Below are 57,671 nucleotides of genomic sequence, written 5' to 3'. Positions count from 1 at the left end.
CGCCCGTGTCTCACGCACCGGCCCGATCAATCCGGGCAATCGCTCGACCTTCGGGCGTGGCCGCACCGCGAGCGTGCGCGCCAATCGTCTCCTCACCAGCCGGTCGCGCACCGTGATCATCAAGACACGGCTGGTGCGCCATCACGCGCGCGGCGCCCCGCTTGCCGCCCATCTCACCTATCTGCGCCGCGAGGGCGTTACCCGTGACGGGGAGAAGGCACAGCTATTCGGGCCGGAGGTGGGTGAGGTGGATGGCGGTGCTTTCGCCGAGCGGTGCGGCGATGATCGGCACCACTTCCGGTTCATCGTCTCGCCGGAAGATGCCGTCGACATGGCGGACCTCAAGTCCTTCGCCCGCGATCTAATGGGGCAGATGGAAAAGGACCTCGGCACGAAGCTCGATTGGGCCGGCGTCGATCACTGGAACACCGACAACCCGCACCTTCACATCATCCTGCGCGGCCACACTGATGACGGGCAGGATCTCGTGATCTCGCGCGACTACATCAAGGAGGGGATGCGCGCCCGCGCGGCCGATCTCGTTACCCAGGAGCTCGGCCCGCGCAGCGATCTCGACATCCGTCGCAATTTGCAGCGCCAGGTCGAAGCCGAGCGCTGGACCCAGCTTGACCGGCAGCTTGTTCGCGACGGCCGCGACACAGGCGTCATCGACCTTGCCGCCGCCCCGAACGCCCAGCCCGACGAGTATCTCGTGCTGAAGGTCGGGCGGGTGCGCAAGCTCGAAACCCTTGGACTTGCCGTACAGGTCGGCCCGGGCCAATGGATGATCGACGAGAAGGCCGAGGCGACGCTGCGCGAGCTTGGCGAGCGCGGTGACATCATCAAGCGGATGCATCGCGCCCTGACAGAGCAGGGCATCGAGCGCGGCGCGTCGAACTATGTGCTGGCGGCGGAGCGCTTCGACACGCCGATCGTGGGTCGGCTGATCGACCGCGGTCTCGACGATGAACTGAAGGGCACCGCGTACGTCGTGGTCGATGGCACCGACGGCCGCACACATCACATCAAGCTGTCCGACCTCGATGCCGCCGGCGACAGCGCTCCGGGTTCGATCGTCGAGCTGCGCAAGTTCCATGACGCGCAGGGACATGGGCGCGCAGCACTTGCTGTCCGTTCCGATCTCGACATTGAGCAGCAAGTTACCGCCGCCGGCGCAACCTGGCTTGACCGTCAGAATATCGCTCGCGAACCGATCGCACTCTCGGAAGGTGGCTTCGGCGCCGAGGTGCGGCGCGCGGTGCAGCGCCGTGCCGACCATCTTGTCGAACAGGGCCTGGGCGAGCGGCAAGGCCAACGCATCAGCTTCACCCGCAACCTGATCGACACGCTGCGTCGACGCGAGTTGGAGGCGCTCGGCCAAAAGCTCTCGACCGAAACCGGCCGGCCCTTCAACCGCGCCCGGGGCGGCGAGTACGTCACCGGCTCTTACCGGCAGCGCTTCACGCTCGCCTCCGGTCGCTTCGCCATGATCGATGATGGCCTCGGGTTCCAACTGGTGCCTTGGACGCCGTCCCTGGAAAAGCATCTTGGCCGCCACGTCTCTGGCGTCGCTCGCAATGACGACGGCATCGACTGGAGTTTTGGCCGCAAACGAGGCCTCGGCCTCTAACCTCATGTTGAAGAAAGGACCGCTTCTATGTCCGCCGCCAAGATACTCTGGGGCCAGATCCTCGCGGTCGTCGCGATCGTAATTTTCACGACCTGGGGCGCGACGGAGTGGGTGGCCTGGCGCCTGGCTTTCCAGCCCGAGCTCGGCAGGCCATGGTTCCATGTCCTCGGCTTTCCGTTTTACCTTCCGCCGTCCTTCTTCTGGTGGTGGTATGGCTTTGATGCCTACGCGCCGTCGATCTTCGTGGAGGGAGCCTTTATCGCGGCTTCCGGTGGTTTCGCCTGCGTCGCCGTCGCCATAGGCATGTCGGTTTGGCGGGCACGCGAGGCCAAGAAGGTCGAGACCTACGGCTCCGCCCGCTGGGCTGACAAGCAGGAGGTCAAGGCAACGGGCCTTCTCGGCTCCGATGGAGTGGTGCTTGGGCGGTATGACGGCGCCTATCTGCGCCACGATGGACCGGAGCACGTGCTGTGCTTTGCGCCCACACGTTCGGGCAAGGGTGTCGGCCTCGTCGTCCCGTCACTGCTGACCTGGCCGAGCTCGGCGGTCGTCCACGACATCAAGGGAGAGAACTGGCAACTCACCGCGGGCTTCCGCGCCAGGCATGGCCGGGTCCTGCTGTTCGATCCCACCAACCCGAAATCCTCGTCCTACAATCCGCTGCTCGAGGTGCGTCGCGGCGAATGGGAAGTCCGCGATGTGCAAAACATCGCTGACATCCTGGTCGATCCCGAAGGCTCGCTCGAGCGGCGAAACCATTGGGAGAAAACCAGCCACGCTCTGCTGGTCGGCGCAATCCTGCATGTCCTCTATGCCGAGGACGACAAGACGCTTGCCGGCGTCGCCGGTTTCCTCTCCGATCCAGAGCGTCCAATCGAATCGACGCTGTCGGCGATGATGAAAACGGCGCATCTGGGTGAGGGCGGTCCGCACCCGGTTATCGCCAGTGCGGCGCGGGAGCTCTTGAACAAATCCGACAATGAGCGCTCCGGCGTGCTCTCCACCGCCATGTCGTTCCTTGGCCTCTATCGCGATCCTGTCGTGGCCGAGGTCACGCGCCGCTGCGACTGGCGTATCACGGATCTTGTCGACGACAAGCGCCCGACGACGCTCTACCTCGTTGTGCCGCCGTCCGACATCAATCGGACCAAGCCGCTCATTCGCCTCATCCTCAATCAGATCGGTCGCCGTTTGACTGAAGATCTTCAGGTGAGGGCGAAAGGGCACCGGCTGCTCCTGATGCTCGACGAGTTCCCGGCCCTTGGCCGCCTCGACTTCTTCGAGTCGGCGCTCGCCTTCATGGCCGGCTACGGGCTGAAAAGCTTCCTGATCGCTCAATCCCTCAATCAGATCGAGCGGGCATACGGCGCCAACAACTCAATCCTGGACAACTGCCACGTCCGAATAAGCTTTGCCACCAACGACGAGCGCACCGCCAAGCGGGTATCCGATGCGCTGGGAACAGCGACGGAGATGAGGGCCATGAGGAACTATGCCGGCCACCGGCTGTCGCCGTGGCTCGGTCATCTCATGGTCTCCCGCTCGGAGACGGCTCGCCCGCTGCTCACGCCAGGTGAAGTGATGCAGCTTCCCTCCACCGACGAGATTGTCATGGTCTCGGGTGCGCCGCCGATCCGCGCCAGGAAGGCGCGCTATCATGAGGATGCTCGCTTCCGGGAACGTATCCTGCCGCCTCCGGCGTTGGTGGCGGCAGTGGAGGGGAGACCGGACGACTGGACGAAGCTGCCTCTGCCTTCCCGTCCCCGGATTGCCGAAGCCACATCATCGCCCGCCGCCGAGGGTGATGAGGACCTGACCGAATCCGAGCGTCGTCGGCAACCCGAACTCAGTCGCGTCGAGCCGGTCGTGAAGCCATCGACCGAGAACGAATTCGAGATCGATCACCTGGACGACGTAGAGGACGATGTCGCCGGCAACCGTCGACTGACGCGCCTCATGCAAGGCATTGCGCGGCAGGCGTCGCTCGACCCCGGCGATGGTGTGGATATGTGAGGCTCGGATGGCAAAGTCACCCCGAAAACAACGCCTGTCCGTCTATCTCGATCCGAAGGTCATGGGCAGGCTGGCCGAACATGCGGCGCGCCGAGATCTTTCGCGATCGCTGGTGGCGGAGGCAGCCATCGAGTCGTTCCTGTCGCCTGACGCCGCCGAAAGGCAGGAGGCGGCGATCACGAAACGGCTCGATCAACTCGACCGGCGCATGACACGTCAGGAACGCGATCTGGCGATCGCCGTGGAGACGCTGGCCGTCTTCGTCCGGTTCTGGCTGACGACGACACCGGCTTTGCCCGAGCCCGCCGCGCAGGCTGCCCACGCCAAGGCTGGCGAGCGTTATGATGCGTTTGTCACCGCGCTGGGACGTCGGCTGGCGAAGGGGCCAAAGCTGCGGCAGGAGATTTCGGAGGATGTCGATGGTGTATTCGACACCCGCTAATTTAGCCCGGCACACCTGCATGCTAGGTATGTGCACCAATTGAGCAGTAGACGGTCGTTTGGCCCCGGCGTTCGAAAAACACCCAGCTTGCGAGGTGGGGCCCTGGATTAGATGGTCGCGCCGAAGTACTCGGCGACTGCGTCCCGCGCGTTGACCAAATCGCTGGGCTTGGTTTCACCGACACTCGTCGGCAAATCACGACTCATCCTCTGCCCGTACCAGCGCCTGGAGGATGGCAAGGCTTTCGGTCGAAAGACCTCTCATGGCGCCCAGCCCGAGCAGTTCTTCGATTTCGGCAATGAGGTGATTTATATCTCGCCCCGCCAAGGCAGAGGCCTGTGCCAGGGCCGTGGCGTCGATCCCGCCTCTGCGTAGCAACAGAAAAATGCGCGCAGCCAAAGCGTTCGGGGTCAGATAGGGCGCAAGACTCTCGGAGAGCGTCACAGACCCGTCGGGATCCTGCGGCCCATACGCCGCCATGAAAGGGGCGCGAACGAACCCATGCAGAATGAGATTGTCCAATCTTTCGCGCAATAGCCGGTCAACCAGATACGTTTCGAGCGTAGCTCGATAGAGCCGCCCCCACAGCAATCTGGCGCTGCCCGGGTCTTTGTCGAAGAGCAGATCATACAATCGCAGTCCCAGGGCGAGCAAAAAGGGTGCAACATAGATGAGGTCGCTGTCATCATGGACATGCCGGTGAATGCTCCTTTCCCGCAACGGGGTCGCGACCCGCCATAGGCCTTCCCAGCGTTTGAGTGGGTCGGGCTCAACAGCTAGCAGGCCGGCAAGTTGTGTGACACGCCATTGCCCGGGCAGTAGTTCGGTCGACGCGAATTTGGCGATGGCGGAGAGCGAGCGCTCCTTCTCAATGAATTTCTCCAGTAGATTGGCAAGATCGTCGACCGGCGCATCGTGCTCGACTCGGCAAAGAGCGGCGGCGGCGAGCGTGTAGAGATAGTCGTCATTCTCGGCATTCTCGGGAACTACCGCGTCACCAGGAGGCAGCGTTTTCGCTATCGCCTGGATCAACAGCCATTCCGCATAGCGCAGACCATCGCCTAGCTCCGGCAGCCGGTCGGTATCATCGGTGAAGCGCAGGCCAAACTGTTTGACGAGATAGGCGCAGAACCGAAACGCAAGGGTCGCCTCACCGAGGTGCACCAAGTGCTCCGCAAGTTCCGCACCGGCAGTCAAAACTCTGGCTGGTGGCGAGCTGTCGGCAGATCTGTTCTGGATCAAGTCGACACGGTGCAGGTACGCCGGAAGGAGGAGCGGACGTACCTTCGCCCCCGTCCATCGCCTCTCGATGAACGCCGGCCTGGCCGGTGGCAACAAGGCCAGCAATGCGTCAAGACTGTTCACCGCACTCAGACAGGCCTGGACGGGCGCCGGATGTTGGAACGTCTCAAGCAGCTCGACGTAGGTGGAGACGTCGAGGACACGGACCAGATCAAGTACGACAAAGCTATCGGAAAACACGAGTTCGTCCGACAGGTGGTCTTGCCAAAGGTCTTCGACATCTGAGTCGGCCGGCATCGTAGCGAGCAACTGCGCGAAGTCAGCTGCCCGATACCGCGGCACGAACCCTTCTGGCTCGAGATTGAAGCGTTCGACAGTCGCTTCAGCGGCCGCAATCAGGGTCGATTTGTCGTCCCGACTGGCCATGCCTTCGATGAAGCGCTCGTCGAACGCCGCACTACTGACGGGGTCGCGCGACGTGAAGGTAGCGAGCCGCTCGAGCACGTGGTGATCCGGCGTGAGCAGCGCTGCATCGGCCGCCGCCAGCCCGAATAACAAACGCCCAACTTGCGGCTCTTCCAAATGATCGTCGATGGCCGTATCCACGGCATTTGCGGCCGCGCCAAGCATTGCCTTGGCAAGGGATGCCGCGGGTCGGATCTCATGTGCAAGCTTGCGAAAAGCGGACCAACTGAGTTCGTTTGAGGGATCCTGGCCATATGCAAGGAGCCAGTCTCTGACAGTCGCGATTGCATCGGCGGGTCGCGGATATTGTTGGAAGCTCTGCCGCGCTTCCTCAAGGCGGCGTGCATGGTAAGCCTGAACTGAGTCAGGGCCCTCACCGTCATCGGCCATTTGCATCCCTCCAGAGTTCGTCAACCCCGACGCGCGCGTGGCTAGCGCTCCCCAGCCCCGACTGGCCCCGGTTATCGCCCCATGCAAGCCGCCCACAGTTGCTCCGAAGTGCCAGAACTCGTCGTCGACGATTGCCAGCCGGTCGTGCACCGGCGCACCGAGCCTACGCCAGTCCACATTGCCTGGCTGACGCGTAAAGGATGTGCTGAGCCTTGCAGCTCTTACTGCCTGCATTCCCACATCAACATTGGCCAGTTTCGTATGACTGTGAAGCACCTGAAGCTGTTGAACCTCAGACACCTCCATCACCCGTTCGAGCAGTTCTATGAGAACGGCGGGCAAGTGCGGATCGATGATGAGGACCCTGCGTTCGGCCTCTAGCAGGGCGTCGGCGAATTGTGTCAATCCGGCTTTGAGGTTGTCGCCATCCTCGCTTCGCTCAGCTTGGCGATACCTTGCCCACCATGCCGACAACGGCCCCGCTCGGGACGCATCGTTTTGCCCGGTACAAGGCCAGAGGAAGGTCGGCCTTAATTTTTGGGCAGAAACGTCTGCCTCTGGCTGGATGACTGGCGTGTTGCGTGGGCGAAGAGGCATGGCGGTTCAGGTCGCGGACGACGTCGGCAGGCTGTCTTTGCGCCTCGCCTCGATCCATTTGGCAAATGACGTCGCGCCTGTTTGCCAGATTTCCTCGATCGACGCGATGATCGGGGCAGGATCAGGCATACGGATGACAACACCTGCCCGCCGACCAACATCACCAAATGAGTTGCCGGAGAACCAGACCGCCTTGTCGATAACGAGGAACCGATCATGCAGCACCGGAGGATTACCTGGCATCACGCGTATATCCACCGCATCTCGCGCTGCGTCATCGATGAAACCGCCCAATGCCTCTTCCACGAGGGCGCCTTCCTCCTTGCCCGGGTAGTCGGCAGAGGCCTGCCGGAGGAATTCCGCCCCTGTGAGAACCCTGAGCTTGACGGCTGGCCGCAAACGGGCGTGGCCGAACATCCCGAGCTCATGTCCCCCGAAATAGGGATCGACAAAAATCACCCGCTCGCGGGCATCGCCCACAAGATCCTGGAAGAATGCCGCAGCTTCGTCTTGATCGCCATGGAACCAGCGTTGGCCCAACCGGCGGCCGTCCTCGCGGTTGCGCCGGGCCTCCCGCCGCACTGCAAGGGTCACAAGTGGGTTCCCCGTTGCCGGCGTCTGGCCAATGCGCTGGGTCTCTTCGCTTAGCTGATCCACTCTTATGGTTTGCTCGGGCCGGCCACGCCCCGCCAGCACATTAACCTGATGATTGGATGTCCTTGCTGCAAATGTCGTGAAGACAGATTTCAAATACGTCGAAGGTTGCTGGATATCGAGCAGACCGCGCTGCGGACATATTACTGCGAAACCTTCCCTGCCCACTGGGTACGGGTGTTCAAACACGGCAAATGTCTTATCGGTCAATGTAGTGCGTTGAATGAGACCGTAGGCATCGCCACGACGTTCGATCGAGAAAACCTCAAGCCCTTCAAGGCTTGTTCCAGTTCGTGGTTCAAAACGGACAAGCGACCGCTCGCCCCCGGTTTGAGTTTGAGGGACGAAGCGCGGAAATCTTGCCCGATACAATGGATTGGGGGCAACGAGGATCACATCGCCAAGCCAGTCCGTGTCATGGAAGGGATCGAAATGGAGCGCGCTGAGGCAGGCCTGCCTCGCCAAGTCTCTCTCTGCTAGGGCAATTCCCCTAACCAGCCTTTCACTGTCGGCCAGCGAAACCAAACGATGTGAGCGTACGCAGCCGTGCCAATCAGCGAGAAAGGGGGCGGGCTCCCCAACAGCCAAGTGCGGCCAGGGCGGTTCGCCGGCAAACGGTCCCCCCTGCAGGCTCAGGGGGGAACCACCCTGGACTGCGGCACGCGGCGTCGCCAAGTCGCCCCTTGCGCAACGCGCATACCAATCGAGCGCTTCGGTCACGCTAACGACCACGTGCCAGAATTCCAGATGCCGCCTTTGGGATCCAGACAGCTGAACGTGGCTCGGTCCCAACTCAACCGGCTTTGGCATCTCTCGCGGCAATAGCTCTACCATACCGAACAAAATGTCGCGCAATTTGTCCTGGCGAAGAATGGCTAAGCGTATCGTGGCCAACGCGTAGAGATCATCAGCAACTTGAATCATGAGAACCTCCTTAGCGATACTTAGGCGCCCTTTCTATCCCTTAGAGCCCGTGTCGTTCGTTTGGCGGGCGCCGCTGCTGGCTTCCGTCCGAGCCCGAGCGACTTGGCTAGGGTGAAACGCCAGAGTTTCTTCACCGAATTGGTCCGAAGAGTTTTGGCGCGACCCTGCTCGGCCTGCTGAAAGTTCCCAGTTCAAGTTCGATCTACTCGATCTGGAAGGCCAAGCCGCCAGCGCAGTGTTGTCGTATCTCTTGGCCTTGCGGCTTCAGGTCGACCGAGGGATTCGGCACCGGCAACGCCGGCATGGCAATGCATCATGACGCAAGCACGGGTGCGGAAGGCAGGATAGCTGTGGCCAAAAGCGCAAGAAGCGGGCTGACGATCGTAGGGCGCGGGCTCGGACCGCCGATCTCCTGTATTCATACTCTACGCTACGACGCCTCAAGATAGCTGTTGAATCACGTCGAGATCCGGTTCTCTTAATCATCCCCGTCGGGAGGGCATTCATGCCCCCCGGACGAAGCGGGGATAGGATGACAGCGTCGTCACACAACTCGGAAGGTCTCGCTCGCGGCGCACGCATGTTGCGCACAGCGCTCGGACCTGCGATCGCGAGCTATCTCGACGACGCGGGCGTAGTTGAAGTGATGCTCAACCCCGATGGACGCTTGTGGATCGATCGCCTGTCCGAGGGGTTGTCCGATACCGGCGAACGTTTGTCGGCGGCGGACGGCGAGCGCATCGTTCGCCTCGTTGCTCATCATGTCGGTGCCGAAGTCCATACCGGCGCCCCGCGCGTCTCGGCCGAGCTACCCGAGACGGGGGAGCGGTTCGAGGGGCTTCTTCCTCCCGTCGTCGCGGCGCCCGCCTTCGCGATCCGCAAACCCGCCGTCGCCATCTTCACCCTCGAAGATTATGTCGCAACCGGGATCATGTCGGCGCAGCAGGCGCACGCGCTGCGCCAGGGCGTTGCCAACCGCGCGAACATTCTGGTCGCCGGCGGCACATCCACGGGCAAGACCACGCTGATCAACGCGCTGCTGGCCGAGGTGGCCAAGACCGCCGATCGCGTCGTCATCATCGAGGATACGCGCGAGCTGCAATGCGCCGCGCCAAATCTCGTGGCTATGCGCACGAAAGACGGCGTCGCGTCTCTATCTGATCTTGTTCGCTCATCGCTGCGCCTGCGCCCCGACCGCATTCCGGTCGGCGAGGTGCGCGGGGCCGAGGCGCTCGAACTGCTCAAGGCCTGGGGCACCGGCCACCCCGGCGGCCTCGGCACGATCCACGCCGGCAGCGCCATTGGCGCGCTCCGCCGCATGGAGCAGCTTATCCAGGAAGCCGTCGTCACCGTTCCACGCGCGCTGATCGCCGAAACGATCGATCTGGTTGCCGTCCTTTCCGGTCGCGGCTCCGCGCGCCGGCTGTCCGAACTCGCCCGTGTCGATGGCCTTCGCCCGGACGGCGATCACCGGGTCGCGCCAGCCATCCTCGAGGGCGACGACAGCCCGACCTTGCCCATCCAAAGCCCTGAAGGAGAAAATCCGTGATCCAACGCCTGCGCCTTGCGCGCCATCGTCTCGCCATGACCGTTTCCGTTCCCACGCTCATCCTGGTGATGGCCGCGCCCGCTTTTGCCTCCGGCTCGTCGATGCCGTGGGAACAGCCGCTGCAACAGATCCTCCAGTCGATCGAAGGCCCGGTCGCCAAGATCATGGCGGTGATCATCATCATCGTCACCGGCCTGACGCTTGCCTTCGGCGACACGTCGGGCGGCTTTCGCCGGCTCATCCAGATCGTGTTCGGCCTGTCCATCGCTTTCGCGGCGTCGAGCTTCTTCCTCTCGTTCTTCTCGTTCGGCGGCGGAGCGCTGATCTGATGGCGGGCGCTGTCGAACAGGGCGGGTCAATGCCCGATTATGCGGTGCCCGGCTATACGGTCCTCGTACACCGCGCGCTGACCGAGCCGATCCTGCTCGGCGGCGCCCCGCGCGCCATTGCCATCATGAACGGGACGCTCGCCGGTGCCGTTGGGCTGGGGCTGCGTCTGTGGCTCGTCGGCATCGCGATCTGGGCGATCGGCCATGTAGCCGCTGTCTGGGCCGCCAAGCGCGATCCGCTCTTCGTCGACGTCGTTCGCCGGCATCTCCGCATCCCTACGCATCTGACGGCCTGAGAGAGGTCGCGCCGATGATGAACCTTGCCGAATATCGTAACCGTAGCAGCCGGCTCGCCGACTTCCTGCCCTGGGTGGCATTGGTCGGCGCCGGCATCGTCCTCAACAAGGACGGCAGCTTCCAGCGCACCGCGCGCTTTCGCGGACCCGATCTCGACAGCGCCGTGCCGGCCGAACTGGTCGCCGTCGCCGGCCGGCTCAACAATGCCTTCCGCCGTCTCGGCTCCGGATGGGCGATCTTCGTGGAGGCCCAGCGCCATGCCTCGACCCGCTATCCCAACAGCAGCTTTCCAGATGCGGCCTCCACGCTGGTCGATGCGGAGCGAAAGGCGGGGTTTGAGGAGGCCGGCGCGCATTTCGAGTCCAGCTACTTCCTCACACTCACCTATCTTGCACCCGCCGAAGACACTGCGCGCGCGGAAAGCTGGCTCTACGAAGGGCGCGTGAAGAAAGGCCTTGACCCCAATGAGGTGCTGACCGGCTTCGCCGATCGCAGCGACCGCGTTCTGCGGCTTGTCGAAGCCTTCATGCCGGAGTGCCGCTGGCTCGATGACGCCGAGACGCTCACCTATCTTCATGGCTGCGTCTCGACCAATCGCCACCGTGTCCGCGTTCCCGAAACGCCGATGTATCTCGATGCCATGCTGGCCGACCAGCCGCTGAGCGGCGGGCTTGAGCCGCGGCTTGGCGCGTCGCATCTGCGCATTCTCACGGTCACGGGGTTCCCCACCGCGACCACGCCGGGTCTGCTCGACGAACTGAACCGGCTGGCCTTCCCGTATCGCTGGTCGACACGCGCGATCCTGCTCGACAAGACCGATGCGACCAGGCTGCTGACCAAGATCCGGCGTCAATGGTTTGCCAAGCGCAAATCGGTTGCGGCGATCCTCAAGGAGGTGATGACCAACGAGACGTCGGCGCTCGTGGACACCGACGCCGCAAACAAGGCCGCCGACGCAGACATGGCGCTGCAGGAACTCGGCGCCGACTATGCGGGCATGGCCTATGTCACCGCGACAGTGACGGTGTGGGACGATGATCCCCGCACCGCCGACGAAAAACTGCGCCTGGTCGAAAAGGTCATCCAGGGTCGCGATTTCACGGCGATCATCGAAACCATCAACGCCGTCGACGCCTGGCTCGGCAGCCTGCCGGGTCATGTTTACGCCAACGTCCGTCAACCTCCCATCTCCACCCTCAATCTCGCCCACATCATCCCGCTTTCCGCGGTGTGGGCGGGGCCGGAACGGGACGAGCATCTAGCAGCGCCCCCTCTGCTCTTCGGCAAGACCGAAGGCTCGACCCCGTTCCGGCTTTCGCTTCACGTCGGTGACGTCGGCCACACACTGATCGTTGGCCCGACCGGCGCGGGCAAGTCCGTGCTTCTGGCGCTGATGGCGCTGCAGTTCCGCCGCTATGCAGGCTCGCAGGTTTTCGCCTTCGATTTCGGCGGCTCGATCCGCGCGGCGGCACTCGCCATGGGCGGCGACTGGCATGATCTCGGCGGCGATCTCAGCGACGGAGCGGCCGACAGCGTCAGCCTTCAGCCGTTCGCCCGCATTCATGATGTCCCCGAGCGCGCCTGGGCCGCCGACTGGATCGTGGCGATCCTGACGCGCGAGAATGTGGCGATCACCCCAGAGGTCAAGGAGCATATCTGGACGGCGTTGAGCTCTCTGGCGTCCGCGCCTGTCGAGGAGCGCACGATCACCGGTCTGGTCGTGCTGCTGCAATCAAATGATCTCAAGCAGGCACTGCGTCCCTATTGCGTCGGTGGTCCCTACGGCCGGTTGCTCGATGCCGAGCGCGAGCATCTTGGATCGGCGTCGGTCCAGGCATTCGAAGCCGAGGGACTGATCGGAACGGGTGCTGCGCCAGCCGTCCTGTCCTATCTCTTTCATCGCATCGAGGACCGGCTCGATGGCTCGGCAACCCTTCTCATCATCGACGAAGGCTGGCTTGCGCTTGACGATGAGGGTTTTGCCGGCCAGCTCCGCGAATGGCTGAAGACGCTGCGCAAGAAGAACGCCAGCGTCATCTTCGCCACGCAGTCGCTCAGCGACATCGATGGTTCGGCGATCGCGCCGGCGATCATCGAGAGCTGCCAGACCCGGCTTCTGCTGCCCAACGAGCGCGCCATCGAGCCGCAGATCACGGCGATCTATCGCCGCTTCGGCCTCAACGATCGGCAGATCGAGATAATCGCGCGGGCGATGCCGAAGCGCGACTATTACTGCCAGTCCCGTCGCGGCAATCGGCTGTTCGAGCTCGGTCTGTCGGATGTGGCGCTCGCGCTCTGCGCCGTATCCGCCAAGACCGACCAGGCCGCGATCGCCCGCATCGTCGCCGAGCATGGCCGCGACGGGTTCCTCGCAGCCTGGCTGACCCACCGCGACGTGGGCTGGGCCGCTGAACTCGTTCCCGCCCTAACCGGCCCCGCCCTCACCAACAAGGAGAAGTCCCCGTGAAACTGCGCCGTTCCCTTGGCTTGCGGCTCGCTGCCGCCATGCTTGTCGCTCCCGCCGCGCTCTCGCCGATGCTGGCGACGCCGGCACACGCCTTCATCGTCTTCGATCCCTCGAACTATACGCAGAACGTCCTGACGGCAGCGCGCTCGCTCGAGCAGATCACCAACCAGATCACCTCGCTTCAGAACCAGGCGCAGATGCTCATCAACCAGGCCCGCAATCTCGCAAGCCTGCCGTTCTCCTCGCTGCAACAGCTCCAGCAGTCCGTGCAGCGTACGCAGCAGTTGCTCGGCCAGGCGCAGAACGTTGCCTATGACGTCCAGCAGATCGATCAGGCCTTCCAGCAGAAATACGGCAACGTCTCGCTGTCGGCTTCGGATCAGCAACTCGTGGCCGATGCGCGCTCGCGCTGGGGCAACACGGTTGGTGGGCTTCAGGACGCCATGCGTGTGCAGGCGGGCGTCGTCGGCAACATTGACACCAATCGCAGTGAGATGTCGGCGCTGGTCGGCCAGAGCCAGGGTGCGACCGGAGCGCTTCAGGCAACACAGGCCGGCAACCAGCTCCTCGCGCTTCAGGCGCAACAACTCGCCGATCTCACCGCGGTCGTCGCCGCGAACGGTAGGGCGCAGGCGTTGCAATCGGCCGAGCAGGCCACCGCCGCCGACCAGGGCCGAGAACAGCGCCGCCGCTTCCTGACGCAGGGCTCGGGCTACCAGCCCGGCAGTGCGCAGATGTTCTATGGCAAGAACTGAGGCCGGCGCGATGGATGGCAAGATCCTCGCTCGTGTCAGTGCAGTCGTCTTCATCGCGGTCGCTTTGACAGTGACCGCAATCGAGATGAGCAGCAAGGAAGATGAGCCTGACGTCCCTGCGACGCGGGATCGTTCCATCGCGTCAGAAGATCCACTCGCGGCCGAATTGCGCCGCTGTTCCGGGATCGGCGAGACCGGCCCTCGCGATCCCGGCTGTCTGAAAGCGTGGGCAGACAGCCGGCGCCGGTTTCTCGGTCAGCATGACTCGGCAACCGCGCCTGCTCCGGTAGCGCCGACAACGCTGTTTCCGAATGTGCCGGCGTCAGTCGACCGGAAAGAAGGGGAGCGGACGGATGTGACCGCTCCCGCGATGCAGGTCGAGCCGCCCCGGCCGGAGATTCGCTGACATGGGCGGCATGGGCGTCATCGACCATTTCCTCGAAGTCTTCACGCGCTACATCGACGGCGGCTTCGGCCTGCTCGGCGGCGAGGTCGGCTTCATCGCCACGACCCTGATCGTCATAGACGTGACGTTGGCGGCGCTCTTCTGGTCCTGGGGGGCGGACGACGATATCATGGCGCGCCTCGTCAAGAAGACGCTGTTCGTCGGCGTCTTCGCCTATCTCATCTCCAACTGGAACAATCTCGCCCGCATCGTCTTCGAAAGCTTCGCCGGGCTTGGCCTGAAGGCCTCGGGAACGGGTTTTGCCGTCGACGATCTCATGCGCCCGGGCAAGGTGGCGCAGACCGGGCTCGACGCCGGCCGGCCGTTGCTGGACTCGATCTCGAACTTGATGGGCTATTGGTCCTTCTTCGAGAACTTCATCCAGATCGCCTGCATGTTCTTCGCCTGGGCGCTGGTGCTGCTGGCCTTCTTCATCCTGGCAATCCAGCTCTTTGTCACCTTGATCGAGTTCAAGCTGACAACGCTCGCCGGTTTCGTGCTGATACCCTTCGGTCTGTTCGGCAAATCCGCCTTCATGGCCGAGCGGGTGCTCGGCAACGTCATTTCGTCCGGCATCAAGGTGCTGGTGCTCGCCGTCGTCATCGGTATCGGTTCGACTCTTTTCTCCGAGTTCACCGCAGGCTTCAGCGGCAACACGCCGTCGATCGACGACGCCATGGCGATCGTGCTGGCCGCGCTGTCGTTGCTCGGCCTTGGCATCTTTGGACCTGGCATTGCCAACGGTCTCGTCTCCGGCGGCCCGCAACTTGGCGCGGGCGCGGCGGTCGGCACCGGGCTCGCCGCCGGCGGCATGGCAGCAGTGGGCGCCGCGGCCGCCGGCGCCGTCGTGTCCGGCGGCGCGGCTGTCAGCGGCGGTGCAGCAGCGGCCGCCCGTGGCGGTGCCGCCACCGCAGGCAGGGCATCCACAGCCTACAATCTCGGCGCGGCCGGAGACTCTGGCTTTTCCGGTGTCGCATCCGGGCTCGGCGGTGTCATCAGCGCCGGCGCCCAGGGTGCCATCTCACCGCTCAAGCGCGCGGCCAATAATGCGGCAGGCAGCATGAAGCACAGCTACCAGTCCGGCGCTCGCGCCGCCTTCGAGACGACGGGCGGATCATCCACCGCTGGCACAATCGGCGCGGGCACTGGCGAAGCCGGCTCCGCTCCCGTCGCGTCTTCCGTAGCCGAAAGTCAGCCCGCCTGGGCGAAGCGCATGAAGCGCTCGCAACAGATGACCCATGGCGTCCAGGCCGCCGCCCACGCCGTTCGCAGTGGCGACAGCCATGGCGGCGGCTCCTCGATCAACCTCTCTGAAAGAGACTAAGCATGTTCAAACGACCGTCCACGCACTACGGCAGATCCCCACAACCCGAGACGCCCTACCAACGCGCTGCACAGGTCTGGGACGAGCGCATCGGTTCGGCTCGCGTGCAGGCGCGCAATTGGCGTTACATGGCCTTCGGTTGCCTGGCGCTCGCCGCCGGGTTCTCCGCCGCGCTCGTCTGGCAATCCGCCAACGGCTCGATCGTGCCCTGGGTGGTGCAGGTCGATCGTCTGGGCCAGGCGCAGGCTGTCGCCCCAGCGGTCGGCGACTATCAGCCGAACGACCCGCAGATCGCCTTCTACCTGGCGCACTTCATCGAACAGGTGAGGTCGATCCCCGCCGATCCGGTCATCGTGCGGCAGAACTGGCTGCGCGCCTATGACTTCGCGACGCAGGGCGGGGCGCTGGCTCTCAACGACTATGCGCGCGCCAATGACCCGTTCACCAAGGTCGGCAAACAGCAGATCGCCGTCGACGTGTCGTCGGTCATCCGCGCATCCCCAGTGAGCTTCCGCATCGCCTGGGTCGAACGCCGCTATCAGGACGGGTCACTCGCCTCCACGGAGCGCTGGTCCGCCATTCTCACCATTGTCGTGCAGCCCCCGCGCGACGCCGACGCACTGAGGAAGAACCCGCTCGGCATCTACATCAACGCCATCAACTGGTCGAAGGAGCTTGGACAATGACGCCCGCACTCTTCAAGGCCGCCCACTGGGGGTGTCCGGCTTTCCTCATCCACGCAATGCCGGCGTTCCGCAAGATGGCCTTTCCAGCACTGCTGCTTTGCACCTCGGCGCTTGCAGGCTGTGCCACCAGGCAGAAGCCGCCGGAGATTTCCTATGACGATCCGATCCCGGCCGTGCAAGCCGTCGATCCGCCCCCGCCCGTCAAGGTGGTGGAGCTGTCAAAACCGCTGCCGCTTCCAGGTCAGTTGAAGCCGGTCGGCAAGGAGGCAAAGCCCGAGCCGGAACCGTCCGATCCGGCCGCGCGCGTGAACCTGGCCAATGCGGCCGCGCGCATGCAGCCTGTCCGCAACGGGTTCATCAACTCGATGCAGGTCTATCCTTTCGTCGATGGCGCGCTCTATCAGGTCTATGCCTCGCCCGGACAGATCACCGACATCGCGCTCCAGCCCGGCGAGCAGCTCGTCGGCTCCGGCCCCGTCGCCGCCGGTGACACCGTGCGCTGGATCATCGGCGATGCCGAGAGCGGTACGGGCGGGACCAAGCAAGTCCACATCCTCGTCAAGCCGACGCGCGCCGAACTCATAACCAATCTCGTCATCAATACCGATCGGCGCACCTATCACATAGAACTTCGCTCGACGCCGTCGACCTATATGGCCTCGGTCTCCTGGCAATACCCGCAGGACCAACTCATCGCCTTGCGCAGGCAGCACCAGCAGGCTGAGGCTGCACAGCCGGTCTCGACGGGCATCGATCTTTCTCGCGTCAATTTCCGCTACGAGGTGACGGGCGATCGCGCACCATGGCGGCCGTTGCGCGCCTTCGACGATGGCAAGCAGGTGTTCATCGAGTTCCCGCGGGGCATCGGCCAGGGCGAGATGCCGCCACTCTTCGTGGTCGGGCCGGAAGGCGACACGTCCGAGCTGGTGAACTATCGCGTGCGCGGCAACTACATGATCGTCGACCGGCTGTTTGCCGCCGCCGAGTTGCGCTTCGGCGCCGGCAAGAACCAGCAGCGCATCCGCGTCTCCCGCACCGATGGCGTAAGGAGCAGTCGATTTTCATGGATGCCTGGCCCTGGTGAGACCCCGCCAGCGATGAACCTCCGAACAGACAGGGGAGGGTCGTCATCATGAGCGACAGATTGGATCCCGGGAAGGAAGAAGGCCGGGGACCGATGAATGACGCCCGGCCGGAGGCGCCGGTCGAGGAAGACGCCCGGCCGTTGACAGGCGAGCCGGCCGCGGCCATGCGGCTGCGCGCGGAGCCGCCGCGCGTGACGCGTCTGTCACGCAAGGCGCTGGCCGGATTAGGGCTCGCCGCAAGTCTGACTGTCGCCGGAGCGCTGATCTACGCGCTGCAGAACCGTCAGCAAGGCCAGGGTCAGGAGCTCTATTCAACCGACAATCGCTCGACCCCCGATGGGCTCGCCGGCCTGCCGAAGGACTATTCAGGCGTTCCGAAACTTGGCCCACCGCTTCCCGGCGACCTCGGCCGCCCAATCCTCGCCGCACAGAATGGCGGCCCCGCGCTGTCGACAGGCCCCATTGGACCGGACCCGGAGGAGCAACGCCGGGAGCAGGAACTGGAAGCGGCGAGGACCGCGCGTCTGTTCGCGTCCACGCAAACGCGGCCTGCGGGTGAGGCGACTGCCGCTCAGTCTACAACAGGCACCCCGCCACAGCCCGACCTTTCCAGCCTAGGCCTCGCGCCGCAGCCAGCGACGCCCTCGGCACAGGACCGCCAGCGCGCATTCCTCGATCAGCTGCCGGACAAACGCACAGTCTCGTCGGATCGTGTCGCAGCGCCGGCATCGAAAAACGTCCTGCAGGCGGGCGCCGTCATCGCGGCAGCCCTCATCACGGGCATCCGCTCCGACCTGCCGGGCCAGATTACCGCGCAGGTGACGGAGAATGTCTATGACAGCCCAACCGGCCACATCCGTCTCATTCCGCAGGGGACGCGCCTCATCGGCCAGTATGACAATGGTGTCGGCTTCGGCCAGCGTCGTGTGTTACTGGTCTGGACCAGGCTGATTTTTCCGAACGGCCGTTCCATCGTTCTGGAGCGTGAGCCCGGCGCGGATGCCGAGGGTTATGCTGGCCTCGAGGACGGCGTCGACTATCACTGGGGCGAGCTGTTCAAAGCTGCGGCACTTTCCACGGTTCTGAGCATCGGGGCGCAAGCAGGCTCATCGGGCCAGGAGAGCGACATCATGCGCGCTCTTCGCCAGGGCGCTTCCGACAGCATCAGCGAGACAGGCCAGCAGATCGTCCAGCGGCAGCTCAACATAGCGCCGACGCTCACCATCCGACCGGGATTCCCGGTGCGCGTGATCGTCACACGCGATCTCGTGCTCGAACCTTACGGAGGTTAAAATGGCCAGGCTGAAACTGGGGCCAATCGCCGACGACAAAACTGTCAAGGTCATGGTGGAACTACCCGCGGCATTGCATCGTGACCTGACCGCTTATGCCGAGATCCTCGGCCGCGATGCGGGGCAACGGCCCGCCGATCCGCCGCGCCTCATCGTTGCGATGTTGGAGCGGTTCATTGCGACGGATCGGGGCTTTGCTAGCGCAAAGCGTTCGGAGGGTGGCTAAAGGCCGGACGACTGAAGTCGAACCGCATCAGTCGCGCCTCCCAGTCATGGCGTGATTTCAAGCGCTTGACGGGGTAGGCTCAAGTCGCGTGTCACCATGTTTCTTGCAGTCCCAACCAGCCGCAAAAGCGTACGCTTGGGGTTCGATTCCAGCCACACTGCCTTGATCGAACTGATGCTGTTCTGACCGTCGATGGGTTTCCACACCGTAGCGCCGATGGCGACTGTCCTGGCAAAACCTTCGCCTGCCAGAGTTACGCCTTGGCCGAGTTGTATCTTGAGGATGACCGTCGCTTCGCTCGCGCGACATATTTGAATGGCGGGGCCACCATCTGCGGCAATCTTTTCCAGCAAAACTGGATCCTGCGGCGATCCGACCGACACCAGCAGACAAGTATCTGCAAGATCCCTCCATCTCACTGCCGGCCTTTCAGCGAGCGGATGGCCGCCGGGCAGGAGAACGAACAAGCGCTCGTGCCCAAATAGCTCGCTGCGGCATAAGGCGCCGTTCTCGAGCCCGTGCGTGAAGACGATGTCAAGGCGCCGGCGACGTATTGCCGCCAGACGCTGTTGATGGGGAACGTCCTCGATGGCGATGCACACATCCGGATGTAAGCTGCGAAATCGATCGACAAGGCGCGCCACGAACGCCCGGCCTATCTGGCCGCACAACCCTATCTTGACTGTTTTGGCATCCTGGTCGCCACGACCACCTCCGGCCAAGGCATCTTGCAAGCCTTCATAGTGAGCCCGGACGAGGTCAGTCCAGGCCCGGCCTGCTTCAGTCAGCCGAACGCCATGGACGTCGCGATCAAACAACTGCATGTCCAGCAATTGCTCGAGAGCAACGATGTTGCGGCTGACACAGGATTCCCTCACTCGGAGAACTCTTGCTGCCTGCCTGAGGCTACCATGGTCGACGGCTGCGAAGACATGGTCCAGACGGCGCAACGTGTTGTTGACCTGTCTCAAGGCTCAGGCGCCTATTCCTGCGCGGCGGCGACGCTAACCGGCAGGGTCAGGCTGGTTTCGTAGACGTACTCGAGCGGAATGGCTGGAGTGGCCATCTGGGAAAGGTACCGGTTGAGGTTTTCCGCGCTATTGCTCGCAGCGAGGCTACAGAAATTTCCGCTGTTCCAGGTCAGGGAGCAGTGGCTGAAATGCGCGCGTATCGCGTCAGCCATCTGCGCCAAAGTGACCTCATTGCCGAACATCGTATCCAGAACGAGGGTTTGCTTCTTCTCGATTTCGTCTGGGGGAAAATAGCGCGCCTTGAAGCCGAAATCCTTCTGGTATTCGCGACGCCTGTAGTCCGGCTCCTCGGTTGCCCGGAACTTCTCGACGAAGACGAAGATTCCGTCCTGCTTGAGGTGCTGGGTCACGAACTCGATCTGGCTTGCTCTGTTGGGCGAGTACATCTGAAAGGTCGTATCTTCGAGAATAATATCGAAGCCGTGGGCGAAATTTGCCAGTCGTGGATCTGAACGCAGGACGTCCTTCGTCAAATGATGGAAGGGGCCGACGAAGAAGTCGGCGTGCGGCGGTTCGCCATAAGCCATGAAGCATTTGTAATTCTCCGCGTTCGGGCTGCACGACAGCGTGCGTATCTGTCCCTCCGACAGTTCGGACAGTGTTCTGGCCATCGTGCCTTCCGCTGTTCCAAGGCTGTATAGCGAAAGCGGAGCGCCACGGTGCCGCGCATATTCCAGCACTGCGTAGGCCATCCGGCACTCCTCTTCCAATCTGTAGGGAATGCTGCCGTGATAGTGCTGGTCGAAAAATCCTTGTCGTGCCGCATGCAGGGCAACCAGATCGCGTAGGAGTTCATCGCGCGGCAGAAGGCGGGCGTCGGCCACGGGCTTGCGGATTGGCATCCCGCTCTTGCCAGCGGCGGTCGCCGCGAAAAAGCCGGCTAGTCCGTTAATCCGTGGGCCATGGTCGCACTCAGCCAGAAAGTCGTCGAGTCCACGCATCGCAGTATGCCTCCAGCACCGTTTCATTGGTGAGATGCCGATACGTCGATGGGGGAAATTCCACTAAGATAAGAGTGGTCTAATATTTCACCTTGCTCAAGTATTGGCTAGGCCAACTGGTAGGCCTGCCGGATACAGTCGGCTTTCACTCGCTTGCCATTTTTTCGCTAAAGTCACATCTTCTACCAATCCAGAGTTATTTGCGTGTTGTTCAGCAACCGGTGGTTCGCCACATCACGCAACGACTGGCCACTCGCCAGTAAGGAGACTGTGGATACGTGAATAATCTTGCCCTCGACCCGACCAAGAATCGGCGTTCACAGCACCAATCGCTTGCCCACAAGTATGAGAACTGGGGGAGCGTGCGGGCGGACGTAGTCAAAAGAACCGGGCTTGAGCGCCAGGAGACAAGAATCCTTCAGCCAAACCATGTGTTCTTGATGAACCTGAAGGGCACGGCGAGCCGCGGAGAAGACGTTGTGGACGGGCGCCGGATTGCCTTCTTGCCGCGCCGGGCCGGTTCGATAATCTTCATGCCCGCCGGCAGTAATTGGAATGGGTGGGACGAGGGGGACGCGACCGCTTCCTACCTCCTGGTCTCGATTGAAAAAGGATTCGCCGACGAGGTGTTTGCGGGAATGGCTCGCCATCGCCCGGCGGTGCTGCCGCCTTCGATCGGATTTCGGGACACCACTGTAGAGTTGGCGTTGCAGAGGATTGTCTTGGAGCTCAAGCAGCCTGACCCCATCAGCGCAACGATGGTGGAGTGCCAGGCCACGCAATTGCTCGGGCAAATGCTCAGGTTGAACGGCGTCCATCAGGAACCGGCAAAAGGCGGTTTGTCATCGTTCGATCTCAAGCGAGCAGTGGGAATGATCGAGGCCTTGTCGGGCGGCAGACCTACGCTCGCCGATTTGGCAAAAGAGGTTGGGGTTAGCCGGTTCCATTTCTGGAGGGCCTTCAAGCAGTCGACAGGCATGACGCCGCACGCATTCATTGCGCAGCGCCGATTGGAGCACTCCGCGGATATGCTGCGATCGACCAATTTGTCGGCGACGGAAATCGCGATGGAATGTGGTTTCGGAAGCTCGAGCCATTTCACGACCGCCTTTAAGCGGGCCTTCGGCGCGGCCCCCACGGAATTTCGTCGTAAGTGCAGAATCTAGGCCGCCGCTTGTCGGTTCTCAGCAAGTATCGGAAAACCCCAACATCACAGTAAAGCAGGCTTGGCGGAAGAAGGTACCCATCGGCGGTCAGCCCGGATACGCCGCTCATGTCAAATTTGGTTCGAATTCGTCGTGGCAAAGGACGGGCCGCCCGGTCCAATCCTTGCTTCGGATTCCTGGCCAGCACGCTATCGGCGGCTGTTGCCCGAAACGGCTACTACATCGCATCCGCCTGGATTCTCGTCGAGCGAGGGTACGGAACTGCCGGCGTGGCGATGTTCCTTGCGATCGTCAGCGTTGTCGAATTGATCGCGAGCCCTTTGGCCGGCGCGGCGGCGGATCGATTTGACAGGCGTCGCTTGAACGTTGCGGCAGACCTCAGCCGCTTCGTCGTTATGCTGGCTACCGCTTGCGCGCTCCTCTACGTGGACGTGTTTCTGATTATCTGTCTGTCGGCGGCATTATTTTCGTTTTGCGACCGTGTCGCGCTTACGAGCTCTCAATCAATGATCCCCATGATAGCCGACGGCCGCGATCTTGTAGCCTCGAATTCCGCCGTCTTCTTCGTCATGCAGTTCGGCAACCTCGGCGCGGCTCTGCTTGCAGGGCCTTTGCTGCATGAGCGCTCCCCAGCCCTGCCATTTACCGTCCTTGCCGCCTTCTTCCTGTTTTCAGCGGGCTGCCTGGCCTTGATGCGGCTGGAACCGGTCTCGCGCGATGTCCGCATCGCCAAAATCTCGGCAGCACAATTCGATCTGAGCCTGCGTCGTCTCATTGTCGTCTACGCGCTTCTCTATACAGGCGCGGTGCTTGTCAGTGTCATGGGATCTAGCTTCGTCTACCAGGAGCAGAAGGGTACTGCCGTGGATTTCGGCTACCTTGAGGCTGCATGGTCGGCGGGCTCACTGATCGGCGCGGTATCTCTATTCCGAATTGAAAGAGCGATGAGTACCCATGCGCGGCATCTCATGCTTTTGGGCTTAACGGCGCTGGTACTCATGGCGCTGGCATATCTGCGCACGCCCTGGACAGTGATCCTTTTTGCCGCGCTCGGATTTCTATACAATCTTGGACGCGTCAGCGTTGAAGTCACATTGCAGTCGCGTGTATCCGTTTATCTGTTGGGCCGGGCAAAAGGCATTATGCATAGTGTGGCCGTGGTGCTCGGGTTACTCGTCTTCGGCATCGCCGCCGCTGTAGGAGATCGAGCATTTCCTTCGACGATTTTCTTCAGCTTCGGAGTGGTGCTCCTCATCAGTATTTCGTGCTTGAGCGTCGGTGCCGGTCAGCCGGAAGAAAAGGGTGAATCGTGAGGTGGAAGAGCTAGCAGCAGGCGCAGATGCGAAACAGGCAGTCCTGGGGTCGCTGGAGGCACTCTACCCCTGGATGAAACCTTATCATTCCCGGCCGATCCGCGATTATGCGTTTCGCCTGTTTACGGCGCCGGCTTCGGGTCCCGTGCCCGAAATCCGGCTTCGAGCCTTCACCAAACTACTCGACATCATCAGGAAGGCAGCGACGCGAAACGGGTTGTCGACCGACACCGCCTCGGAAATCTGCAGGGATTTCGAAAGGCGCCGCGTGTTGCAGACAGGCCCACATTTGTTTCTCCTCATGGAGCCGGAAGCGTATTACACGCATATCTTCAGCCTCCTTGGTCTCTCGGCGCATGGCTGTTCGACCTATGTTTCCTATGCCGTTTCGACGGTGAATCTCGTTGAAAAGCCACGCAAGGGGCCAGGCTGGCTCACTGTTGACGGGAAGCCGGTCAACGTCTTTGGCCTGAGCCGAAGCCGGATGATCGGATACAGCCTGCTAGCCGGGCCGGGACCCTATAGGTTCGAGTTCTTGCCGACGGAGCCAAGCACTCGGGGAGACGCACTCACACTGCTTCGTAGCCTTCTGCCGAAGACGCAATTCGAGCGGCCCGCGCACGCCATCAAGGCAGCCAATCTCATCCTTTGGCCAAAAATGTTCGGAGGCCGCTTTGCCTTCCTGCAGATAGACGACGAGGATGTCGCCGACCTGGTGGCGGACCATCTGTCGGACGCAAATTCCTGGCTACGCATGAGACTGCTGGAAGACCCGAAGTTCGCCTCCAATATCCTTGCCGGCATCGACGCGCTCGCGTCCGGCCCCTGGAGTGGCTGGCTCGCGCGAGGTACCGATTTCTTCTGGCTCTATGACAACGGCAAACGCCTTCCGCTGCGTCTGGTCGCCGGAGAACTCATCGATCCTGCGACCGGTACGAAGGTGGCGTGCTTCACAGCCCCCGACATCCTCGAGCGGCTGGCAAACCGCAGCCTTGTCCCGAATCTCCTGCTGATGTTTCTGGTTTTGTCGATCCTGCCCGGCGTGCGCGCGCTTGGAGGCAGCTATCAGCCGATCTACTACCCCCTAATGCGCTATGTCGTCTGCCGGGCGCTCGAGACCACAGGCGCGGATGAAGATCTTCTGCAGGCTCTCGCAACCGACGACGTACCGGGAGCTTGGGGACATCGGGTAATTGAGTGCGATGATGATCCGCTCAAGCTATTCCTAAATGGCAGCAACGGCGGGGTGAGTGATCTTATCGACCGTTTGGGCGACATTGCCTTCGCCGAGGCATGTGGAAGCATGAAAGGCTTCGTGACTGACCCGTCGTGGCATGAACTTCACAGCCGGCTGCGGCAGGGGTTGGTCACGCCGGCAGATGCGGAATGGGCATTTTCCTAAAATGTCTTGGGCGCTTCCAGCAGTTAGCGTGGGCACGCGGGATTGCGAACGTCTGCTTCGCGATGAATTCGGACTCTTTGATAGGCGTTCACCGATCCTGAGAGCCGTCATGCGCTGCCCAACAGCAAGCGCCTCAGTCGCCCCCAGCTTGGAGAGCGAATTAGAATTGAGATTGAATGATAAAGGACGTCCTCATTGATAGAACATTGAGGCAATGCAACTTGAGTTAACACTACCGGCAGGTGAGTGTCAGAGCTCCGCTCGACCGCGGCTTCTTTTACTCTGCGCGAGTTCGACCGGCTTGATAGACAGGCTTGTAGGTTCGGAACATCGCCTCGAGGTCATATTGCTCCTTAAGCTCAGGTACGATTTGCAGAAGCGACCGGACCACCACTAGTCCCGCGAAAGCGAGAATGGATGCTGCTTCCTCCATTTCGTCGGTGGACACTTGGGCATCGATCTGGACCGTAGTCCATCCCGGTTTGTTTTGGTTCAACTGCCGGTGAAGGGATGTCCAGGTTACGTGAGCGGCATCAGCCGAGATCTCCCGATAGACGTGATTAAGCCGGGGGAACGGAGTTTCGATCTCAGAGACGAGCAGCTTTCCCTTTGCCTTGGAGCTGTCCTGAAGGAATTTCTCTAGGCTCTGCCTAGCGTCCGCCGGGAGTCCTCCAGGAGCGTTTTTTAAAAAGGTTTTTGCACGTGACCGGCGGCTCACCGTATCGTCGGTGTGCAACTGCTCAAGATAGCTGGCGTTCACTTCGCCATGGTAGAGATGGAGGGCGCACTCAATGGCTGACCGGCAGTAAGACCGAAACGCCATGTCATGGCCTGCGTCCGCCAAAGTCAGCGCTGCGCGAAGCTCCGCGCGCAGCCGCGCAAATAGGGCCAAAGCAACGGAGCGGCGTTCTGCATCCTCGAAGCCACCGACATCTATCGTCGATACGCCGAGCTGTTCGAGGGATTGATCAAAGTTTCCTAGCCACGTCCGCCACGCGCTTCGCATCGAAATCTCGCCTTCTCGATCTACAGAGAGTTGTTTTAATGTCAATTACTTAGTTCAGCTAAGTTATGAGGCATTTTCCAAGGTAATTCGTCTTGGCTGCAAAACAAGGCCCGCTCGGCCAATTGAACGACAAGGCTCCCGGTTGCCTGGACGAGGGAATGTACGATTTGGCAGAGATCGGATTGCAACACTATCAGTAGGCTCCATCATGCGAGCCTTGCGTTGGCGTCATTTTAATCGGACGAAGGTTAGAGGGCCTTGAGAAATGCTGCATAGGCGGCGAGGTTCGGCAGCCTTGCTGAAGACCGCTGTGCGATGTGGGCGCGGTCTCCCTTTCGGTGAGAATCTGGCTGCACGCCGTCGTATCCGATCTCGCGTTGTGCGCCCTCAGCAAGCAGCCGGCACCATTCGCGAATCTCGTCTATTACCGCTGTAAATTCCGCCGTTGAGACGAACTGATCGGGCAGCTGGCCGTGAAAGAGTTTGTCCCGATATCGCTTGGCTCGTTTCAACGTCGTCACTAAACGTTCATAGTCGGCGCCGATCATCACCTGTAGCCCGACGCCGGCAAGGTCTGCAATTCCTTTGTCAAACATGGGAAATGAGAGATTTTTGGCGTCGTGCAGAGTCTGGCGAAGAGCCGGGCCGTCTCGCTCGATAAAAGCGCTCGATTGATATACCAAAAAGGTCAGTAGCTTGCGTATCTGGCGTTCCGCACGAAGGTAGACGAGGACGAAGGCATCAACCCCGCACGTGCGGTGCTGAGATGCGAGAATATCACCTACAGGTTTGAACTCATAGTCAAAGTCATACTTCATCGGTTGAAAGGCCCTAAGAGCGCCGGGTAAAACGGATCGTGCGTTGGCTGAAATCCAACAATTGCTGGTCGTTGATCGCCACGGTTTGCCACGCAGGATTTGTGTCATGATGAAAGAGGTTGCCGTAGTCCTTTAAGGCCTCCAGCTCATTGACATCAGCAACGTTCATGAACTCATCCGGAGTACCAAGACGCTGTCTCGCTGCACCAATAAACGGACCAAGCAACGTGGCTGCGGGAAAATGAGTGGGATAGGCAACCCTCAGAAACGCTTCGAGTTTTGGCCGAATTGCAGCCGCCACCTCGCGTTCGTCAATGCCAACACTGCTCCGGATGAATTGTTCGATGAGCGCATGTCTCCTATCATGCTCGGTGACATTATCTTGGCTTACGTTCCATGAAACCAACGTTGAGGATCCGTGGTCACGGACGACCTTCAAAGCAGAACGATCCCCGGGACGCGTCTCTTCCCAAAGGTTGTAGAGGAACGGCTTTGAGTGAGACATCACAATGACCTGCTGTACATTGCCTAGGAGTCGAACGATCTCTCTTACGGTGGTGAGCGAGCGATGCTCATCAAGACTGGTCATCGGATCGTCGATGACAACGATCTTCTGGGCCAGACGAGGATCTCGGTCCAGCGAGGCGAAGAAAAATGCCAGCGCTAGCGCGTTACGGTCGCCAGCACTCAATACAGTGTGAAAACCAGGATCGGTATCATTCGCAGGCACCAATGGTACTGCCTGCCGGTCAATGGTAACGGCATAGTTAGCTGCCGAACCTGATCGATTGTTGACTGATGCGATATTGGCAAGCCGAAAACCAGCGTTAAATCGCTGCAGATAGGCATTGATGGCAGTTTCATACGCGGGAAAGACCCGATCGCGATAATTGTCGAGAGCAGCGCGGGCAGCTGCTCTTGCCGTTTCCGTACTAGCCTTTGCAGCTTTCTCGTCGAGATACGCGGTACAAGCGGCATCCATAGCGGGCATTATCCTCGCCTCGTGTCGCCGCAGTATCGCCAAATCCTCTGAAAGCGTTGCCAGATTAGCTGCCGCGCTTCGTTCCTTTACAAGTAAGATGTTAGTGTTGAGCTCAATCAGCCTGGCGCTCAGGTCGTCCAAAGTCGCACAGGTGGTGTGATATGCCTCGACAGCGCTCCGAGCGTCCTCGGATAGTGGGATCATCTCAAGAGGTTGCTCACTTTTGGCACTAAGGCAAAGAAACACGGCCTCGTGGGCTGCGTTCCACAGCCGCACAATCCGAGCGGTGTCTAGCGTGGTGTCCGGCATCTCCATAAAACGAGACCAGAAAGCGGCTTGCTCTCCTAGCACCCGCACGGATCGCTCAAAGGCCGCTTTGGCATCCCCGTTATGATGGCGTCCGACGATCATCATCGCATCTGAGATATCGCGTTTCAGGCGGGTATAGCCGTCGCTAAAATAAGCCTGATAGTGCTCTATCAGAGTCGAGCCGGCCAAGGGCTGAGCACAAAAAGGGCATTCGTCAGATAAATGGCCCATCCTATTCATTCCGTCTTCGACCCAGGCTTCGCCCCCTTCGCCAAGTGCCGCGAAGTGTTCGTCCAGGCGCTCCGTGGCGAGATTCTCCAGCCCCGCAAGTCCAAGCGCCAAAACCCTCTCGATAGCCTCTAGATCAAACCGTGGCAGGGTCACGGCAGCAAAGACAGATTGCTGAGCCACCTCGCGTGCCGACCGCGCTGCCGCCAGATTGCGTTCCGCTTCCTGGATCTGCTCGGTGAGATTGTCGCGAGGCTCTAAGGCGCAGAACTGGTCTACCGTCAGCCGTCCCCGAATGTCGGCCGAAATTGCTTCCGCCGAACTTGCTAGCTGGCGGTTGTGTTGCTCGATGCGGGTAATCTCGACCTGCAGGTTATTGTTCAACGAAAGGCCCTGAGCCCCAATGATCAACTCATGCAGCTTCTGCCGATGGGCCGCATCTACGCTCATGCCGGAATAGACGTTCTCACTCACAAATCTATCGTCGAAGACAACGATGTCGGGCACCAGTTGCGACCAGCGGCCGTTCTCGAAGACTGCAGTGTCGCCCGGGAGTCCAATAACCACCTGAGGCGGATGTGCAGCGGTTAAGCGTCGACGTTCCAAAATGAGATTTGCGTTGCCGCTGGCCAACGAGCGCAGGACTGCGGCGAGTGTAGTTTTTCCTCGCCCGTTCTCCGCATAGAACAAGGCGAACCTTGCAAGCGGCAGATGCGCCCCAGCTGAAACATTATCGAACTGGCCAACATTCTGAAGCAACCGGAAACTTTGGACCAAGTCTTCCCCCGCAAATTTTGGCCTAAAATAGCAGAACAATCATGGTCCGTCTCAGTTGACTCGCGGCAGTTCCCCCAATGGGTCGTGTACGCTGGCGATCGTCGCTCAAAGCTTACTGCTGCGATATCGCGAGAGCGGACATTCGGCTATTCGGGCCCAAAAGCAGACGTCGCTGGCACGACCAGAAAGTCTTGCGCCGCAAAAATCCACAGTGGATCGTCGACCCGTGAACGTAGTCACACCAAAGCGTAGGTTAGGCGGTTTTACAACTGACTGGGGCGCTTTTTAACTTGAACTTTCTGCCTCGCGCCACCAGTCGAATTGCAGGCACTGTGGGGGTGACAAAATCGAACCGGACAAGCTTCCCCTCCCTGTTCAGTCGCTGTGCTACGCCACATGGACAGGCTTTTGGCAGGCCGAACATCGCGCAGATCATTGCTCTTCAATGGGTATGTTGGCTTCCAATCAAGCGCCTTCTCAACGCGCCCGCCCGGCGACCTCAACCGCGCCTTCGCAGGCGAAGCGCGCTGCGCGGGCCGTCGTTAGATAGGTACACTTGCGCCAACCACCCTTGCTACAGCCTCCTGAGCAGACCAGCGATCGTCCGAAGGGCGACAAGTTACTCAGTTTTCGCCAGCGCAAGCCTACTGTCCGATTCTTACTGTTATTCTTGAGCGAACAGTGCAGACTGAGTTGCGGAGGGCTATTCCAAGCAGGGGGGATCTTGGGGGAACTCAGAGACGCATTGCAGTCGCTGTTAGAGTCGCGGGGTCTGGTGCAGCCCGATGGCCGTCCGCTCTATGCATACAGGTTCGCGCGCACCGACTTCGACCAAATCGGCGCGGTCTTGCGTCGATGCGGCCCTTCAGCGGTACGCGATCGTCATGGCGCGGCGCTAATCGTGTCGCACGTGGCGGAGTGGTTTAGACGCGAGCGGAGCGGCGGCCACTGGGATTGGATTCGTCCGCTCCGAGCAATTGGTCTGGACTACGGACCTTATGCACGGATCCAATATCGAGACGTCGAAAGCTTAGTGAGCCTCGGGTTGCGAGTTTGGCGCCGTCCCGAGCCGACAGGAGGCGAGCGGCTCCTCGCCATAGTACGCGAGGCAGGCTTTCCGGTCGCATCGGTACGCGAGGATCCGCGAATTTCGTCCTGGCTGGAGAATTCGGTGCAATGCGCCGAAAGAGGTTTCTCCACCCGTGATGCCGTTGGCGCCGAGGCATGGCGCGTGTCGGACCGCTTGGCGCAGGCGCTGTTCGATCCGGCAGTCGATCTCTGCGACAAGATCATCGACCTGCGCGCTTCGCTCCCACCCCCCGAAGCCCGCGGCGACGCGGTCGACTATCTTGATCAGAACAGGCTCGGCTGGCGAGACCAAATCCCGTTCGACGTAGAATGTGAGGACATTCGGTCGATGGTCGAGCAAATCGTCCGACTTCGCGACGATGGGGCCGCAGCGCTCGATGTCAGTCGACACCTAGTTCGCGCTGACGACGAATGGCAGGCGCAGGCTTCGCTCGGCTTGTCCGGACGGATCGATCTGCGGCGTTTGCCGTCGTCGGTTGCCGAGGCAGTTCTGGACGGCCGTAGGGTCAGAATCTTTCCACGCCCTCCATTCTGCCAGGAGCTGATCGCCGTAGCCGCCATTGAGACGTATGAAAAGGACGACGCGCCAGCGCACGAACTGCGCGCGTTTGTGGCCAAGTTTGACTCGCCGCTCGCTTTGGGGGACGAGGCGCGTCTCCTTGTACAGTCGGGCAGCAACACCGTCGGTGAGTTCATCGCCGCCGGTGGGGAGCCGCTGCACGATCCTGTCATCGCGCTCCAAATCGAGCAGATCGACGAAAACGAATCCCCAACAAGGCTGCGAGTGTTGGGGTCGTCACCAGCACGGACGACCCGGCCCGCGCTTGCGCTCGCCGTGCGCGATGAGCACTTCCGCTCGGTCTCGTTCTCGGCTGGCTTCACGGATCTCGGGCGTTGCGCGGGCGATCGTCGTGTAGTCAGCTTCAGCGGCTCTGCAGCGTTCACGCTAGGGGGCGCGCGATCGTCGTGGAGGACGTCGGTGGAGCGCGAAGTCGACGCACGCCCGATACTCGTTGGCAATCTCGTTCGCAATGTGCGCGAGTCCGTGTTCCGCGGTATGCCGAAACTATGGATCGAGCGAGATGGCCACCTTGCTTCTCCTAGGCGCCAAACGTTGCATTGGCGCCCTCGCGGAAGAGGAACGTGGCGATCGGTCGATGGCTCGAAACCATGGGGAAATGTCGATCTCGCCGTGATCGAGAATGGCGAGCTCCTATTCGCGATTGGGGCATCGATCGTTCCGCCGAACTTTGACATGGCGGTGGATCGCGGCAGGAGGGAGTTTCGGGTTGCAGGGCTCGACACTCGACTGCTCGTCGCGCGCGGGTCGACCAATCTGGACGTTCGGTTCGAAGGCGAGATGGCGATCGTTCGGCTCGGCCCCCCGACCGGAGCATCGACGATCGTCCTTAGACCGCGATGGGATGCGGAGCTCGCGCTGACCCTCACCGATCCGAACTATGACTTGCGCCTGATCGACGCCAACGACGTCCTCGTCCCACCGCGCTCGACCTTCTCGGTCGACGGCTTGAGGGGGCTCCGAATCCTTGCCACGCGCGAAGTATCCTTGTGCATGGAATTGCGCGCGAACGATGCTCCGCGCTTGACTATCACGCGGCGCGTGTCCGGCGAAGTTCCTCTTTCCGCCTTCGCCGATACGATAACGCAGTTACTCGGCAGCTCGGAGAGCTTGGACGCCCGCGTCGAACTCTCCACAATCGGTGCGACCGCCAACATCGCCGATGTGCGATGGTATGCCGAGGACGTCGATCCTTTTGACGCTCCCCCGCCCAACGCCTTTTCCGTGCTCGCAACCACGCATGGGCTGGATCTCCAAGGGATTTCGCTCGCACATCCGGCAGCCGGCACCGTGTCTCTCGTGGCCCCCGCGAGCCAGGTCACGATGCGTGCCGAACTAAGCCGCGCACTCCCGCCCGGCCCGTGGCTGATCTATGGTCGGCGTCGGCAAGGCACAAAGGTCCGGCCGAGGATCGTGCCTGCGGCGGCGAGGGCGGCCACGGGAGAAGAAACCTTACTCGAACGGGCTATCGGCATCGATGCGTCTGCCGCTCGCGCAGCCGCCTTTGTTCAGGCCTATGCGCTACCAGAACAGGTTGCCCCGCGAGATCGCCGCACGATTATCGATCTTCTCACGCTGGCTCGCCGCGAGGGCCTCCCCATCTCGTCGATCGACGCGCTGAAAGCATTCGACCGTTCGCCCGGCTTCGCCGCGCTCTTGCTTGCGTCGTGCGACTCCCTCGATGAGCGCGCGGCGCTGCTCGACTTGCAGCGAGACTTACCGTTCCTGTGGTCCTCGACGACCGTTGGCAACTGGTTGAGCGCCTTCTCAGCTCGGATCGAGCATGCGAGGTTACGGTTGACTGAGGTCGGGATCGATACTTCCGTTGCCTACCGCAGCGTGATCACCGCTCTCGACGACATCGTCGGACTGAGACCAGAGCTGGCAGGCCATGCAAAGGCGGTCTTTCTGATGCAGATCGCCCCCGAAATGGCGCGTGAGAAAACGTCGATCGACGGCGCGGCGGTAAACTTCCTTCAGATTGGTGGAAGCGATCGAGTGCGACGCGAAATCGACCGTCTGATCGGCCGCCACGACGACGACGACCCACCACCCCAAGGCCTGCTAGGCGTCAGAAGCCGAACAGCTCACCAGTCGCACTGGGCGCCCTATGATCCAAGCTTCATGGAAGTCATCGCGGTTCCTTTTGCCATCGCCGATCATGCGAGCGGTCGAACAGCCCTCGACGAGGGCGAACAGCGGCGTTGCCGCCACGCCTGGCTTTACGATCCCGAATATTTCGAAGCGATTGTGCCGATAGGCATTGACGCGGTCCTTCGCGGCTTCGCTAGGGTTGGAGAAAGAAAATCATGATCGACTTCGACCGCATGATGGTGCGCCTGCCAGAGCAGGCAGCCGACGCTATCCTAGGTATGCTGCGCCCGAAATCGCGGACCCTCGTGAGCCACCTTAGGGCCACTTGGGGCGCCCCCGCCGGAAGCGACGGCTCTCTGATCGCAGAACCCTTTGTGGAAGGCGCGTTTCCATGGTTGCCATTGGACGGTGGTTGGGGGGCGCTCAAGCCGGGACTGCTCGATCCGCGAACGATCGACGTGCTCACATCCGTGTCGTTTCCACCCTATGTGCATCAAGCGGATGCTTGGCAACATCTAACGGCTGAACGTCCCTCTTCCGTTATCGTTTCGAGTGGCACTGGCTCCGGCAAGACGGAATGCTTCCTCGTTCCGATCCTCGATCGCTTGGTGCGACTCTCTGATGGTGGCGCGCGACCGCTCAACGGTGTGCGCGCCCTCATGCTCTATCCCCTCAATGCATTAATTAGCAGCCAGGAAGAGCGGCTTCACCGATGGTTCGAGCCTTTCGGCGGAACGCTTCGGTATTGTCTTTACAATGGGGAGACGCCCGACACTGCACGTGCCGCCGTTCGCGCGCAGAAGCCCTGGCGCGTCGGCGATCGCACAGCACTCCGCGCTTCTCCGCCCCCGGTGCTCGTTACCAACGCGACGATGCTCGAATATATGCTCATTCGCCAGAACGACGCGCCGATCCTGGCGGCGTCACAAGGAAAACTCGACTTTATCGTTCTCGACGAAGCCCATTCCTACATGGGCGCGCAGGCCGCTGAGATAGCGCTGCTCCTTCGACGGGTCGCGCTCGCCTTTGGTCGTACCCCGGATCAGATCCGCTACGTGGCGACGTCTGCAACGATTGGGGGAGCAAGCGCCAAGGCAGATCTCAGCCGTTTCCTGCAAGACCTGTCAGGCGCGCCTGCCGACGCAATCCACGTCGTCGATGGGCAGCGGGCGCCGCTCCCGCCAGAACCGGCACATTATGACGAGCGGCCGCTCCAACCGGGTGCGCTCACCAACCTCGACCCTATGGAAAGTGGGCGCCTACTCGCACAGTCCGCTCGGCTGCGCGCCACGCGCGAAGAGCTGCGGACAGGCAAAATCTATTCGTGGCGCGCATGGACCGAGAAGGCATCAACGCTTGCCGGCGGTGCGGTCGATGCGACGCGATTACTCGTGGAGGCCGCGCGAGCAAAAGATCCGCACGCCGATCCGGTAATGGCTGCGAGCGGCGGAGACGCCATGTTACCCAACCGAATTCACCTGTTTCATCGGACCGTCGCGGGCTTGTGGGTTTGCGTCAATCCCGACTGTTCGGCGAGTCCCAGGCACGTGGAAGGTTCCGATTGGCCTTACGGTCCGATCTTCTCCGAAACGCGCGAGCATTGCCCACATTGCTCATCTATCGTTCTCGAATGGGTCTGCTGCACACTTTGCGGCGAGGGTGCCCTCAGAGCCGAGGAGTACGATGGAGGCTCACGCATCGCGGCGTGGAGCGACGGCAACGACGAGGATGGGTTCGAACAGACGCTTGAGCGCGAAGATCCAAGCGACGTCCAAGAGGAGGAGGAGCAGGAGAGAGCCGGCGCCGAGGCGCCGACGATAGTGTCGCGTCGATATCTGACGCTGCCGTTGAAAGCCGGGTCGCACGGACTAAGTGTGGAGTTGGAAACCGGCATCATCGACAGTGACGCTCGGCGGCAGATCGTTTTCGCGGCCAGCCGAGACATCTCCGAATGCCCGGCCTGTACCAAAGCACCCAATCGGGTAGATGCGAGCCGCGGCGCCATGCGGGCGGCAGTCGCCGGTGCGCCATTCCTCATGGCGCAGATCACGCCGGGTTTCCTGGCCGACATGTCGCCTGAGCCAGTGTCGGACGAACCGCTTCCCTTCGACGGTCGCCGGCTCATCACATTCACTGACGCCCGGCAAGGTACAGCGCGCCATGCAGCCAACGTGCAGATCGCGTCGGAACGCACTTTCGTGCGCGGCTTCATCTACCAGTTCGTCCAGGAAAGAGCTGACGTTGACAGCGAGGCGCTAGCTTTGATCGACAAAAGGATCGCTCGGCTTAGGGAAGATCCTGGTGATGTAATGTTCGCCGGCATGGCCGATGATCTTGAGCGTGAACGAGCGAGAATGGTCGGTAGCACTGCGAGGCCCTGGCGCGACCTTGTCCGATGCCTGGCGCGACACACGACCGTTGATCATTTTCTCCGGGCACTCTGGACGACCACTAATCGCGACGACCGCTTCCAGGACACTGAAATGCTTGCTGAATTCCTCCTTTACCGGGAAGCCATGCGGCGACCGGTGCGCGCCAATTCGGCCGAAACCCTCGGGCTGTTCCGTTTCGAGCTGCCTGGGATAGACGATGCCGCGCCGCGCGTTCCCAAGTCGGCTCAAGCAGTAGGGATGACCGGTGAAGATTGGCGCGATTTGCTGCGGCTCCTCGTCACTCATTTCCTGCGCACCAACGTCGCGCTTGACTTCCCGCGTTGGTGGCTGAACTGGATCGATCGCCGCCAGAGCCATATTGAGGTCAAGCCTTGGGCGCCGGGCGAAAAATCGAGCCTATACGTGCGCCTTTGGCCCAATCCCTATGGCGTACGCCTGACGCGCGTCGTTCGTCTGCTGTTCCAGGCATTGCAGTTAGACCCGGACTATCAGATCGACAAGGACAAGGTCAGTGATGTCCTGATCGATGCCTGGCACTCACTACAACGATTCATGACGCCAACCGACAATGGATTCCGTCTCAAACTCGGCGATCTCGCGGTGGCGAAGGTCGAGACGGCATTTTGGTGCCCTACGACTAGACGTGTCCTCGACACGACGATGAGAGGAAGGAGCCCTTACGACTTGGACGGCATCCATCCGATCGCCGCGCCAATCACGCTTCCGCGACTGCCGTTTCCCTGGCGCCGTGGCCCGGACGGACATGCAATCGACGAAGACGCAATGGATGCGTGGCTCGCGACCGACCCCATCGTCGTTGAGCGGCGCGACGCTGGTCAATGGGGCGACCAGCAAGATCGAACGGCGAAATTTTCGCCATGGCTGCGGGCCGCCGAGCATTCGGCTCAGCAGGCAAGCACGACGCTAAGGCGCTACGAGCGAGAATTCAAGGCGGGCAAAATCAACGTCCTCGGCTGTTCGACCACGATGGAGATGGGCGTTGACATCGGCAGCATCGAAGCCGTGCTCAACACCAACACACCACCCGAGATTGCCAACTACCGTCAGCGCGTCGGTCGCGCGGGCAGGCAACGCCAGCCGATCGCCGTCGGGTTGACACTATGCAAGGACCGTCCGCTCGATCGGATGACCATCGCCAACCCCCTAGACTACCTTGAGCGCCAAGTTAGGACGCCTCGGGTCAGCCTTGAGAGCCCGACTATCGCGACGCGCCACGCCGCAGCACTCCTCCTCGCTCGCTTCCTTGCGAGCCTTGGGACGGAACTCCACAAGCTAACCAACGGGACCTTCTTCGCGCTAACTTCCGAAGCGAATCTCGAGACGGGGACCGCCCCCGCCGTTGCCTTCTTGGCGTGGCTCGACGCGGTTCCGTCGAACCGTGCCATGACGGCCGCGCTGTCGCACTTGCTAGCTGGAACACCAGTCACGCCGGGATGGGATCTCATCGAGGTACTTCGCACACGAATGGAGCGGATCACGGCCGAACTGCGGGCTGAATGGGAAGCGCTTGCATCCGCCACCAGCGACAGTCCAGCGGGCGATGTGGAGCTCGCCGCGATCAACAAGGCTCGCGAACTTCAGCGTCATCGCCTGGAACGCGGCTACCTGCTGGGCGAATTGGCCGGGAGGGGGTTCCTGCCTTCGTATGGGTTTCCCACCGACGTGGTTCAGTTCGTCACCGAGACGGCTAGCGAGAAATCGGCGAAGGAGCGGGCCGGCGGGGATGGAGGCGAGCCTCAGGAGCGCAGCTTCGGCCGTGGCTATCCTTCACGCTCGCGCGAAGTCGGTATCTACGAGTATGCACCGGGCCGAGCCATCGTCGTCGACGGCGTGGTTCGCGAATCCGCTGGTGTCACGCTCAATTGGCAGCGTCCCGTATCGGCAGCAGGGCTGCGCGAGATCCAAAGCCTGCGAACAATGTGGTCTTGTAAGACCTGCGGTGCCTTGTCGTCGAAACCTTCCGCGATCGAACAGACGCCGTGCGCCGAGTGCGGCTCGAATAGTATGACCCCAGTTCGTTATCTGAGCCCGGGGGGCTTCTCAGTGGATGCCCGTTTCAAGATCCATGACGATCCATCTGACATTGGTGGCGCCAAAGTGGTCGATCCCTGGGTCTCAACGCGTGAGGCGCCTTGGCGGTCGTTGCCGGACCCGGCAGTGGGGCGCGTGCGTGCTAGTCCGGACGGCACGGTCTTCTGGTTTAACCCCGGTGAGCATGGTCACGGGTATGCGCTCTGCCTGCATTGCGGCCGGGCCGAAGCTGAGGAAGACGCCTTGGGTGGCCCCGGTCTGTCGGAGCACAAGCCGTTGCGCGGCGCTCCAACCGCAATCGACGGTTTCACTTGCAGCGGCGCGCCAGAATTCGCCCCATACGCAGTCACGCGCAATCTGATGCTGGCCCACGAGATCAGGACTGATCTTTGTGAGATACAACTCTACGACTGCCGCTCGCGCGATGTCGCATTGACCATTGCGCTCGCCCTGCGTGAAGCAGTGGCAAAGCGACTTGGCGTGGATGCTGACGAAATGGGATTCGCAGCGCCTGCCGCACCGAACCCACAAGGGCGGGATAATTGGAGCAGCGTCATTTTCGACCGGGCGAGCGGTGGTGCTGGATTCTCTGCGACGATTGCGCGCGATCCGGTTGGCCTGCTTGGCGATGCACGAACGTTCCTTGATTGCAGCCTGCCCGGCCGATGCGGCGATCGCAAAGCAACGCGTGTCTGTCCTCGCTGCGTCCTCGCGCCCGACGCGCAACACGCCGTCGAGGCTACCGATCGGGCCGCGGCGTTTGATCTACTCACTAATACGTTATCTCGCATTGCGCTTCCCGAGGAACATCGTTTGTTCGGGCCCACGACCGCTTACGAGTCTGCGGCGCTTACGGACGCGTTGAACGAGTGGATGACAACCGACCCAGCTGCCGAACTCTGTGTTGTACTGCACGGCGACCCGACGAACTGGGATTTCGATGCTTGGCCGATGGCTCCAGTTGTAGAGCGATGGGGCGCGCGAGGCCGTAAGGTGACGGTTGAAGTTGACAGAGCCGCGTTGGAGCGCGCCGATGCAGTCACTCGGCGCCGCATCGCCCTTTGGATCGAAAGGGCCCGAGCGTCGCTCTGCTCTTTACCAAGAGCGGATGCGGAAATCCTGGCGGTCGTGACTGCGACCGACCGGGCGTTCGCTTGGGCTTCCCTCGATCGCGAGGCGTATCTTATCGGCTCCGGCTGGGCGAGCACATCAGGTGCGCCAGTGGTGCGCGGGAAGTGGGAGCGCATAAACGAAAGCCCGGCGACGATCGACTCGCGATCGCTGCTCGTTGAGAGAGTGAGAGAAACAATTTTCGAGCTGTACAACGAGTTAGATGGCCCGGTCACTGGCTTCGGACAGCGGTTGAAGGCTCTCATGATCGGTCGAAACGAGACGCTCGCCGCCATTCTGTCCGAGCCATGTAACGAGCTGCGCTATTCAGATCGCTATCTGTTCAGTCCTCTTGTCGTGCGGTTGGTCGCGGAGCTTTTTGCGGGTTTCGCGAATGCGAATACCGCTATTTTCGTCGACACGCTCGTACAGCGCCGTGACAATCGCCGTCCTCGCATCGGTAAGACATTAAAGGACGACTGGCCGGACGTGGCCGACCGCAACGTCGTGTTCCAGCATCTGCTTGCGCAAATTGCTCCCACCGGGAGGCTCGTCCTTCATCAGGACGTACCCCATCGAAGGCGGCTGGATTTTCGCACGCCCAGAGGATCGGGGACGATCTTCTTCGACCAGGGTGTCGGATCGTGGGTAACCGCCAGCGTTGTTGCCTTCGATCCGATGGCACCAATTGCTGATCAGCTTCGTGCAGTTGACGCGCCTTTCGTGGTCGAGAACGGACCGAATGGAACTTTCTTCACGTCTAGGGTGGATTAATGGTCGAGAACAAAATCGGAACTTTGCTGGTGGCGGATTTGACGGTAAGGTCTGAAACAGATGGAATCGGAGGAAGCGCGTGAAGGTTGCGGGACTGTTCGCGGGTATTGGGGGATTGGAGCGCGGCCTCGCAAAAGCGGGGCATGAGACGAAGCTGCTCTGCGAAATCTGGGAGCCTGCGCGTGCCGTTCTCGCCGCGAGAATGCCCGACGTGCCATGTGAGTTGGACGTTTGCGACCTAGAGACGCTACCGCAGGAAGTCGAACTGCTCGTCGGTGGATTTCCCTGCCAGGACCTCAGCCAGGCCGGATTAACGGCAGGTATTGGCGGCGCGCGGTCGGGCCTAGTCGGAGAGGTATTTCGGCTGATCGACAAGCAGCGCGTGCCATGGGTCGTGCTTGAGAACGTGTCGTTCATGTTGCAACTGGATAAGGGCAGCGCGATGCGCATCTTGATAGATGCCTTCGAAGAGCGCGGCTATCGTTGGGCTTATCGCGTAGTAAACAGCCTTTCGTTCCTTCCGCAAAGGCGCGAACGCGTCCTCTTCGTTGCGACTACGTCGGACGTTGATCCGGCTTCGGTCGTTCTCGCCGACGAGGCAGAGCCTCGGCTCGCGCCGACCGATCTGGACGCGCGCGCACACGGTTTCTACTGGACGGAGGGCGTGCGCGGACTGGGCTGGGCGCCTGACGCTATTCCAACACTCAAGAACGGATCGACGGTCGGCATCGCATCCCCGCCGGCGATCCTATTGCCGTCCGGGGAGGTCATCACGCCGGACATCCGAGACGCCGAACGGTTTCAGGGCTTTCCCGAAAATTGGACATTGCCGGCAGAAACGGTCGGGCGCGCATCGCTTCGTTGGTCACTCATTGGCAACGCTGTCTCTGTTCCTGTCGCCGAGTGGCTAGGCGGGCGGCTCGCTGAGCCGGGATCTTACTATGCAAGCCGGGACGCTGACCTCCCAGCGAATGGCCGTTGGCCTAGAGCTGCTCGATTCGATGGCGATCGTCGGCATGCAGTTTCCATAAATGCATATCCACGTTGGGATGTGCGGCCAGCCCTGACGGATTTCCTTCGATATCGCGGTAAGCCGTTGTCGGCGCGTGCGACGCGGGGTTTCCTCTCTAGGACTGAGCGAGCTGCGCTTCGGTTCGCCGACGGCTTCCAGGATCGTCTGCGGTACCATCTCGAACGCATGGAGACGCCGGAGCGCACGAACGACATGGGACTCGCCGTCGCCGCGGAATGAGGGCGCCACGACCAGACCCCGACACATCGGCGCGGATGGCGATGGTCCGACAGAGAGGTACGGAGATCGAAGCGACGGTAGCGACCGTCCTTCGCGAGTTGGGCCTCCGCTATCGGAAGAACGTCAAAAAGCTCCCTGGCAGCCCGGATTTTGCCAACCGCTCGCGCAACTGGGCCGTCTTCGTCAATGGCTGTTTTTGGCACCATCACACCGGCTGCCGAAGAGCCACCATCCCAAAATCCAACAGCGACTTTTGGACGACGAAATTCCGCGACAACCGACGTCGAGACGCGCGGGCTATCCGCCGCCTTCGACAGGACGGCTATCGAGTAGTCGTAATTTGGGAATGTGAGAGGGACCGCATTCGCGCCAAGTTAGGCAAGATCCTTGAAACGTGTCGCATAGATTCCCGATAGCCGCGCGATCATCGTGTCGTAGTGATAAATATCACCGGGCTGAGGCGCAGGAGGTGTCTTGATCAGTGCGACTGGCGTCCCATCGTTTGGCATGTCGATCACTACGATCGAGAGCGCATCGTAACCGACGTCGCCGACCTTGGATCGACGGGGCAGCTGTTTGATTTTGTCGATCGCAAGTTGGGCGTCTCGTGGCTGCTTGTGCTTGCTCCACTCCGGATCGGTTGCCCGATTCTTCTTGTTGAGATCGGGGCTGAGATAATGCTCGGCGATGTTTACCATCGTGAACCCGACCGCGATCGCCTGTTCGCTCGACCCGTGAACCGTGAGATGTGAAGAGTTTAGCTCATCATAGAGCCGTGGCAGAGCGCGCTGATGCGCAGTCATGCATGCCTTCGCTTCGAGCGCCAAGATCACTGACCCGACTGGTGCCCGGACAAGTGTCGGAAGGCCATTCAGGATCGCACGCTCGCCTGCTGTCAACTCGATATCATAGCCGGCGGCGATGCTTGCAAGCGTATCCTCGGTCGCAGATCCACTCGGCATGCAAAGGACGAGATCGAGATTCTTTTTACGATCATGCACGAAGTCGCGCATCTCATGATTGATGCCGAAGCAGACGACGCCCGCTTCGACGTGGCGCCGCAGAAGCGGGGTTGTCGCGAGTAGATCGAAGACTACCCCCCAGCAAGCGACTTTCGAATGATGATCACTGCGCGAATGATATTGCCAGAGGTTACCAGACCGGTCACGACGTGTTGTGGAAGACAATGTCCGAATGAGGATTTCCGGCCCGTGCATCGTGTTCTTCGACCTCCGGGACTCTGCGCGACGGTCTACTGGCCGCCATTCTTCCCGAATCCACTTCAAAGTTTGAGGGCACGTTACGAAACGAGTCAATGCCAGCCGAGATCATCGACCAATTAGAAGGTTGAATTCATCATTTCTGGGTCGCGTCTTCCCCGGCGCAGCCTTATCCCACCCGAGCTTCCTTGAGCTCTTCTACGACGGCTTCGCCATTCGCAGAATGAAACGAGCAAATCGTTCGAAGCGGAGCGTTCGGCGCGCTATCGCCGTTTGGCCAGGCGCACACCGGCACCGCCGCCGTTTTCCGGAATAAATTCTATACCGGCAGCTTCGAGCGCTTCGCGGATGGCACCGAGGTTGTTGCGATGTGGGACGCGCAATCCTCGTTCGAAATCCACAACCGTGGCGCGCGAAACACTTGCAGATTCAGCCAGCTCAGCTTGGCTCCAGCCTAGCATCGCTCTGGCGCCTCTGCATTGCTCCACGGAAATTTGGCTCATTAGGCAAAATCAGACTTTTTGGTTGACTCTGGGGCGAATGTCAGCTTAAATGGCTGAGGTTAGACAATTTGCAATCAAGTCGACGGACGGATGTGCGGCATCCGCCCAAGCTAAACACAGCCAAGCTTCAAAGAACTCGGATCATGGCTGATTCCGACAATACCACGACTTTGCCTCTCGTCATCCGCAGGTTGCTACTTGCGGGAAGCGCAATTGCGACAACATATCTTTACGCGAACGGGACATTCAAACCAGAGGATCTAAGAGCCTTACACCTTCACCTTTTTGGCCAGCGGACAAGAATTCGACACCCGCTTTTATCAAAGCCGCCTCAATGGCCTGCAAAGTGCTGATCCGGGAATCTACCTTGCCATTTTCCAACCGGACCAGCGCATTCAGCGACACAATTGCCTTGTCAGCAAGCTCCTGCTGCGACCAACCAAGCAAAGCCCGTGCGGCTCGAATCTGTCGTGGACTGACCATGAGTCCACAATCGGCAGGCAGATTTTCTTTGCCACCTATAGGGTAATTTTGCACCCTATAAGGTATATTAAATGGCGATTCGATCTGCAGATAACATCGGTGCGATGAGCCAGCTGCGTACGTGACAGACTCTCTATCGACTGACTTGTGGAGGATCAAACGGCCTTGTTGAAGCCGCAGCGCTCCGTCCTCCTTCGGACAGGGCCGAAGCCAAAGATCGACAGTGACCCTCATCCCGCCGATCAGCATGTTGGCAGGCAGATCGCGACCGTTCGTGTCCAGTCGGATGTGTCCCAAGCCCAACTGGCCCGATCCATCGGCATCAGCTTCCAGCAGCTCCAGAAATACGAGAACGCGCGGAATCGCGTGAGCGCGTCGATGCTCTACGAGATCGCCAGATCGCTCGGTGTTCCTGTCGGCCGCTTCTTCGAAGGCCTGCCGGGTAACGATGAGACCCGCGTCGAGGCGCGGCCCCTGCCGGTCGATGAGCGCCTGGATTTCATTGCCAGCGCGGACGGCCGGCGCCTGATTGAGGGGCTAGTAAATCTTCCGCCGCGTGTGCGCGGTCGCGTCTCGTCCCTGATCGCAGCGCTAGGAGAAGAACTGGCCCTGCCAGACACAGAGGCGAATAGCAAAACGGCCGGCGAATCCGCGCCGGCCGAATGCAAGACCATCTGACGGCCGGTCGGGCCTGTCAGCCGAATTTTCGTGCAGCGGGCAGCGCGATGCGGCCGCAAGCCGAGGACACTTCCATTTCGACGCCAAACGCCCGCGAGCGGGTCGCGAATCCCTCGAGGATGTCTCGCGCCGCGCTCCCAGTGACGGCGACGGGTACCGATCTGCCCGTTGCCGATCCGAGAGACTGGGGGTCCGCGCCGATCACGACGGGCAGGAGATCTATTTCTGCGAGGTTTCCGCCCGCATCATAGCGGCAGGCGGCGACGATGCTTTGCCAGACTTCCGGTGGATCCCATTCGGTCTCGTCGGGGTGCACGTGGAATAGGAAATTTCCGAGGCCGTAGAAGATCGGCGAGCCATTGTAGATTTCCACCGCTTGCAGCACCGGAGCGCCGTGGCTGACGAAGAGGTTGGCGCCGGCGTCGATGCACATCCGCGCAAAGGTCTGCACCCAGCGCGGTACATCCTGCCAACCTGGTTCCCAATGATGGTGGTGCAGATAGGCGATGACGAAATCGCCTTGAGCCGCCGCGTGCCGGATGCCGGACAGATGGACACTCGCGCTGCGCTGATCGACTTCGATCATACGGCCGAAGTCGGCGGCTTGCGTGAACACGGTGCCGTAGAAATTAATCTCCGTGCCTGCCGACACCGCCACCGGGTCCTCCGGTTGCGCATAGTTGGCCAGTTCAAACGGGGAGCTTTGCAAATGCGCGCCAAGCTTTGCCAGCCTGCGGAAATGTCCGTCCGGCACCCCCATCTTGCGAACGGTGTTCAGGCGATTGACGCCGGGCCGAGCCGGCCGGAAGGCCGTACGGTCTTCGGCATACATGTTGGTCGGGCCGGGGCCTGCATCCATCGCAAGAAGCGCGACCTCACGCGCGCCCAGCCGGCGGCGGCCCGGGTTCCTCGCATCAGTCTCGTCGGCCCCGATGCCGGCATGCAGGAAACCGCGCGCTTCCACCTCCTCCAGCGTCGAGAGGATGCCGCCAGCTCCGAGATCGAAGGCGTGATTGTTCGCGAGCGCAAGCGCGTTGAAACCGATGGCCTGCAATGCGTCGAGCACTTCAGCCCTGGAATATCCGAAGTATTTGCCCTTGGTCGGCCACCCGCCGTGCTTGCCGAGGATCGTCGACTCGAAGTTGGTGAAGACGACGTCGCCTTGGCGCAGGAAGTCCGTAACCGCGATGAAGCGTTCGTCTTTGACGTCACGGATGTCGTGCTTGATCAGGGATTGGCCGGTAACGACCACGCAGAACTGGTTTTTCATGGGGGCTCGCCTTGAAGGAGGGGAGGGCGCCGGCGTTCCGGCTGGCGCCACGTCAATGTCGAAGTCGGTTGCGCCTATTGCGAGACGGCCGGTGAGATATCGCTTTTGAACCATTTCAGGCTCAAGGCCTTGATCGTCCCATCCTTCGTAGCCGCCTCGATTGCCGCGTTGAACTTGGCGAGCAACTCGGCATCGTCCTTGCGCATGCCGGCGCCGACGCCCGGCCCCCAGAGCCCACCCTTCAGTTCCGGCCCGAAAAACACCACATCCGAGCCGGCAGGCGTCTCCAGGAAATCCCGCCAGGTGAAATAGTCGGCGAGGCCGCCGTCGATGCGACCCGCGGCAAGATCGAGCTTCATGTTGTCCTGGCTGTCATAACTGCGAATGGTCACGACATCGCCCAGCATTTCCTTCACGACTGCTTCCGAATTCGACGAGCGCAGGGCCCCGATCGCCCTGCCGGCGAGTGTCGATCTGAGGCGTTCGATGGTCGCCTTTTCCTTGGCCCCGAGGCTTGAGAGGTTGACCTTCTCCTTGATGTCGCCAGGATCGAGACCCAGGTCCTTGCGCACAACGAACTGGTTGAAGCCGGTGGCGTAGGGAACGGAGAACGCAATCTTCTGCTTGCGTTTTTCCGTGATCGCCATGCCAGACATGATCACGTCGAACTTGCCGACAAGCAGTGCCGGGATGATCCCGTCCCAATCCTGTGGGACAAAGGTACATCTGATCTCGATGCGACGACACAGCTCCTGTCCAACATCGATATCGTAGCCGTAGAGCTGACCGTTCGCATCGGTGCCGTCCCAGGGCGGCGAGGCGCCTTCAGTGGCAATGGATATGACGCTCTTGCTTTCGGCACTGGCCGGAAATGCCGACATCAGGGAAGCGATAGAAACAGCAATAGCCAGGGGTATACGCATGATGCACCTCTTCGTTGGTGTGGGTGGAATGGGCTGCCGAAAAAACCCGCGGGTTAGGGCAGGGGCGTCGTCGTGATCTCGTGATCAGGTAGGGCGGGGCGCAATCGCGCTTTTCGTCGACGCACAGGATGGCCGTCGGTCGAAAGCCATCGCTCCAGGAGTTGGATCGCTTTTACGGCAATCGAGGTGAGCGATAGGTAGATCGCTCCGGCGACGATGAAGATCTCGTACGGTGCGAACGTGGTGGACACCATCTGTCGCGCCATGCCGGTGATCTCGAGCAGCGCTACGGTGCTCGCCAGGGACGAGCCCTTGATCATGCCCACGACCTCGTTGCCGTAGGCCGGGAGCGATATCCTGAAGGCGATCGGGAAGGTGACCAGGCGAGCGATCTGGAAGCGTTTCAAGCCGAGAGACGTGGCCGCCTCGGTGACACCCTTCGGTACGGACTGGAGACCTCGGCACAGGATCTCGGTGGTATGTGCCGCGCTGTTCAGCGAAAATGTAAGCAGTGCGCACCAAAAGGGGTCGCGCAGGATGACCCAGAAGATGCTGGATCGCACCGCCTCGATCTGAGCGAGGCCATAATAGAGCAGGAACAGCTGAACAAGCATCGGCGTGCCGCGAATGACGTAGGTGTATGCGAGCACCGCAAGCGAGAGGCCGGGACGTCCGAATGCGCGGATGAAGGCCAGCGGCACGGACAGAAGAAATCCGGCCGTTAGCGACAAGACCGTCAGGGTCAATGTGAGACCGACGCCCGAAGGCAGGACAACCATTGCGTCAAACATCAGGCCGAGGTTCATGGGTCGCTCCCTCCTACCGGCCGAGGGCCGGATAGCGCCGCTCAGCCAGCCGGATCGACAGCAGCGTGACGGTGGTCAGCGAGAGGTAGAGAGCGGCGGCCGCAAGGTAGAAGGTCAATGGTGCGCGTAAGGATCCGGCCCCTACATACGCGACGCGCATGATATCGGTCAGACCGACGATCGAGACCAGGGCGGTGTCCTTGAAGAGCGAAATCCAGAGATTGCCATAGGCAGGCAGCGCCAACCGCAGCATCTGCGGTCCGATGACGAACATCCAGCGCTGCCAGGCGTTCAGCCCAAGCGACTTTGCCGCTTCGGTTTGACCCGCTGGCACCGCCGCGATCGCGCCGCGAAACACTTCGGTCGCATAACCGCTGAAAACGACCGAGAGAGCGATAACGCCTGCGGTGAATGCGTTCACCTCGACATACCGGCCGGCGATCTTGCTAGCGAGGGTCGTTCCGCCGAAGTAGATGAGCAGGATAATGAGAAGTTCTGGTACACCACGGACGACCGTGGTGTAGGCCGTCACGACGCTGTTGAGGCGCGGCTGTGCCGTGCCCTTTGAAATCGCCACGAACAACCCAAATGCCGTACCCAGGCAGCCGCTGACAAGGGCCAGGCTTATGGTCACGGTGAGTGCGGCAACAAACTGAGTAGTAAAACCACCCATGGGGCGCGTTCCTCGACTCGCAATTACCGCAGGATACGCCGGCCTTTGTCAGAATGACCAAGCCGTATAACCTAAGGTTGCGAATTGTTATATTTATAATGTGGAGTTAATTTTAGATATTGTCTAATTCTAACGGATGAAATTACATACTCAATCTATAATTTTTATTCTTTTATCTATAACGTGCCGTTATATACTGATCCGGCTCGTTGCTCCCCAGGTTGGCGTTATCCGCGTCACGGGTGGCGTTGTCACGAAAAGGAGCGCAGGCAATGGAGTTGCTGCAGAGCGACCTGAAGCTCCGTCAACTGAAGGTGTTCCGAGAAGTGTTGCGGGCCGGTTCGACAAGGCGAGCAGCGGTTGCGCTCGGGATTAGCCAGCCGGCCGTCAGTCAACATGTGAAGCAACTCGAGACCACGCTCGGCATCACGCTCTTCAAGAGATCAGCCAACCGCATCGTCCCCTTGCAGGAAGCCTGGGAACTCCTGCGAAACGTGGAACTTGCCCTGACGTCCCTGGATCGCCTGGAAGCGTCGATCTTCGCGATGAAGAACGAGGAAAAGCAGCGGATTGCGATTGCCGCGCCTTCTGTTTTCGGGTTCGTGACCTTGCCCAAGGTCGTGGCGATCATCCACGCAAAGACCGCTTCGAACGTCCGGTCGATTTCTGGAAGCTACGAGCAGATCGGCGAACACATACTGTCCGGGTATGCCGATCTCGGAATCTCCAGGTTGCCGCTGGATCCGCGCCTGTTTGAATGGGCGCCCCTCGGGTCAGCACGCAACGTGTGCATCTTTCATCCCGACCACCGGTTTTCAAAACAGACCTGTATCGAGGCTCAAGACCTGGCCGGCGAAACGATCGTCGACATCGATCCCCAGTTCGCCGCCCACCAGATGAACTTCAATGCATTGCGCTTCGCCGGCGTTGAGCCAGACATACTGGTGGAATTCGATTGCAACGGTCACGAAGCCGGATACGTTTCGGCTGGCCTGGGCATTTCGATAACCAATGAGATTATTGCGCGTGAATATGCGGCGTTTCACCTGGGAATAAGGCCAGTGGAGCCGTCCGCGCTCTATCACTACGTTGCGATTTGGCAGAAGGGCAGGACCTTTTCGAACGCACTGAATGTCTCACTCGAGGCGCTCATTGCTGCGTTTTCCACGGGGCCCCCTGCGCGAGGTTGACAGATATTCCTCCCGAAGCGCCAGAAATTGCGTTTGTTCCCGGTAATATTTCCAGAGAGATGAAGCCTGATAGAGGAAACGGAGCGGCGGATGGGCAGATTCGATAATGTACCTGACCGGCGAGCCATTTCCCGGTTATTGCGCTACGCGGAAGTGCGACGCAATCCGCCAGGATGGTTGAATACCACAGCGGGCATCCGTCCTTGCACTTTAGAAGTTGCCGATAGTCGTCTGGTGCAGTTCAATTTTGTGCCGATTGTCGGCACAATGGGGCGATGCGCCACAACATATTTCCATCGCCTGCCTGGCAAGGCCATTTCGATCTCTATGACTACGCCAGCGGTAGCAGTGTGCCGGATGCACGGCGTCGGCGCCGCGCAGGACGGGTTGCCGAGGATGGTCGCGACCTCAATATCTCCGATGACTGGCCGGACCGAGTCCCGGTCACTGACGTCGAACTCGATGTCTTCGAGGTTCAATTCGGGGCGTTGTTGGACGAACTGTTGCGCCAAACATAACATTTCTAAAAAGGGAGGTGTCGCATGACCCTCACGGTCATCAACGCCTTGCCGTCATCAGGGCGCGCGGCTTTGTATTTGAGAGTTTCGACTGGTCGGCAAGCCGAGCACGATCTTTCGATTCCCGATCAGCGACGTCAGCTCCAATCCTATTGCACAGCGAAGGGAATATCCGTTGTTGCGGAGTTCGTGGAGGCCGGCGCATCGGCAACAGACGACCGCCGGCCGGAGTTTCAACGGATGATGGACGCAGCGGCGCAAAAGCCGGCTCCGTTCGAGTTCATTATCGTGCATTCATTCTCGCGCTTCTTCCGCGACCAGTTTCAGCTTGAGTTCTATGTGCGCCGCTTGGCGAAGAACGGCATCCGGCTAACATCCACCACCCAGGATCTCGGTGACGATCCGATGAGTGTGATGATGCGCCAGATCATGGCGCTCTTCGACGAGTATCAATCGAAGGAAAACGCCAAACACACGCTTCGAGCTATGCGTGAGAATGCCCGGCAGGGCTATTGGAATGGCTCCCGCGCGCCCTTTGGCTACAGGATCGTCGCTGCCGAGCAGCGCGGCTCGCGGACGAAGAAGAAGATCGAACCGGATCCCGCACGAGTCGGTACCGTCCGCCTGATGTTCCGCCTCGCGCGCATTGGCGCGGGAAACGGACCCATGGGGGCGAGGCAGATCGCTGACTTCTTGAACATTCGAGGCATTCGGACCCAGACCGGTGGACGGTGGGGTGTTGGCGCGGTGCATCAAATTCTGACGCGTGAGACGTACATTGGACGCCACCGCTTCAACGTGGCCAGTTGGCGCAAGAAACAACAGAACCCCGACGATCAGGTGGTTGAAGTGATCGTCGAGCCTATCGTCGACCCTGAGGAGTTTGCCGAGGTCCAGCAAATGATGCGGTCCCGAAGCCCGCAGTTGAAAGCGCCCCGATTCGTGAGCGGAGGCACCTTGCTGGGTGGCGTCTGCTTCTGCGCTGATTGTGGTGGGGCGATGACCCTGCGTACATCGGGTAGGGGGAAACAGTATCGCTACTACACCTGCTGCACGGCAGCGCGTCAGGGAAAGACCGGATGCCGAGGACGCACAGTCCCCATGGAGGAACTCGATACGAAGGTCGTTGCCTATATGGAGGATCGGCTACTGGAGCCAGCCCGGCTGGAAGAGTTGCTGTCGGGGTTGATAAAGCGGCGCGACGAGCAAGCGGAGCGGCGAAAGGGCCGAGTCGCTGAGCTGAAGAGGCAGGCTGCGGACGCCGATGCCAAGCTCACGCGATTGTACGAGGCGATCGAAACTGGCCTCGCCGATTTGGGTGATACCAATCTTAAAGGGCGAATCGGTGAGCTGAAGCAAGCCCGAGACGCTGCGCGTGCCGACGCTGAGCGTGCAGAAGTGCGCACGGAAAGCGGGGAAACCACGATTACGCCGGAGTTGCTTCACCGGTTCGGCCTAGAGGCGCGAAAGAAGATTCGAACGGATAATGGGTTCAGCCGTCACTACGTGCAGGCGCTAGTGCAGCGGATTGAAGTGGGAGATGCCGAAATTCGGATCACTGGCTCCAAAATCAAACTCCTGCAGACGCTTGCCACGGAGCAGGGCGGCTCGGGAGTGGAACCGCGTGCAAGCGGCGTTCGCAGTTTTGATCTGAAGTGGCTCGCCGGGATCGGTGAAGCCGCGAATTACGAATTCGCTATAGCTCTTCGCCAGAATGCGCCGCAAGCACTCAAGATGCGAAAACGCGACCGAGACCGTGCGGAGGCACTTCGCCTTACGGGTGTTCCCCAGCCGTCACTTCGCGACCAAGCTGTTGCTCTGGCTCGCAAGGGCGGTGAGGTGCGGACCTGTGAGTTGTCAAATGCAGGAATCCCCCGCTGTTACTTGTCCCGGATGTGCAAGGAAGGCCTGCTCGTGAAGGTCGGCTACGGGCGGTATCGCGCCGCGGTGGTAGATGCATCATCTTGAGGCGCAGGCGACGGCACGGCAGTGTGAAATACGATTTTCACGCTGAGAGGTGTTACGATCTGATGCGGATCCGCGCACGATTTAGGTAAGCGATATCCGGACAGTAGATTTCCGAACATATTTTCGGACACCAAGGGGTTCTGTCCACAGCCAAACGCCCACCGTTTGCCGATGGACGGAAACGGTCATTTTCCAGACAGACCGATGTCGCTTTTAGAAGAGCAAAATACAATCCCTATCACGAAGGTTGGAACGACTGCCTTGCTCTCTATTTCGGTCGTTGAGGTCAACTTTGCGTCCGCCTGCCCGACGACAACGGATTCGTCTTGGTCGAGGTCCTTACGCTGCCGGCTGCAAGGCCGCCCGCAGCAGCAGGCCGAAGAGATCGCGCGGCTCGTCTGGATCCGCCAGCAGGTCGAGCTCCTCATAGAGGCCGGTCGCTTGCAGTTGGTCGCGTACATAGCGCAGGGCCGAGAAATCCTCGATGGCGAAGCCGACCGAGTCGAACAGCGTGATCTGCTTGGCGTCTCGGCGGCCTTGCGCCTTGGCGGCGATCACTTGCCAGAGTTCTGTCACCGGATAGTCGGGATTGAACTGCTGGATCTCACCCTCGATGCGTGTCTGTGGCGGGAACTCAACAAAAATGTCGGAGCGCAGCAGGATATCCTTGTGCAGTTCAGTCTTGCCGGGGCAATCGCCGCCGACGGCGTTGATGTGAACACCGGAGCCGACCATGTTGTCGGTGACAATGGTGGCGCACTGCTTGTCGGCGGTAACGGTCGTGATGATCCCGGCACCTTCAACCGCTTCCTGCCCGGTTGCGCAGATGGTGATGTCAAATCCCATGCCAGCCAGATTCTTCGCGCATTTCCGCGAGGCGGACCGATCGATGTCGTAGAGCCTGAGCCGATCGATGCCGGTCAGTGCCTTGAAGGCGATCGCCTGGAATTCCGACTGGGCGCCATTGCCGATGATGGCCATGGTGCGCGCGCCGCGCGGTGCCAGATACTTGGCCGCGACAGCGGACGTAGCGGCGGTGCGCAGCGCAGTCAGGATGGTCATTTCGGTGAGCAGCATCGGGTAGCCGCTGCCAACATCGGCGAGCACGCCGAAGGCGGTGACGGTCTGCAAGCCCTGGCGCATGTTCTTCGGATGGCCGTTGACATATTTGAAACCATAGAGGCGCCCATCGCTTGTCGGCATCAGCTCGATGACGCCCTCATGGCTGTGCGACGCGATGCGGGGCGTCTTGTCGAAAAGCTCCCAGCGACGGAAGTCTTCCTCGATGTAGCCAGCAAGCTCGGTCAGGAAGCGCTCGACGCCGATGGCGATCACCAGCTTCATCATGCGGTCGACGCTGACGAAGGGGACGATGTTCAGCTTTGCCGTGGTCATGATCAAAAGCTCCCTGAATGGCTGCGGGTCGGACGGTCCATGATGCGGCGGCCCATCAGGCTCGCCGTCAGGTCGACCATTAGCGTCGCGGTTCGGCCACGTTCGTCCAGAAACGGATTCAACTCGACAAGGTCGAGGCTGGAGACGAGGCCGCTGTCGGACAGCATCTCCATCACCAGATGCGCCTCGCGGAACGTCGCGCCGCCGGGAACCGTGGTGCCGACCGCCGGCGCGATGGAGGGGTCGAGGAAGTCGACGTCGAGACTGACATGCAGCAGCCCATCCTCATCTGACACACGCGCCAGGAAGGCGCGCAGCAACGGCGCGATGCCATGCTCGTCGATGGCGCGCATGTCGTGCACGGTCACGCCCGCCTGATTGAGCGCACTGCGCTCGGCCGGGTCGACACTGCGCAGGCCCATGGTGCAGATACGCTTGGGATCGACTGCTGCCGGCAGATCAGGGAAATAACCACTAAAGCCCGGCTGGCCGCTGGCGTAAGCGAGAGGAACACCGTGCAGATTGCCGCTGGCGGTGGTGTCGAGCGTGTGGAAGTCCGGATGCGCGTCGAGCCACAGCACGAACAGCGGGCGCCCGGCCTCCGTGGCGCGACGGGCAAGACCCGACACGGTCCCCGCCGAGATCGAATGGTCGCCGCCGAGAAAGATCGGCATGGCGTCCTCGCTCGCTGCGTAGGCGGCCTGGGCAATGGCGGATGTCCAGGCCGATATCTCGGGCAGGGCCTTCAGCGCCAGATTGCCATGCACAAGGCGCCTTGCTGGAAGCGGCTGTACGGCGCCCATATCCTCGACGGCGTGGCCGAGGCCGGACAGCACCTCAGCCAGTCCGGCGGTCCGCAGTGCGCTCGGCCCCATCTCGCATCCCATTCTGCCGGCACCGTCCTGCACCGGCGCCCCAACGATTCGGCAACGCATTAATTTCCCTGCGGTCCAAGTTCGAATGACCGCGAGGGGACCATGGCGAGCTGGCGATCTGAACAGGTAAAATTGGCAATCCGGAAAGCTTAGTTTATCACAGTGGTAGCTAAATTGATCAAAATGGTAACCCGTCATGGATGCACTGGACGAACGGATCGTGACCCTGCTGCGACATGATGCGCGGCGCAGCGTGTCAATCTCGCCGTCGATCTCGGCGTCTCGCGCGCTACGGTCAGGGCGCGTATGGAGCGGTTGGAGCGATCCGGCGAGATTATCGGCTACACGGTGGTGCTGCGCGCCGACGCCGTTGCTCAGCGCATCCGTGGTATCATGCTCATCGAGATTGAGGGTCATGCCGCGGACCGCGTGGTACGGACGCTGGGCGGCTTCCCCGAAGTCTCGACCGTCCATACCACCAATGGCCGCTGGGATCTGGTGGTCGAGCTTGGGACGGCATCCCTGACCGATCTCGATGCGGTGCTGCGCCGCATTCGGCTGATTGCCGGCATAACGGGCAGCGAAACCAGTCTGCTTCTGGCCACGCCACGCACGACACGGGCACGACTGACTTAGGTTTGAAAACGGAGCAGTCGGTCGACGGTTGAAGAACTGACCAATCGGAATGTCTTAGTATCCCAGAGCCAGCACGGATGTGAAAATCACCAACGCAACCAAAAGAGTTGTCGCCGGAGTCCGCCATGGGGATAGGAGAAGGAAACTTTGAGATCTCGTAAATACGGGCTGGCGTGCGTGCCTGCTGCGAGAAGGGTTCATTGGAAATTTCTCTGCATTGTAGCTGCTTAACAATAGGCCAGCTTTTAGAGCGTCCCTGCCAGTACCTTGATGCCATCGGCGATGTCGCCGATTGAGGAGAATTCCTCGGGCGTGTGGCTCCGGCCGTCCTTGCTCCTGACGAATATCATGGCGGCGCGAGCGATCCTGGACATCTGTTGTGTGTCATGGCTGCCGCCATTGGACATCGCGCCAAGGTTTATGCCCTGCTCCTCTGCTGTGGCCTTGATTGCCGCGACGATCTCGGGGTGACAGATCAAGGGCTCCAAGCCACGATAGATTTCATCGACATGCAACCAGACACCCGCCGACGGAACTCGATTTTGGTTGCATGGCGACGGCTGGCCCGCAGGCGCGTATGTGCTGCTGCAGAAGAGTTTGTCCGCCAGCGCGGCCTCGTCGGGATCGGCAACAACCGGCGAGCCCGCTACGGGATGCGGTCCGGTGGCGGACTCATTAGTTGAAGTTGACGCTAGCCGCGCCTATCCCTCGGCTTTGAAATTCTTGGCCTCCTTCTCGACCTCCGGACTGTCCTTCCCGTGCTTCCGTATGAGGTCTTTAGCCTGTTTAGGTGAGACATCGGTGGTCTCCGCCAAACGTTGTGCTTTCTTATCTTTGCTCTCTATGTTCGCCTTTTTGGCCATCATGGCTGTAACTCCGTGCCGGTTATTTTGGAGGTCAACGGGACGGTGCTCGCCAAGTCTCCTCGGGCTGCAGCCGGCCTCAGGCCACACGCCGGTACAGGTGATGAGAGCGGCCAAGCGACCGCTCTCGGTCAAGGCGAACCCGTCGGTATCAGGCGTCGTGATGCTCGGGCATTTTCTTGAGCTCGTCTTTGGTCCAGTTGGTCACTGCATGGACGTCACCGTCTTCATCGCGCATGAATTCCAACTGGCTCGCGGGCACGGCCACCGGTTTGGCGCCGATGCCGAGAAAGCCGCCGACATCGATAACAACTTGGCTGGAGGCTCCAGAGCCGTGGACATGCGAAACGCTGCCGACCTTGTTGTCGTCGGCGTCATATATCGTGGCATCTTCCAGAACGTCGGGCGTCAGTTCAGTGCTCGCAAGGCGCACATGATTGGTATGGTCCATCGTTCGAAACTCCTAATTGGGGTGGGACATTTTGAACCTCCCAGTGACGCAATTGTTCCGAACGATTTTGGGAGATTTGGAGTAAGTGGGCGTGCGAACCGCCCGTTCGGTCGCACCTCGAATTGACTCGCAAGTTTTGGTACGAAAGCGTACATAAGCAAATCGTCAGAGGCGCAATGCGGGCGCTGACGCTTGGGAGCGACCATCGCACTCCTGCCCATCACGAGGCATAGGATGTCATGGCGAACGAACCCGAGCGGCCCGGTCCGCCGCAAGCGATGGTCCGCGCAATTGCGCGCGAATCCGGCGCTACTGAACAGCAAATCCGCGAAATAATATCGCTGGTCAGGTTTGATCGTGCCTCCATCCTGCGGGAAGCTCGTCTCCTGGCGAAAGATGGTTAGCCATCCGAAGCTTCGATTTTTCGCGACAGTAACTGTCGGTTTCGTCCCAACATGCTGGCCAACCTAGTGCTGCGCGAAGCGCAGTCTATGGTTCGGCACCGGCCGCTCGTTCAACGGGCGCGGCCGGCTAAGAGATCCCAGTGCTCTTGCCCTCAGGGAGAGCGTCTCGTGGATCATCAGGTCCTGCAAGCCAGGAGCGAATTGCTGCGCCGCATGAACGCGGACGATTTTGCGCGCTTGCAGCCACATCTCGAGAGCGTTTTTCTGGAGTTGCGCACGCCGTTGGAGACTGCAGATCGAAAGATCGAAGCCGTCTATTTTCTTGAAAGCGGGCTAGCCTCAGTGGTGGCGAAGACTTCAGGGAAAGAGGAAGCGGAAGTCGGAATCATCGGGTTCGAAGGCATGACCGGATCGGCATTGATCATGGGGGACGACCAGGCAAACTTCGATTGCTATATCCAGTCGACGAGCGAGCCTTGCGGATAGCTACCGGCCCATTCCTGGCGGCCTTGGAGGACAGCCCTACCTTGCGGCCGTTTCTGTTGCGCTACGTCCAATATCGCCATGTTCAAACGAGCTACACGGCATCGGTCAATGCCAGACACAGCTTGGAGGTCCGATTGGCGAGGTGGCTACTGATGTGCGGTGACCGGACTGTCGGCCATAGGCTTGTCATAACCCATGAATTTCTTGCCATCATGCTCGGTGTCAGGCGCCCCGGAGTCGCCGTTGGTCTCCAGCTCATCGAGAGCTATGGCTATATCCGTGCCCGCCGCGGCGAAATCACGATCCGCGATCGCGATGGCCTTCTGAAGTTGGCGCAAGGGTCTTACGGCCCTCCCGAAGTCCAATATCGCCGGCTTGTCGGAGATTTGAGTTCAAAGACCCCTTCAAGACAGGAGCGGCCGGGCGCTTGAATTGGAGTACGGCGGCGGCGCCTCTCAAACTGATTGGATCAGGTTCATTTCGAAGTGGCCGGCACTATGATGCCGGTGAGACACCATTGCCTGAGCCAGCGCGCCGGCCACTGCGGCATGGTTTGGGGATGCCGCGTTGCCAAATCTAGTCAGCGCCAGGCAGCAAGCAATCTAGGCCCAGCGGTTTGGTAAGAACCGTACATAGCCACCCGCCTGGGGTTGTTCGATCGATGCAGGATGTCCGTAATCAGCGGTCGCCGACCTCCAAGATCAGATAGCACGCGGGCTGTCAGCATCATCACGAGTTCTTGAACGCAGAACGGTGCGGGAACCTCTCAACCGCAAGTTGGTTTGGAGCAAGAGCCGGCTTTGAAGATGGAGGATGTCCTTGGCCATTGCGAAATCCATCCTGGTGGTCGCCAAGCGTCCGCTTCACAAAACACCTATGGCAGTCGCCAATGCGTGTTTCATTGGCACCTTGCTGACGGATGTCACCTATTGGCGAAGCGCGGAGATGATGTGGGCTGATTTTTCCGCTTGGCTGCTTTTCGCTGGCCTGGTCGTAGGCGTGCTCGCGGTTTTGGCAGCGCTTGTCGATTTGTTCACCGGTCGACTTTCGGCTGCGAGCAGGCCCGTATGGCCATATTTTTTCGGCAGCTTGGCCGCGCTCGCGATGTCGCTTCTCAATGCCCTTGTGCATAGCCGTGATGCTTGGACGTCGGTCGTGCCGACAGGGCTCTCGCTGTCGGCCGCGGCCGTGATCGTCCTGCTCTTCGTGGGGCTGCTGGGATGGCGCTCCCGCAGTGCCCACGTGGAGGTGGTCGAATGAGTTCCGTGTTGTCGTCCAGCAGATATATCCGGCGCGTAGCAGGTCTCGGTTTACTGTGCGGATCGCTTCTGGCGCTGCCCGCATGCAGCGACGAAGAGCCGGATCCAGGCGATCAGGTCGGGCCGAACCCGACGTTGCCGGAACCTGCCCAATATCTGGTTCCGCCCATGCACGTTGCGTCAATCATCGGCTGGAAACCGGATGAAAAACCGACGGTCGCCAAGGGCCTCCAAATCCAGGCTTTCGCCAAAGGCCTGAAGCATCCGCGTTCGCTCTACACATTGCCCAACGGCGACGTTCTGGTCGTCGAATCCGTGGCGCCGCCCGGCGCCGCGATCAAACGGCCGAAAGACCTGATCATGGGTTGGATCGAGTCGATGGCCACCTCGGGCGGCGGCACCGAAGGAAGCAACCGCATCACGCTGCTGCGCGATACCAACGGCGATGGCGTGCCTGACGTCCAGGACGTGTTCCTCGACCATCTCAGTTCGCCCTTCGGTGTGGCCCTGGTCGGCAACGATCTCTATGTCGCCAACACCGACGCCATCGTGCGTTATCCCTACACGCCTGGCGACACCAAGATCACGGCGCCGGGCACTGTTTTGACGCCGCTTCCCGGCGGGCCTATCGATCACCATTGGACCAAATCCTTGGTCGCCAGTCCTGACGGATCGTTGCTCTATGTCGGCGTCGGCTCCAACAGCAACATCACCGAGAATGGCATCCAGGCCGAAAAGGACCGGGCCGCCATCTGGGAGGTCGACAGAACCACCGGGCGCTATCGTATATTCGCAAGTGGACTGCGCAATCCCAACGGGCTGAGCTGGGAGCCGCAGAGCGGGGCGCTGTGGGCCGTCATCAACGAGCGCGACGAACTCGGTCCCAATCTTGTTCCCGACTACATGACATCGGTCAAGGATGGCGCGTTCTACGGTTGGCC

At 60.9% G+C, this 57,671-nt stretch carries 47 protein-coding genes and 2 pseudogenes (2 of these 49 running past the window's edge); 30 read left to right on the top strand and 19 right to left on the bottom strand.

Going from position 1 to position 57,671, the window contains the following annotated elements; genetic code table 11:
• The 3 genes in view from FJ967_RS21990 to FJ967_RS21980 are tightly spaced (at most 27 nt apart) and all read left to right on the top strand, a layout consistent with a single transcriptional unit that may run on beyond the window.
• Positions 1-1,630, top strand: partial view of a VirD2 family relaxase/mobilization nuclease gene (locus FJ967_RS21990; RefSeq protein ID WP_140733901.1) — the 3' portion only. Its footprint begins 110 nt before the window's first position; 1,630 of the gene's 1,740 nt are visible here — the last part of the coding sequence; its start codon lies beyond the left edge, outside the window; its stop codon occupies positions 1,628-1,630.
• A gap of 27 nt (positions 1,631-1,657) precedes the next feature.
• Positions 1,658-3,643: a conjugal transfer protein TraG gene (locus FJ967_RS21985; RefSeq protein WP_140733900.1), complete on the top strand. Its 1,986-nt coding sequence runs from the start codon at positions 1,658-1,660 to the stop codon at positions 3,641-3,643.
• Between the two features lie 7 nt (positions 3,644-3,650).
• The gene (locus FJ967_RS21980; RefSeq protein WP_140733899.1) at positions 3,651-4,085 is read left to right on the top strand and encodes a ribbon-helix-helix protein, CopG family; all 435 of its coding nucleotides are present in this window, start codon (positions 3,651-3,653) and stop codon (positions 4,083-4,085) included.
• A 195-nt stretch (positions 4,086-4,280) separates the two neighbouring features.
• Here the strand turns inward: FJ967_RS21980 and FJ967_RS21975 are convergent, their stop codons facing one another.
• Both FJ967_RS21975 and FJ967_RS21970 read right to left on the bottom strand, forming a co-directional pair.
• Complete coding sequence (locus FJ967_RS21975) at positions 4,281-6,656, bottom strand: hypothetical protein (protein WP_140733898.1); 2,376 nt, start codon at positions 6,654-6,656, stop codon at positions 4,281-4,283.
• Between the two features lie 129 nt (positions 6,657-6,785).
• Positions 6,786-8,357: a VPA1262 family N-terminal domain-containing protein gene (locus tag FJ967_RS21970; RefSeq protein WP_140733897.1), complete on the bottom strand. Its 1,572-nt coding sequence runs from the start codon at positions 8,355-8,357 to the stop codon at positions 6,786-6,788.
• Positions 8,358-8,889: 532 nt separating this feature from the next.
• Between FJ967_RS21970 and trbB the strand changes: the two genes are divergently transcribed.
• From trbB to FJ967_RS21915, 11 genes are read left to right on the top strand one after another with little or no spacing between them, the layout of a single operon-like run.
• The gene (gene trbB, locus FJ967_RS21965) at positions 8,890-9,906 is read left to right on the top strand and encodes a P-type conjugative transfer ATPase TrbB (protein WP_140733896.1); all 1,017 of its coding nucleotides are present in this window, start codon (positions 8,890-8,892) and stop codon (positions 9,904-9,906) included.
• A 35-nt stretch (positions 9,907-9,941) separates the two neighbouring features.
• Positions 9,942-10,235, top strand: coding sequence for a TrbC/VirB2 family protein (locus FJ967_RS21960; RefSeq protein ID WP_245331107.1), 294 nt, complete (start codon positions 9,942-9,944; stop codon positions 10,233-10,235).
• The gene (locus FJ967_RS21955; RefSeq protein WP_140733895.1) at positions 10,235-10,531 is read left to right on the top strand and encodes a VirB3 family type IV secretion system protein; all 297 of its coding nucleotides are present in this window, start codon (positions 10,235-10,237) and stop codon (positions 10,529-10,531) included. The genes FJ967_RS21960 and FJ967_RS21955 overlap by 1 nt, the downstream gene beginning before the upstream one ends.
• Before the next feature lie 14 nt (positions 10,532-10,545).
• The gene (gene trbE, locus FJ967_RS21950; RefSeq protein WP_140733894.1) at positions 10,546-12,999 is read left to right on the top strand and encodes a conjugal transfer protein TrbE; all 2,454 of its coding nucleotides are present in this window, start codon (positions 10,546-10,548) and stop codon (positions 12,997-12,999) included.
• Positions 12,996-13,754, top strand: a complete 759-nt coding sequence (trbJ, locus tag FJ967_RS21945) for a P-type conjugative transfer protein TrbJ (protein WP_246675346.1) — start codon at positions 12,996-12,998, stop codon at positions 13,752-13,754. The genes trbE and trbJ overlap by 4 nt, the downstream gene beginning before the upstream one ends.
• Before the next feature lie 10 nt (positions 13,755-13,764).
• On the top strand, positions 13,765-14,160 hold the full coding sequence (gene trbK-alt, locus FJ967_RS21940) for a putative entry exclusion protein TrbK-alt (protein ID WP_140733893.1): 396 nt from the start codon (positions 13,765-13,767) through the stop codon (positions 14,158-14,160).
• A 1-nt stretch (position 14,161) separates the two neighbouring features.
• On the top strand, positions 14,162-15,523 hold the full coding sequence (gene trbL, locus FJ967_RS21935; protein WP_140733892.1) for a P-type conjugative transfer protein TrbL: 1,362 nt from the start codon (positions 14,162-14,164) through the stop codon (positions 15,521-15,523).
• Between the two features lie 2 nt (positions 15,524-15,525).
• The gene (trbF, locus tag FJ967_RS21930; RefSeq protein WP_128287979.1) at positions 15,526-16,209 is read left to right on the top strand and encodes a conjugal transfer protein TrbF; all 684 of its coding nucleotides are present in this window, start codon (positions 15,526-15,528) and stop codon (positions 16,207-16,209) included.
• The gene (gene trbG, locus FJ967_RS21925; RefSeq protein WP_246675345.1) at positions 16,206-17,345 is read left to right on the top strand and encodes a P-type conjugative transfer protein TrbG; all 1,140 of its coding nucleotides are present in this window, start codon (positions 16,206-16,208) and stop codon (positions 17,343-17,345) included. Before trbF ends, trbG begins: the two co-directional genes overlap by 4 nt.
• Positions 17,342-18,586 (top strand): TrbI/VirB10 family protein, encoded by a 1,245-nt coding sequence (locus tag FJ967_RS21920; protein WP_181176081.1) that lies wholly within the window; start codon positions 17,342-17,344, stop codon positions 18,584-18,586. The genes trbG and FJ967_RS21920 overlap by 4 nt, the downstream gene beginning before the upstream one ends.
• A 1-nt stretch (position 18,587) precedes the next feature.
• Positions 18,588-18,812 (top strand): DUF2274 domain-containing protein, encoded by a 225-nt coding sequence (locus FJ967_RS21915; protein ID WP_140733891.1) that lies wholly within the window; start codon positions 18,588-18,590, stop codon positions 18,810-18,812.
• 44 nt (positions 18,813-18,856) lie between these two features.
• Here FJ967_RS21915 and FJ967_RS21910 read toward each other — a convergent pair whose 3' ends face one another.
• Together FJ967_RS21910 and FJ967_RS21905 are read right to left on the bottom strand one after the other, a co-directional pair.
• Positions 18,857-19,783 carry a LysR family transcriptional regulator gene (locus tag FJ967_RS21910; RefSeq protein WP_140733890.1) on the bottom strand — a complete coding sequence of 309 codons (927 nt, stop codon included), beginning with the start codon at positions 19,781-19,783 and terminating at the stop codon, positions 18,857-18,859.
• An 11-nt stretch (positions 19,784-19,794) separates the two neighbouring features.
• Positions 19,795-20,784, bottom strand: a complete 990-nt coding sequence (locus FJ967_RS21905) for a class I SAM-dependent methyltransferase (protein ID WP_140733889.1) — start codon at positions 20,782-20,784, stop codon at positions 19,795-19,797.
• A 278-nt stretch (positions 20,785-21,062) separates the two neighbouring features.
• Between FJ967_RS21905 and FJ967_RS21900 the strand changes: the two genes are divergently transcribed.
• From FJ967_RS21900 to FJ967_RS21890, 3 genes are all read left to right on the top strand, one after another.
• Positions 21,063-21,950, top strand: coding sequence for an AraC family transcriptional regulator (locus FJ967_RS21900; RefSeq protein ID WP_140733888.1), 888 nt, complete (start codon positions 21,063-21,065; stop codon positions 21,948-21,950).
• Positions 21,951-22,057: 107 nt separating this feature from the next.
• Positions 22,058-23,263, top strand: a complete 1,206-nt coding sequence (locus FJ967_RS21895; protein ID WP_140733887.1) for an MFS transporter — start codon at positions 22,058-22,060, stop codon at positions 23,261-23,263.
• A complete protein-coding gene (locus FJ967_RS21890; RefSeq protein WP_140733886.1) occupies positions 23,253-24,665 on the top strand; it encodes a hypothetical protein in 1,413 nt (470 codons plus the stop codon). The genes FJ967_RS21895 and FJ967_RS21890 overlap by 11 nt, the downstream gene beginning before the upstream one ends.
• 277 nt (positions 24,666-24,942) lie before the next feature.
• On the opposite strand, the gene FJ967_RS21885 is transcribed toward FJ967_RS21890, so the two are convergent.
• The 3 genes from FJ967_RS21885 to FJ967_RS21875 all read right to left on the bottom strand — a co-directional run bounded on the left by FJ967_RS21885 (position 24,943) and on the right by FJ967_RS21875 (position 28,785).
• Entirely contained in the window at positions 24,943-25,671 is a 729-nt protein-coding gene (locus tag FJ967_RS21885) for a hypothetical protein (protein ID WP_140733885.1), read from the bottom strand.
• A 248-nt stretch (positions 25,672-25,919) separates the two neighbouring features.
• Positions 25,920-26,489, bottom strand: coding sequence for a hypothetical protein (locus tag FJ967_RS21880; RefSeq protein ID WP_140733884.1), 570 nt, complete (start codon positions 26,487-26,489; stop codon positions 25,920-25,922).
• Positions 26,490-26,502: 13 nt separating this feature from the next.
• Positions 26,503-28,785, bottom strand: coding sequence for an AAA family ATPase (locus FJ967_RS21875; protein ID WP_140733883.1), 2,283 nt, complete (start codon positions 28,783-28,785; stop codon positions 26,503-26,505).
• A 724-nt stretch (positions 28,786-29,509) separates the two neighbouring features.
• Here FJ967_RS21875 and FJ967_RS21870 point away from each other — a divergent pair.
• From FJ967_RS21870 to vsr, 4 genes are all read left to right on the top strand, one after another.
• Positions 29,510-32,767: an STY4851/ECs_5259 family protein gene (locus tag FJ967_RS21870; protein ID WP_181176079.1), complete on the top strand. Its 3,258-nt coding sequence runs from the start codon at positions 29,510-29,512 to the stop codon at positions 32,765-32,767.
• A complete protein-coding gene (locus tag FJ967_RS21865) occupies positions 32,764-38,877 on the top strand; it encodes a DEAD/DEAH box helicase (RefSeq protein ID WP_140733881.1) in 6,114 nt (2,037 codons plus the stop codon). Before FJ967_RS21870 ends, FJ967_RS21865 begins: the two co-directional genes overlap by 4 nt.
• A gap of 79 nt (positions 38,878-38,956) precedes the next feature.
• Positions 38,957-40,129 (top strand): DNA (cytosine-5-)-methyltransferase, encoded by a 1,173-nt coding sequence (dcm, locus tag FJ967_RS21860; protein ID WP_140733880.1) that lies wholly within the window; start codon positions 38,957-38,959, stop codon positions 40,127-40,129.
• Entirely contained in the window at positions 40,126-40,545 is a 420-nt protein-coding gene (gene vsr, locus FJ967_RS21855) for a DNA mismatch endonuclease Vsr (RefSeq protein ID WP_140733879.1), read from the top strand. The genes dcm and vsr overlap by 4 nt, the downstream gene beginning before the upstream one ends.
• On the opposite strand, the gene FJ967_RS21850 is transcribed toward vsr, so the two are convergent.
• The 3 genes from FJ967_RS21850 to FJ967_RS21840 form a co-directional block, all read right to left on the bottom strand.
• Positions 40,504-41,346, bottom strand: a complete 843-nt coding sequence (locus FJ967_RS21850) for a hypothetical protein (RefSeq protein ID WP_140733878.1) — start codon at positions 41,344-41,346, stop codon at positions 40,504-40,506. The genes vsr and FJ967_RS21850 overlap by 42 nt on opposite strands.
• A gap of 266 nt (positions 41,347-41,612) precedes the next feature.
• The gene (locus FJ967_RS21845) at positions 41,613-41,852 is read right to left on the bottom strand and encodes a helix-turn-helix transcriptional regulator (RefSeq protein ID WP_245265603.1); all 240 of its coding nucleotides are present in this window, start codon (positions 41,850-41,852) and stop codon (positions 41,613-41,615) included.
• A 246-nt stretch (positions 41,853-42,098) separates the two neighbouring features.
• Positions 42,099-42,335 carry a helix-turn-helix domain-containing protein gene (locus tag FJ967_RS21840; RefSeq protein WP_032909948.1) on the bottom strand — a complete coding sequence of 79 codons (237 nt, stop codon included), beginning with the start codon at positions 42,333-42,335 and terminating at the stop codon, positions 42,099-42,101.
• 165 nt (positions 42,336-42,500) lie between these two features.
• Between FJ967_RS21840 and FJ967_RS21835 the strand changes: the two genes are divergently transcribed.
• Positions 42,501-43,013, top strand: coding sequence for a helix-turn-helix transcriptional regulator (locus tag FJ967_RS21835; RefSeq protein ID WP_181176077.1), 513 nt, complete (start codon positions 42,501-42,503; stop codon positions 43,011-43,013).
• Between the two features lie 16 nt (positions 43,014-43,029).
• Here the strand turns inward: FJ967_RS21835 and FJ967_RS21830 are convergent, their stop codons facing one another.
• From FJ967_RS21830 to FJ967_RS21815, 4 genes are all read right to left on the bottom strand, one after another.
• Positions 43,030-44,283: a CapA family protein gene (locus tag FJ967_RS21830; RefSeq protein WP_140733876.1), complete on the bottom strand. Its 1,254-nt coding sequence runs from the start codon at positions 44,281-44,283 to the stop codon at positions 43,030-43,032.
• Between the two features lie 74 nt (positions 44,284-44,357).
• Entirely contained in the window at positions 44,358-45,206 is an 849-nt protein-coding gene (locus FJ967_RS21825) for a transporter substrate-binding domain-containing protein (RefSeq protein ID WP_140733875.1), read from the bottom strand.
• A gap of 53 nt (positions 45,207-45,259) precedes the next feature.
• Complete coding sequence (locus tag FJ967_RS21820) at positions 45,260-46,012, bottom strand: ABC transporter permease subunit (protein ID WP_140733874.1); 753 nt, start codon at positions 46,010-46,012, stop codon at positions 45,260-45,262.
• A 13-nt stretch (positions 46,013-46,025) separates the two neighbouring features.
• Entirely contained in the window at positions 46,026-46,685 is a 660-nt protein-coding gene (locus FJ967_RS21815) for an ABC transporter permease subunit (protein ID WP_140733873.1), read from the bottom strand.
• Between the two features lie 272 nt (positions 46,686-46,957).
• Between FJ967_RS21815 and FJ967_RS21810 the strand changes: the two genes are divergently transcribed.
• The 3 genes from FJ967_RS21810 (at position 46,958) to FJ967_RS21800 (ending at position 50,361) form a co-directional block, all read left to right on the top strand.
• Positions 46,958-47,875: a LysR family transcriptional regulator gene (locus FJ967_RS21810; protein ID WP_140733872.1), complete on the top strand. Its 918-nt coding sequence runs from the start codon at positions 46,958-46,960 to the stop codon at positions 47,873-47,875.
• A gap of 275 nt (positions 47,876-48,150) precedes the next feature.
• On the top strand, positions 48,151-48,393 hold the full coding sequence (locus FJ967_RS21805; protein ID WP_140733871.1) for a hypothetical protein: 243 nt from the start codon (positions 48,151-48,153) through the stop codon (positions 48,391-48,393).
• 24 nt (positions 48,394-48,417) lie between these two features.
• Complete coding sequence (locus FJ967_RS21800; protein ID WP_140733870.1) at positions 48,418-50,361, top strand: recombinase family protein; 1,944 nt, start codon at positions 48,418-48,420, stop codon at positions 50,359-50,361.
• A gap of 339 nt (positions 50,362-50,700) precedes the next feature.
• On the opposite strand, the gene FJ967_RS21795 is transcribed toward FJ967_RS21800, so the two are convergent.
• Together FJ967_RS21795 and rocF are read right to left on the bottom strand one after the other, a co-directional pair.
• A complete protein-coding gene (locus FJ967_RS21795) occupies positions 50,701-51,756 on the bottom strand; it encodes an ornithine cyclodeaminase (protein WP_140733869.1) in 1,056 nt (351 codons plus the stop codon).
• Between the two features lie 2 nt (positions 51,757-51,758).
• Complete coding sequence (gene rocF / locus FJ967_RS21790; RefSeq protein WP_140733868.1) at positions 51,759-52,691, bottom strand: arginase; 933 nt, start codon at positions 52,689-52,691, stop codon at positions 51,759-51,761.
• 136 nt (positions 52,692-52,827) lie between these two features.
• Between rocF and FJ967_RS21785 the strand changes: the two are divergent.
• Positions 52,828-53,267: pseudogene (locus FJ967_RS21785) on the top strand (Lrp/AsnC family transcriptional regulator).
• Between the two features lie 245 nt (positions 53,268-53,512).
• On the opposite strand, the gene FJ967_RS21780 reads toward FJ967_RS21785, so the two are convergent.
• From FJ967_RS21780 to FJ967_RS21770, 3 genes are all read right to left on the bottom strand, one after another.
• The gene (locus FJ967_RS21780; RefSeq protein WP_246675343.1) at positions 53,513-53,782 is read right to left on the bottom strand and encodes a M20/M25/M40 family metallo-hydrolase; all 270 of its coding nucleotides are present in this window, start codon (positions 53,780-53,782) and stop codon (positions 53,513-53,515) included.
• Positions 53,783-53,968: 186 nt separating this feature from the next.
• The gene (locus FJ967_RS21775; protein ID WP_140733867.1) at positions 53,969-54,133 is read right to left on the bottom strand and encodes a hypothetical protein; all 165 of its coding nucleotides are present in this window, start codon (positions 54,131-54,133) and stop codon (positions 53,969-53,971) included.
• A gap of 148 nt (positions 54,134-54,281) precedes the next feature.
• Positions 54,282-54,581 (bottom strand): PRC-barrel domain-containing protein, encoded by a 300-nt coding sequence (locus tag FJ967_RS21770; RefSeq protein ID WP_140733866.1) that lies wholly within the window; start codon positions 54,579-54,581, stop codon positions 54,282-54,284.
• 239 nt (positions 54,582-54,820) lie between these two features.
• Here FJ967_RS21770 and FJ967_RS33465 point away from each other — a divergent pair, with 239 nt between their 5' ends.
• The 4 genes and pseudogenes from FJ967_RS33465 to FJ967_RS21755 form a co-directional block, all read left to right on the top strand.
• A complete protein-coding gene (locus FJ967_RS33465; RefSeq protein ID WP_181176075.1) occupies positions 54,821-54,985 on the top strand; it encodes a hypothetical protein in 165 nt (54 codons plus the stop codon).
• Positions 54,986-55,198: 213 nt separating this feature from the next.
• Positions 55,199-55,902, top strand: a pseudogene (locus tag FJ967_RS21765) (Crp/Fnr family transcriptional regulator).
• Positions 55,903-56,284: 382 nt separating this feature from the next.
• Positions 56,285-56,731, top strand: a complete 447-nt coding sequence (locus FJ967_RS21760; RefSeq protein ID WP_181176072.1) for a DUF2231 domain-containing protein — start codon at positions 56,285-56,287, stop codon at positions 56,729-56,731.
• A protein-coding gene (locus FJ967_RS21755; protein ID WP_181176070.1) for a sorbosone dehydrogenase family protein crosses the window boundary here: on the top strand, positions 56,728-57,671 show its 5' portion. It continues 406 nt past the right edge of the window; the window shows 944 of its 1,350 coding nt (coding positions 1-944); the start codon lies at positions 56,728-56,730; its stop codon lies off the right edge, out of view. The genes FJ967_RS21760 and FJ967_RS21755 overlap by 4 nt, the downstream gene beginning before the upstream one ends.

Origin of the sequence: Mesorhizobium sp. B2-3-4 (genome assembly GCF_006442315.1) — a bacterium.
Lineage (GTDB): Bacteria > Pseudomonadota > Alphaproteobacteria > Rhizobiales > Rhizobiaceae > Mesorhizobium.
Note: the sequence above shows the minus strand (reverse complement) of the source record. Positions and strands in the feature narration are given on the sequence as shown.

Excerpts from the sequence above, each read along its gene's own strand:
- FJ967_RS21960 (WP_245331107.1), top strand. The coding sequence starts at position 9,942 with ATGACCGTTTCCGTTCCCACGCTCATCCTGGTGATGGCCGCGCCCGCT.
- FJ967_RS21830 (WP_140733876.1), bottom strand. The coding sequence starts at position 44,283 with ATGAAAAACCAGTTCTGCGTGGTCGTTACCGGCCAATCCCTGATCAAG.
- FJ967_RS21795 (WP_140733869.1), bottom strand. The coding sequence starts at position 51,756 with ATGACCACGGCAAAGCTGAACATCGTCCCCTTCGTCAGCGTCGACCGC.
- FJ967_RS21770 (WP_140733866.1), bottom strand. The coding sequence starts at position 54,581 with ATGGACCATACCAATCATGTGCGCCTTGCGAGCACTGAACTGACGCCC.
- FJ967_RS21970 (WP_140733897.1), bottom strand. The coding sequence starts at position 8,357 with ATGATTCAAGTTGCTGATGATCTCTACGCGTTGGCCACGATACGCTTA.
- vsr (WP_140733879.1), top strand. The coding sequence starts at position 40,126 with ATGAGGGCGCCACGACCAGACCCCGACACATCGGCGCGGATGGCGATG.
- FJ967_RS21810 (WP_140733872.1), top strand. The coding sequence starts at position 46,958 with ATGGAGTTGCTGCAGAGCGACCTGAAGCTCCGTCAACTGAAGGTGTTC.
- FJ967_RS21980 (WP_140733899.1), top strand. The coding sequence starts at position 3,651 with ATGGCAAAGTCACCCCGAAAACAACGCCTGTCCGTCTATCTCGATCCG.
- FJ967_RS33465 (WP_181176075.1), top strand. The coding sequence starts at position 54,821 with ATGGCGAACGAACCCGAGCGGCCCGGTCCGCCGCAAGCGATGGTCCGC.
- FJ967_RS21865 (WP_140733881.1), top strand. The coding sequence starts at position 32,764 with ATGATCGACTTCGACCGCATGATGGTGCGCCTGCCAGAGCAGGCAGCC.
- trbB (WP_140733896.1), top strand. The coding sequence starts at position 8,890 with ATGACAGCGTCGTCACACAACTCGGAAGGTCTCGCTCGCGGCGCACGC.
- FJ967_RS21840 (WP_032909948.1), bottom strand. The coding sequence starts at position 42,335 with ATGGTCAGTCCACGACAGATTCGAGCCGCACGGGCTTTGCTTGGTTGG.
- FJ967_RS21775 (WP_140733867.1), bottom strand. The coding sequence starts at position 54,133 with ATGATGGCCAAAAAGGCGAACATAGAGAGCAAAGATAAGAAAGCACAA.
- FJ967_RS21885 (WP_140733885.1), bottom strand. The coding sequence starts at position 25,671 with ATGCGAAGCGCGTGGCGGACGTGGCTAGGAAACTTTGATCAATCCCTC.
- trbF (WP_128287979.1), top strand. The coding sequence starts at position 15,526 with ATGTTCAAACGACCGTCCACGCACTACGGCAGATCCCCACAACCCGAG.
- FJ967_RS21805 (WP_140733871.1), top strand. The coding sequence starts at position 48,151 with ATGCGCCACAACATATTTCCATCGCCTGCCTGGCAAGGCCATTTCGAT.
- FJ967_RS21880 (WP_140733884.1), bottom strand. The coding sequence starts at position 26,489 with ATGAAGTATGACTTTGACTATGAGTTCAAACCTGTAGGTGATATTCTC.
- FJ967_RS21905 (WP_140733889.1), bottom strand. The coding sequence starts at position 20,784 with ATGCGTGGACTCGACGACTTTCTGGCTGAGTGCGACCATGGCCCACGG.
- FJ967_RS21955 (WP_140733895.1), top strand. The coding sequence starts at position 10,235 with ATGGCGGGCGCTGTCGAACAGGGCGGGTCAATGCCCGATTATGCGGTG.
- FJ967_RS21825 (WP_140733875.1), bottom strand. The coding sequence starts at position 45,206 with ATGCGTATACCCCTGGCTATTGCTGTTTCTATCGCTTCCCTGATGTCG.
- FJ967_RS21895 (WP_140733887.1), top strand. The coding sequence starts at position 22,058 with ATGTCAAATTTGGTTCGAATTCGTCGTGGCAAAGGACGGGCCGCCCGG.
- trbK-alt (WP_140733893.1), top strand. The coding sequence starts at position 13,765 with ATGGATGGCAAGATCCTCGCTCGTGTCAGTGCAGTCGTCTTCATCGCG.
- FJ967_RS21800 (WP_140733870.1), top strand. The coding sequence starts at position 48,418 with ATGACCCTCACGGTCATCAACGCCTTGCCGTCATCAGGGCGCGCGGCT.
- FJ967_RS21920 (WP_181176081.1), top strand. The coding sequence starts at position 17,342 with ATGAGCGACAGATTGGATCCCGGGAAGGAAGAAGGCCGGGGACCGATG.
- FJ967_RS21915 (WP_140733891.1), top strand. The coding sequence starts at position 18,588 with ATGGCCAGGCTGAAACTGGGGCCAATCGCCGACGACAAAACTGTCAAG.
- FJ967_RS21850 (WP_140733878.1), bottom strand. The coding sequence starts at position 41,346 with ATGCACGGGCCGGAAATCCTCATTCGGACATTGTCTTCCACAACACGT.
- trbG (WP_246675345.1), top strand. The coding sequence starts at position 16,206 with ATGACGCCCGCACTCTTCAAGGCCGCCCACTGGGGGTGTCCGGCTTTC.
- FJ967_RS21820 (WP_140733874.1), bottom strand. The coding sequence starts at position 46,012 with ATGAACCTCGGCCTGATGTTTGACGCAATGGTTGTCCTGCCTTCGGGC.
- FJ967_RS21815 (WP_140733873.1), bottom strand. The coding sequence starts at position 46,685 with ATGGGTGGTTTTACTACTCAGTTTGTTGCCGCACTCACCGTGACCATA.
- FJ967_RS21985 (WP_140733900.1), top strand. The coding sequence starts at position 1,658 with ATGTCCGCCGCCAAGATACTCTGGGGCCAGATCCTCGCGGTCGTCGCG.
- rocF (WP_140733868.1), bottom strand. The coding sequence starts at position 52,691 with ATGCGTTGCCGAATCGTTGGGGCGCCGGTGCAGGACGGTGCCGGCAGA.
- FJ967_RS21760 (WP_181176072.1), top strand. The coding sequence starts at position 56,285 with ATGTCCTTGGCCATTGCGAAATCCATCCTGGTGGTCGCCAAGCGTCCG.
- trbE (WP_140733894.1), top strand. The coding sequence starts at position 10,546 with ATGATGAACCTTGCCGAATATCGTAACCGTAGCAGCCGGCTCGCCGAC.
- FJ967_RS21845 (WP_245265603.1), bottom strand. The coding sequence starts at position 41,852 with ATGAGCCAAATTTCCGTGGAGCAATGCAGAGGCGCCAGAGCGATGCTA.
- trbL (WP_140733892.1), top strand. The coding sequence starts at position 14,162 with ATGGGCGGCATGGGCGTCATCGACCATTTCCTCGAAGTCTTCACGCGC.